The 43,894-nt window shown below is 51.2% G+C and carries 40 protein-coding genes and 1 pseudogene; 27 read left to right on the top strand and 14 right to left on the bottom strand.

Annotation, left to right across the window (positions count from 1 at the left end; translation table 11 throughout):
- The 3 genes from GOV87_RS19380 to GOV87_RS19370 all read left to right on the top strand — a co-directional run.
- A partial coding sequence (locus GOV87_RS19380; RefSeq protein ID WP_217360909.1) for an autotransporter domain-containing protein occupies window positions 1-1,022 on the top strand: 1,022 nt, incomplete at its 5' end.
- A gap of 377 nt (window positions 1,023-1,399) precedes the next feature.
- Window positions 1,400-2,947, top strand: coding sequence for a hypothetical protein (locus GOV87_RS19375; protein ID WP_171212870.1), 1,548 nt, complete (start codon window positions 1,400-1,402; stop codon window positions 2,945-2,947).
- Window positions 2,948-3,031: 84 nt separating this feature from the next.
- On the top strand, window positions 3,032-3,979 hold the full coding sequence (locus GOV87_RS19370; RefSeq protein WP_171124830.1) for a cation transporter: 948 nt from the start codon (window positions 3,032-3,034) through the stop codon (window positions 3,977-3,979).
- A 25-nt stretch (window positions 3,980-4,004) separates the two neighbouring features.
- Here the strand turns inward: GOV87_RS19370 and GOV87_RS19365 are convergent, their stop codons facing one another.
- Complete coding sequence (locus GOV87_RS19365; RefSeq protein WP_171212869.1) at window positions 4,005-5,387, bottom strand: phospholipase D family protein; 1,383 nt, start codon at window positions 5,385-5,387, stop codon at window positions 4,005-4,007.
- A 641-nt stretch (window positions 5,388-6,028) separates the two neighbouring features.
- On the opposite strand from GOV87_RS19365, the gene GOV87_RS19360 reads away from it, so the two are divergent.
- The 3 genes from GOV87_RS19360 to GOV87_RS19350 all read left to right on the top strand — a co-directional run bounded on the left by GOV87_RS19360 (window position 6,029) and on the right by GOV87_RS19350 (window position 9,309).
- Window positions 6,029-6,907, top strand: a complete 879-nt coding sequence (locus GOV87_RS19360) for a hypothetical protein (RefSeq protein WP_171212868.1) — start codon at window positions 6,029-6,031, stop codon at window positions 6,905-6,907.
- Complete coding sequence (locus GOV87_RS19355; protein WP_171126987.1) at window positions 6,904-7,668, top strand: hypothetical protein; 765 nt, start codon at window positions 6,904-6,906, stop codon at window positions 7,666-7,668. The genes GOV87_RS19360 and GOV87_RS19355 overlap by 4 nt, the downstream gene beginning before the upstream one ends.
- A 300-nt stretch (window positions 7,669-7,968) precedes the next feature.
- Window positions 7,969-9,309, top strand: coding sequence for a mechanosensitive ion channel family protein (locus GOV87_RS19350; protein WP_171212867.1), 1,341 nt, complete (start codon window positions 7,969-7,971; stop codon window positions 9,307-9,309).
- Window positions 9,310-9,342: 33 nt separating this feature from the next.
- On the opposite strand, the gene GOV87_RS19345 is transcribed toward GOV87_RS19350, so the two are convergent.
- Window positions 9,343-10,041: a hypothetical protein gene (locus GOV87_RS19345; RefSeq protein ID WP_170484325.1), complete on the bottom strand. Its 699-nt coding sequence runs from the start codon at window positions 10,039-10,041 to the stop codon at window positions 9,343-9,345.
- A 98-nt stretch (window positions 10,042-10,139) separates the two neighbouring features.
- On the bottom strand, window positions 10,140-10,634 hold the full coding sequence (locus tag GOV87_RS19340; protein WP_170484327.1) for a hypothetical protein: 495 nt from the start codon (window positions 10,632-10,634) through the stop codon (window positions 10,140-10,142).
- A 547-nt stretch (window positions 10,635-11,181) separates the two neighbouring features.
- Between GOV87_RS19340 and GOV87_RS19335 the strand changes: the two genes are divergently transcribed.
- From GOV87_RS19335 to GOV87_RS19325, 3 genes are all read left to right on the top strand, one after another.
- Entirely contained in the window at window positions 11,182-11,937 is a 756-nt protein-coding gene (locus GOV87_RS19335) for a transporter (protein ID WP_171212866.1), read from the top strand.
- Window positions 11,938-12,242: 305 nt separating this feature from the next.
- Complete coding sequence (locus tag GOV87_RS19330; protein ID WP_371813545.1) at window positions 12,243-12,914, top strand: hypothetical protein; 672 nt, start codon at window positions 12,243-12,245, stop codon at window positions 12,912-12,914.
- 227 nt (window positions 12,915-13,141) lie between these two features.
- Entirely contained in the window at window positions 13,142-13,654 is a 513-nt protein-coding gene (locus tag GOV87_RS19325) for a hypothetical protein (protein ID WP_171212864.1), read from the top strand.
- A 62-nt stretch (window positions 13,655-13,716) separates the two neighbouring features.
- Here GOV87_RS19325 and GOV87_RS19320 read toward each other — a convergent pair whose 3' ends face one another.
- From GOV87_RS19320 to GOV87_RS19305, 4 genes are all read right to left on the bottom strand, one after another.
- Window positions 13,717-14,721: an AraC family transcriptional regulator gene (locus tag GOV87_RS19320; RefSeq protein WP_171126980.1), complete on the bottom strand. Its 1,005-nt coding sequence runs from the start codon at window positions 14,719-14,721 to the stop codon at window positions 13,717-13,719.
- A gap of 160 nt (window positions 14,722-14,881) precedes the next feature.
- Window positions 14,882-15,412 (bottom strand): outer membrane protein, encoded by a 531-nt coding sequence (locus GOV87_RS19315; protein WP_171212863.1) that lies wholly within the window; start codon window positions 15,410-15,412, stop codon window positions 14,882-14,884.
- 9 nt (window positions 15,413-15,421) lie between these two features.
- Window positions 15,422-15,904 (bottom strand): hypothetical protein, encoded by a 483-nt coding sequence (locus tag GOV87_RS19310; protein ID WP_171212862.1) that lies wholly within the window; start codon window positions 15,902-15,904, stop codon window positions 15,422-15,424.
- Window positions 15,905-16,040: 136 nt separating this feature from the next.
- The gene (locus GOV87_RS19305) at window positions 16,041-16,955 is read right to left on the bottom strand and encodes a helix-turn-helix domain-containing protein (RefSeq protein WP_171212861.1); all 915 of its coding nucleotides are present in this window, start codon (window positions 16,953-16,955) and stop codon (window positions 16,041-16,043) included.
- Window positions 16,956-17,101: 146 nt separating this feature from the next.
- Between GOV87_RS19305 and GOV87_RS19300 the strand changes: the two genes are divergently transcribed.
- The 4 genes from GOV87_RS19300 to GOV87_RS19285 all read left to right on the top strand — a co-directional run bounded on the left by GOV87_RS19300 (window position 17,102) and on the right by GOV87_RS19285 (window position 21,264).
- Entirely contained in the window at window positions 17,102-18,844 is a 1,743-nt protein-coding gene (locus tag GOV87_RS19300; RefSeq protein ID WP_171212860.1) for an amidohydrolase, read from the top strand.
- 150 nt (window positions 18,845-18,994) lie between these two features.
- On the top strand, window positions 18,995-19,432 hold the full coding sequence (locus GOV87_RS19295) for a putative quinol monooxygenase (protein ID WP_171212859.1): 438 nt from the start codon (window positions 18,995-18,997) through the stop codon (window positions 19,430-19,432).
- A gap of 58 nt (window positions 19,433-19,490) precedes the next feature.
- A complete protein-coding gene (locus tag GOV87_RS19290) occupies window positions 19,491-20,318 on the top strand; it encodes a hypothetical protein (RefSeq protein ID WP_171212858.1) in 828 nt (275 codons plus the stop codon).
- Window positions 20,319-20,427: 109 nt separating this feature from the next.
- Entirely contained in the window at window positions 20,428-21,264 is an 837-nt protein-coding gene (locus GOV87_RS19285; protein ID WP_171212857.1) for a DUF3299 domain-containing protein, read from the top strand.
- 81 nt (window positions 21,265-21,345) lie between these two features.
- On the opposite strand, the gene GOV87_RS19280 is transcribed toward GOV87_RS19285, so the two are convergent.
- Window positions 21,346-22,371 (bottom strand): IS30 family transposase, encoded by a 1,026-nt coding sequence (locus tag GOV87_RS19280; RefSeq protein ID WP_171212856.1) that lies wholly within the window; start codon window positions 22,369-22,371, stop codon window positions 21,346-21,348.
- 194 nt (window positions 22,372-22,565) lie between these two features.
- Here GOV87_RS19280 and GOV87_RS19275 point away from each other — a divergent pair, with 194 nt between their 5' ends.
- From GOV87_RS19275 to GOV87_RS19265, 3 genes are all read left to right on the top strand, one after another.
- Window positions 22,566-23,243, top strand: coding sequence for a hypothetical protein (locus tag GOV87_RS19275; protein WP_171212855.1), 678 nt, complete (start codon window positions 22,566-22,568; stop codon window positions 23,241-23,243).
- 182 nt (window positions 23,244-23,425) lie between these two features.
- A complete protein-coding gene (locus GOV87_RS19270; protein ID WP_170560198.1) occupies window positions 23,426-24,001 on the top strand; it encodes a hypothetical protein in 576 nt (191 codons plus the stop codon).
- 155 nt (window positions 24,002-24,156) lie between these two features.
- Window positions 24,157-24,792 carry a hypothetical protein gene (locus GOV87_RS19265; RefSeq protein WP_171212854.1) on the top strand — a complete coding sequence of 212 codons (636 nt, stop codon included), beginning with the start codon at window positions 24,157-24,159 and terminating at the stop codon, window positions 24,790-24,792.
- Window positions 24,793-25,262: 470 nt separating this feature from the next.
- On the opposite strand, the gene GOV87_RS19260 is transcribed toward GOV87_RS19265, so the two are convergent.
- Window positions 25,263-26,216, bottom strand: coding sequence for an AraC family transcriptional regulator (locus GOV87_RS19260; RefSeq protein ID WP_170577040.1), 954 nt, complete (start codon window positions 26,214-26,216; stop codon window positions 25,263-25,265).
- Between the two features lie 196 nt (window positions 26,217-26,412).
- On the opposite strand from GOV87_RS19260, the gene GOV87_RS19255 reads away from it, so the two are divergent.
- The 5 genes from GOV87_RS19255 (at window position 26,413) to GOV87_RS19235 (ending at window position 32,336) form a co-directional block, all read left to right on the top strand.
- A complete protein-coding gene (locus GOV87_RS19255; protein ID WP_171212853.1) occupies window positions 26,413-27,786 on the top strand; it encodes an amidohydrolase family protein in 1,374 nt (457 codons plus the stop codon).
- A gap of 66 nt (window positions 27,787-27,852) precedes the next feature.
- Window positions 27,853-29,364 (top strand): amidohydrolase family protein, encoded by a 1,512-nt coding sequence (locus GOV87_RS19250; protein WP_171212852.1) that lies wholly within the window; start codon window positions 27,853-27,855, stop codon window positions 29,362-29,364.
- Between the two features lie 121 nt (window positions 29,365-29,485).
- Complete coding sequence (locus GOV87_RS19245; protein WP_171212851.1) at window positions 29,486-29,887, top strand: hypothetical protein; 402 nt, start codon at window positions 29,486-29,488, stop codon at window positions 29,885-29,887.
- Between the two features lie 25 nt (window positions 29,888-29,912).
- Window positions 29,913-31,196, top strand: a complete 1,284-nt coding sequence (locus GOV87_RS19240) for a carbohydrate porin (RefSeq protein WP_171212850.1) — start codon at window positions 29,913-29,915, stop codon at window positions 31,194-31,196.
- Window positions 31,197-31,652: 456 nt separating this feature from the next.
- Window positions 31,653-32,336 carry an IS6 family transposase gene (locus GOV87_RS19235; protein WP_171212873.1) on the top strand — a complete coding sequence of 228 codons (684 nt, stop codon included), beginning with the start codon at window positions 31,653-31,655 and terminating at the stop codon, window positions 32,334-32,336.
- A 141-nt stretch (window positions 32,337-32,477) separates the two neighbouring features.
- On the opposite strand, the gene GOV87_RS19230 is transcribed toward GOV87_RS19235, so the two are convergent.
- The 4 genes from GOV87_RS19230 to GOV87_RS19215 form a co-directional block, all read right to left on the bottom strand.
- Complete coding sequence (locus GOV87_RS19230; RefSeq protein WP_171212849.1) at window positions 32,478-33,293, bottom strand: hypothetical protein; 816 nt, start codon at window positions 33,291-33,293, stop codon at window positions 32,478-32,480.
- Between the two features lie 26 nt (window positions 33,294-33,319).
- Window positions 33,320-34,069, bottom strand: coding sequence for a hypothetical protein (locus tag GOV87_RS19225; protein ID WP_171212848.1), 750 nt, complete (start codon window positions 34,067-34,069; stop codon window positions 33,320-33,322).
- A gap of 63 nt (window positions 34,070-34,132) precedes the next feature.
- Window positions 34,133-35,773 (bottom strand): sulfatase-like hydrolase/transferase, encoded by a 1,641-nt coding sequence (locus tag GOV87_RS19220; RefSeq protein WP_171212847.1) that lies wholly within the window; start codon window positions 35,771-35,773, stop codon window positions 34,133-34,135.
- A gap of 24 nt (window positions 35,774-35,797) precedes the next feature.
- On the bottom strand, window positions 35,798-36,028 hold the full coding sequence (locus GOV87_RS19215; protein WP_171212846.1) for a hypothetical protein: 231 nt from the start codon (window positions 36,026-36,028) through the stop codon (window positions 35,798-35,800).
- A gap of 129 nt (window positions 36,029-36,157) precedes the next feature.
- Between GOV87_RS19215 and GOV87_RS19210 the strand changes: the two genes are divergently transcribed.
- The 4 genes and pseudogenes from GOV87_RS19210 (at window position 36,158) to GOV87_RS19195 (ending at window position 40,592) form a co-directional block, all read left to right on the top strand.
- Window positions 36,158-37,522 (top strand): tetratricopeptide repeat protein, encoded by a 1,365-nt coding sequence (locus GOV87_RS19210; RefSeq protein WP_171212845.1) that lies wholly within the window; start codon window positions 36,158-36,160, stop codon window positions 37,520-37,522.
- Window positions 37,523-37,757: 235 nt separating this feature from the next.
- Window positions 37,758-37,976: pseudogene (locus tag GOV87_RS19205) on the top strand (IS6 family transposase); the annotation flags it as partial.
- An 892-nt stretch (window positions 37,977-38,868) separates the two neighbouring features.
- On the top strand, window positions 38,869-39,429 hold the full coding sequence (locus tag GOV87_RS19200; protein WP_171212872.1) for a recombinase family protein: 561 nt from the start codon (window positions 38,869-38,871) through the stop codon (window positions 39,427-39,429).
- Window positions 39,430-40,004: 575 nt separating this feature from the next.
- The gene (locus GOV87_RS19195) at window positions 40,005-40,592 is read left to right on the top strand and encodes a PACE efflux transporter (protein ID WP_083829017.1); all 588 of its coding nucleotides are present in this window, start codon (window positions 40,005-40,007) and stop codon (window positions 40,590-40,592) included.
- A 161-nt stretch (window positions 40,593-40,753) separates the two neighbouring features.
- Here the strand turns inward: GOV87_RS19195 and GOV87_RS19190 are convergent, their stop codons facing one another.
- Window positions 40,754-41,617 carry an alpha/beta fold hydrolase gene (locus GOV87_RS19190; protein ID WP_171212844.1) on the bottom strand — a complete coding sequence of 288 codons (864 nt, stop codon included), beginning with the start codon at window positions 41,615-41,617 and terminating at the stop codon, window positions 40,754-40,756.
- Window positions 41,618-41,825: 208 nt separating this feature from the next.
- On the opposite strand from GOV87_RS19190, the gene GOV87_RS19185 reads away from it, so the two are divergent.
- Entirely contained in the window at window positions 41,826-42,785 is a 960-nt protein-coding gene (locus GOV87_RS19185; RefSeq protein ID WP_171212843.1) for an alpha/beta fold hydrolase, read from the top strand.
- Between the two features lie 501 nt (window positions 42,786-43,286).
- Window positions 43,287-43,661 (top strand): helix-turn-helix transcriptional regulator, encoded by a 375-nt coding sequence (locus tag GOV87_RS19180; protein ID WP_254447422.1) that lies wholly within the window; start codon window positions 43,287-43,289, stop codon window positions 43,659-43,661.
- Window positions 43,662-43,894: the final 233 nt, after the last annotated feature.

Here is a 43,894-nt window from a genome sequence, read left to right as displayed (position 1 = left end):
TACAGGCCGACGATGCACTAACAATCAATTTGGACCAGTCAGATGAGGCTGCTCAGTGGTGGGGGCAAGATTGCATGGCAATAGCTAGGTTATCGGTGCTAATTTTGGTTTGCAGCATTGCAGCGAACTCTTCGATGGCTCAATCACTCGATGACGGAAGCGGGTATGATGTGCGCGACAACATCAAGGGAGCTCTTGCAATTCTGGGAATATCGGCTGCACCAAATGAGTCAGCCAGCGTCCTTTTATTGGACAAAAATGTCCAAAACGGCGATGACTATGACCTTCGAGGCGGTCAAATAGGGGGCGGTTTCAGGGTTTCAGAAGACATTCCGGTTTACCTGGAAGGATATATTGGGTTCACCAATTATGACCCGGAGTTTTTGTTGTCTGGGGTCAGCACCAGCACAAGCATATTGTCCCATTGGACAAGTGTAGCCGCAACCGGCGGAGTGGGTTGGCAATTTGACATTAACGAGAACTGGAAAATTCGTCCGATGGTCAATTTTTCTATTGGCCGGGTTCAGAGTGATAGTTCCGTTGCTGCCCAGGTTATTAGCAGCATTCTGGATGCAGATTTGGATTTTCTGAGTGACGGGGGCATAACGGCGCTGGGATATGGTGGATCCTTAGTTGCCGAATTTAATCGCCGTTGGGCGAATGACTATGAACTCGATCTGCGATTTAGACATACGCACATCATTCTAGAACCGCTGGACACCGATCTTGTAGGTCAGGCCGAGGCGATATCAACCGTTGCCTGGTCCCGGATCAGAGTGCCGACAGGTGTTCGGGTGTTCTCCCAGCCCACGCGTTGGGTTGGCGAAATTTCGGCCTCTTATATCCCAGGCGATCAGGGAATCGTTTTGGACAGTGAGTGGCTTGCCCAGTTGGGCGCCGGGATTGAGCTGGACCTGTCCAAAAACGACTCTGCCTGGGTCGAAGAACTGCGCCTTATGGCTCGTGTTGCGAAAGGCGACAATATTGAAGGTTACTCAGTCGGTGTAGCCATAAAATTCTGAGATCAGGGACCTGACATTCGGAGGATTTCTGAGCTTCCGTTGGATGAAGTTCGGATTTCCTTGAAGTAGTGCCGCCCGCGGTTCGGGAGAGATTGGTACGCTCGGTTTGGACCGGCCTCCCGTAATGAGTCTGAACCGGATTGTCTTGCCACATGTCTGTGGAATGCGCGCTTGAAACAGCCGTTACCAACACCGCAAGGGTGACAATCACCGAAATTGTCCATCTGTACTTCATCAAAAGCCTCCTTCGGTATTACCCGTTTTCCAAGATGGCTTTCAGTTAGGAATGTGATGGGATTGGTGGGAGGAAGTAACATGTTGCTATACAGTAATTTACATTGGCAAACTTGAAGACGTGACGATGCAGGAGAATTGCCGTGCCAGAAAAATTTGACAAAGCGAATATCCTGAAACAGCTGGAACGCATTGTAACATCCGAAGACTTTGATGGCAGCGCGAGGACAAAATCGTTTCTTGAGCACCTTGTTCACCGTGAGCTTGAAGGGCGCGGCGATGAATTAAGGGGAACCGCCCTGGCTATGGATGTTTTTGGACGAGGTGCTGACTTTGATCCCAATGTGGATCCGATTGTCCGTATCGAGGCTGTCAAATTACGCAAAGCGCTGGACTATTATTACCTGACCTCGGGGGCCAATGACCTGGTGTCTATAGCTATCCCCAAGGGGCAATATCGCCCGCAGTTTGAAAAAAATTTTGCTAAGGAAAAAACGCAAGGGAAATCGCTGGTAGACGGTGCTGGATGGCCAATTTTGGGCATCTGTGCCTTTTCCGGATCAGATACGATACGTGCCCGGTTTTTTCGCGATGGTTTTCCCGAGGAACTGGGGCTTGAGCTTGCACGATTTGCCCATATCCGCGTTCTGACGGGGTATGATGACGCGCCTTCGGACGATACTTCGGCGCACTTCATACCGCATTGTGACTATGTTCTGGACGGATCAGTGAGGGACGCCCAATCCAGCCTGCGTCTGATTATGCAACTTAAAAGAGCTAGTGATGGATCAATTTTGTGGTCTGATCGGCGCGATTTTGATCCGGACAACATGGACTGTTTTGATTTTCAGGAACAAGTAGCAAAAAAATGCGCGGTGAAAATAGCCGACGCTTACGGAGTTGTCGCCACGGATGCACTAGAGCGTTTCACAAGTCGCGCAACATCCGGGCAAAGTGCATATCAGGCTTTATTGGCTTTCCATGCTCACCTGCGTACATCCAGATCAGGCAGCTTACAGCAAATGATGAATCTTGCTCGGAATGCCACCGAAAACAATGACTCCGGAGGTTTGGCCCATGCCTTGGTTGCGCTGGGGTATGTGGAGGAAGTTGCGCTCGGCCAAAAACGCCTGAGTGCGGTATTGGAACAAGGGAAGGCCCATGCAGAAAAGGCTGTTGCGCTTGAACCACAATGTCAGGAAGCCTTGTTTGCTGCGGCTATTTACGCGCAGATGGCTGGGGACAGTCCACGGTTTGAGCGCTTGATCGGCGCCGCGATACAGGCCAATCCCAACGGTGCTTTGTTGATCGCATTAGCAGGAGCATGGTTGGCGCTTGTGAGCGACACAAAGTTGGGCGGCCAAATGGTACGGCAGGCTTTGGACATTAATCCACTGTTGCCAATCTGGACGAATATCACCTTGTGCCTCGAGGATGTCGAAAATGGAGATTACGCATCGGCCTCAGAAAAAGTGCGCCTGATTGATGCCCGTGAACATGCAGGTGATTGGCTGTTGATTGCTGCTATTCACGGACTGGCAGGCGAGGCTGAGTTGGCAGACGATGCGCTGTCGAACTTTCCATCCGATCAATTTACGCTCGACGAATATCTTAGCGATCTCCCTTATGCAGCCGGCGTTGTGGATTTAATACGGAGAGGCACAAAGCACTTGGCTTCGGATGAGATGTGATACTAGCGGAATTGGTACTAGGGCCGGACCATTAACGTGCGGGCGTCGTACGATATCCAGAGCTTGGGAACTTAGGAACGGGTTATGAATTCTTCGACTGTTGAAGGTCGGCACGGGTTGGAAAGCCGCGCCATGAATGTGGGAATGGCCGGAAATTTGTTCATGGCTGCGGCTGGGATTGTAGCCGCGTATTATTCCCATTCTCAGGCCATTCTGGTGGACGGGCTGTTTTCACTTATCGGCTTTACTGCTGCCGTTTTCGGAAAACGGGTGGCACGTAATGCGCAAAAGAAACCGGACAAATTTCGCCCCTATGGGTATGCTGGCGATGAAGCGCTGTTTACCACCTTCAGATCGCTGTCTTTGTTAGGATTGGTGGTCTTCGCGATTTCCAACGCCGCCCTGAGCATTGCGGGATACCTGAACGGAGAAGCCCAACCGGAGTTGGTGTTTGCTCCAATGGTTGGGTACTTTGTTGTTGTCGGTCTTACCTGTCTGTTGCTTTGGGGGTTTCACACCCGGTCATGGCTGAAGACCGGAAAGCAAAGTGACGTTCTGCGGCTGGAAAAGAAAGCGGCCGCATTTGACGGCATCATCACCTTTGCTGCTGCAGTTGGACTTTTGGGCATTCATTTCTTCAAAGATGGTTTTCTGGCACCAATTGCGCCTGTCGGGGACTCAATCATAGTGCTTGTTCTATGTGCGACCGTCATCGTGCAATATTTCAGGGACTTTATGTCAGGCGTGCAAGAATTGGCAGGGGCGACTGCGGCACCTCAGCACATTGCTGCGGCACGCAGGGCCGTGCGTAACACATTGCGCTCAGATGGGGGCACACTAATTGATCTGTCCGTATCGAAGCTGGGGCGTGGTTATACTATTATGGTTTACTATGATCCGCAGCATCCGTGCCTGGCCGCGCAGATTGACCAGCTTACGTTGCAACTCCAAACGGATCTTTCGGCTATTTTCGATTCGCTGGATGTTATCGTGGTCGTGTCTCAGCAGGGAAGGGTTTTGGAACCTGCTTGAGCTGGAAGTTTACTGAAAACCGGCATCAAAGTTGGCTTTCAATCGGAAGCCAACCGGACACTTTAGCAACCAGTTTACGCCAGATCCCTGCCGACGGTTCTTGGGGCAATAGCTTGCTGTTCTTTGACGCTGTTTCTTCCCATTGAAGTATTCCGGCGTCACTTATCGACACCTTGTAGGTGTAGATCGGTAGAGCCGCATCTAGTTGTTTTTGGATTTCTTCGGCAAGGCTAGGGCTGCGGATCAACATTCCGATTTCCGAGGCCTGCCGAATGGACCTTGGATCAACATTTGCAGAACCCACAAAAACATAAGCCTCATCTATCAAAGCAATTTTTGTGTGAAGGGTCAGCGGTATTTCCGCGCCCTCATTCGAACGCGATGTACTGGCACGAACCTCAAAGAAGTTTACTCCGGCCAATAACAGGCGTTTACGATACCTTGCATAATGGCCATGGGTGTAGGGATGGTTGGTTGAGGCAAGAGAATTTGTCACTATCGTAACATCAATGCCGTTTCGGACCAGCTTTTCCAAATACTCCGTGCCGTACTCCTCGGGTATAAAGTAAGGGGTCACTACCGTGATACTACTTTTCGCACGTCCCAGGCTGTTATAAAAGGCATCCCCTACCGCAAAAGGCCCGATGCCAGAAGGCGTGCGAAGTTTCTTAGGATCATCGGCCACGATACGCGCGCGACCAAAGTGGACAGGCACCTGACCATTCTCGAGCTTTCTAATATACTCAGAACCCAGCGCCCGTTCATAAATAGAAACTTCTTGGTCCAGAGCGCGTGCTTGAAACTGTTCATATGCTTCGCTCAGAGGCGCAACGTCACCATCGTGTACGATGGCAAATGGCAAGGACCAGGCGTCGTTCCAATATGTGTCAAAAGTCTCGGACAATTTTTGAACAGGATAGCCAGCGACAAAGAGATCGAAATCCGCAAAGTCGTATTGCGTTCCTATGCTGAAATATTCGTCTGCAATGTTTCTGCCGCCGATGATCGCAAAACTGCCGTCCGTGATCGTCACCTTGTTGTGCATTCGGCGGTTTACTCGGGCGAAATCCAACAGGAAATTAACAGCCGCGGTACTGTTCCGGGACAGTGGATTGAAAACGCGAATTTCCACATTTGGATGTGCGTTCAAGGATGCGATCTGATCATCACGTGCTGTCGTGAAAACATCGTCGAACAGCAGCCTGATTTTCACTCCACGTTCTGCCGCGGAATACAGGGCAAGCCACATCAGCGAACCGGCCAAATCGGGCTTGATCAGAAAAGTTTGCAAGTCAATTGAGCTTTCCGCCGTTTCGATCATTCGCAATCGCGCTCCGAGCGCATCATTGCCATCGAACAAAGGTGCCATTGCCATCGACTGTCTGTCGGGACCAGTCAGATCAGACACGATTTGCTGAGCGCGGGTTCCGTCTGCTGGGATGGCACGGGAACTCAACTTCGGTGTATCGAACGGAACATAGGTACAGCTGCCAAAAATTAGCAGCAGACAACATCCAAGGAGAAGTTTTAGTGTAACCCTCATACGTAATACCTGCTAGGCAGTAGCAGCTGCGGCATGAACTTGACGGTGCTTAACCAACTTTTTTGACCCGGAGAAATCAGGCCCGAATGGTTGGAGGAATGCAAGTCTGGTCGCAAACTCAAGGTGTTTTCCGCGATCATCAAACAGCACCCCAAATTAATGTTCAGCACCCACCAGTTTGACCCTTTGAATTGGGTCGGGTCGCGAGGATAGGCTAGGACATCACCATGTCAATTGTTGCGGTTTCGGTTGTGGTTTGGGTTACGGCAGAATGTGAGAAAATGTGGACGGTGGACACAGATGCCTCCGCAACACGGTAGTACCTGAACCAACAGATCATCTTTTCACGTGTGGATTCGGGTTTTGGGAATTGTTTTGATTTGAGGGCAGTTACTTTGTTGAAGCAAACTCAAGGTCAGGCGGATCGCCGATTTTTCTCGACTAGCCAATTGGTCTCAACTATTTCATGTAGAATGGTTTTCACCTTCAGGACAGGATTACGACGTTTGTCTAACTTGGTCATATTCGACAAAGTGAAACGGGCAGCACCAGTCATGATTTTAGTCTTTGTTCTATTCACCATACTTGGAGCTTGTGAACGTGAAAGACCTAAACCGTCAGGCGATCTGAATCCTCAGAGATTGTTGGCCGCCGTAAAGAATGGGGAGGGAATTGACCCGTCGAAATACAAAGGCGACATCGAATTTCTACTGCCCAGTGAAGTCCCTGTCGGCAATGAGGTGTTTAATGTTGCATTTTTCATAGGGTTGAGCCCTGCGACCGAAACCCGCCTACGTGTGACTGCCATGGCTGACCTGAGGGCAATTCAGGCACGGTTCCCGGAACTGGCATCAGGGGTCTATGACGATAGTTGCTCGCGAGAAGTGTCGGTTAAGATCCATGAGACGGAGGCGATCGAAGATCACGTCGAATTGCGCGGATCGATGTTTGTTCGATTTTTTTCCTGTAGCCAGAATGCTTCGGGCGAAGAACGTGGAGGTCTTTGGCTGACGCAAGAAATCGACACCAAAGCCAAGGTCGAGGCTTTCGTCGAAGCACAATGTGTACGCTTTTCTGTCGTTGAGCTTGAATTGGATCCTAGGGGATTTACAGGCTTTATCGCAAAAATGTTTGGAGTAATTGAAGAGGCACGTACAGAAATTCTCGAACAAGCCGAGAACTATTTTGATGCCAACCCAATTTGCCTGACGGTTCCCAAGGAACTGAAGCCGGTGTCACCGAAAGCCACACTCGTCCGAGCGCTTGAAATTGGTGAAGGTGGCATTGGTGCTGAAATTCAGGGGTCGATCGACACGGACGCAACCACACTTGTCAACCTGCTCAGCGTAATGGAGCTGAGCGATATTATTGAGGGACAGCAATGAGGTACACACATTTTGCGGTGTTTCTCTTTGGCAGCATCGGCCTTGTTTCCCATTCCGCCGCACAGCAAGCAGAATTTGACATAGAGGACACTCTGGTCGTCGGCGCAACAGAGATTGATTACGGTCTCAACCTGATTATGACGGCGGTTTCACCAACTCGTGTTGGTGTCGAAGCCGTGCTTGACTTTAGCGATCTGCAGACCCGATTGCCTGACCTGCTAGCTGAAGAGCCGATCCTGGACTCTTGCGGCAGCCGAACCGACCTCAGTGAGTTTGTGGTTGAGGCACAAGGCGAAATTGTCTCTCTCAGTGGGAAACTTGATACTCAGTTCTTTGAATGCACCAAAACAAGGGAGAACGTCTTTGCGCGTGGCGATCCGACAGATAGGTGGATTTTTGGTTTCTCGGCTTCAGCTACAGCTCGGTTTAGCGACAAGTGTGTCACATACGAGCTTGTAGACGCAGTTGTTCAACCCCTTGAGCAATTGCGGGATATTGAGGGGTTCGTCGAAGATGTCGAGGCACTGCGAGCTATTTTGTTGGAAGTCGCCGGGCGCTTTTTAAGCGAACGACCTTTTTGCCCGGCTTTTCCCGAGGAGTTCGAGCCTTTGGATCCGGTGTATGAATCCGGCGGTCCACGTGAAATAGGAGATGGCGGTTTAGGAGCCTATCTTAAGGGATCCATTGATACCAGCACTGCTACAATCATAGGAATACTGCACGTGCTACAAGAGGAAGGCGTTATTCCAGGCCCTCCGTAACTCATATCGTGTTCGCTAAGAATATGTATTGTCTTCAAACCACTAACGATAACCGCAGTTAGCCACTATCGCTCATTCAGCCCTATCCAACGGGGATACATCACGAACACTCAATCAAAGAAAATCGCTGGTTCGAGCTATCTCTCTACAACAGAATTGTGGAAAAATTCTTTCATAGTAAGGTATTGATAAGTTGATGCACTTCGCCCCTAATCTGAAGGACCAGTCAACGCGATAGGAATTCCTGCAGTAGGCGTGCCATTGATTGCGAAGATGGACTGAACCCGTGTGAGCGAATACATGACGCAATTCAATCTCTGGAATGTGGCCAGAACAACGGCTTCAATAGTAGCTTCCGTTTTGTCTTTTGCGTTGCTTTCGTCTTTGTTTATTGAGGAGGCACGAGCACAACAATTGGATCATTTGGATCCGTATCAGCACTCAATTTCTATTTCGAGTGATCCAAGTGTACACGAAAAAGTACTCGCTCGGCATTTGGTTGCGTTGGGCGTAGAAGATCTTACAGAAATTGCCGACATTTGGCAGCGCCGCGTCCAAACTAATCTGGCTAGAATAGCCGAGGGTGTAACACGATTGGAAACCGTGGCAGATGATCAAGTCCCTGAACTTGTTGCAGAAATCAAAGCGGTAAACCAAGAGAATATAGGTTACTTTCAAAATTACATGATCGTGGTTTACGCTTTGGCCCGCAAAGGTGGACCAGAAGAAGAAGTGAAAAAACACGAGGACTTCATCTGGGGCTTCATAGGTGAACTTATGCTGTCGTACCAATGGATCACAATCGCACATCTATCTTGGGACTGGGTGCGATCTGGGAAAGGCGGGCTTAGGGCGCTAAGCGGTTTATTTCAAGCGATTTTAGTTCTGATCGCGGCTTTTATTCTCGGGAGCATCCTAAAAAGAGTATCTGGCAGATGGCTCCGGAATCGAGATGATGAAAATGAAGTTGCGGCAGTCGTAGTGCCGAATATTATTCGCTGGGCCGTTTTACTACTTGGATTTCTTTTAGCCCTGTGGGGCCTAGGCGTAAATATAGGTATCACAACTGCCGTTATCGGTGGCTTTGGATTTCTGATTGCCTTTATGATGCAGAATCTTTTTCAAAGTGTGATTGGTGGTTTTCTGCTTCAAGCAACTAACCCCTATTCAAAGGGAGATGTTATTTCAATTAATCAGATCATGGGAACAGTTATCGACGTAAATGTGATTTCGACAAAGCTCAGAACTTTTGACAATCGCCTAGTTCAGATTCCAAATCAGACCATCTGGCAGGGGTCTATGGAAAACCTTACCAAGTACCGTGTGCGGCGCGTCGATCTTGTGTTTGGGATCGGTTATAAGGATGACATAGAAAGCGCAAAAGCGGTCCTTAACGAGATGGTGGTAGAAGATGAACGTTGCCTCAGAAACCCGGAAACCCGGATTTTTGTCGGTGAATTGGGGCCTTCATCCGTGAACGTTTTTTGCCGGCCATGGGTGAGAACCGATGACTACTGGGATGTACTTTGGGATCTGACAGAGATTGGAAAGACACGCTTACAGAACAAGGGCATCTTTATCGCATATCCGCAGATGGATGTGCATGTTCACACCGGAGATGAATCTCCGTCTGCTGATTGAACGAAACCCTTAATGGGCTTCTCGTGTCCAATTTCAAACCAACCCGGACCCGGTCAAAAAGTACTTAATCGCGTCAACGATGTAAGCACACCCTAATATTCCAAACAGAAGTGGTACAAGCCAAGACGCGGTAATGCTGATGAATCGGTTGAATGACTTCAGCCTTTCAACGATTGAGCCCCCCATTAGTTTGTAAGCCAGCGGAGCCAACAGAAATGGAATGGCGAAGGCGATATTGTAGAGCAGCAATCCGGCAAGCTTGGACTGAACGCTAAAACGATACATTTCATTGATGAAACCAAAGTAAGGAACCGCGAACGGTATCCCAACCAAGCAGATGCTTGCGCCCATGACGAATGACGGCAGAACTCCATCTTTCTGCCGGATGGCTTCAGACTTGCCCGATTGCTTTTTCATTGAAGCATTTATGCTTAACGTAAATGCAAGTGTAAGAAAGACTATTCCCAGTAGAAACCCAATTACAAAGTAAATTGGTATCGGATTCACGAATGTATCAATGACAAAGTCTACCACCGGAGCAATGAACTCTGCCAACCCGTAAACTATCAAAACTCCAACCAAAAAATATGCAGCCGTATGCCCTAGTATCAGTGCAAGACTGCTTGCAATCGGCTTCGCGCCGGTTAACGCGATAGCAGTCGCTGCCAAAAGGACTGGGCTGACCACGTCAACAAGCAGTATAGGTATTGCAATGATCCATATATCATTCATCTAATAGCGCCTTTTGGTTTTATCGTAGCAGCGCCGCAACCGTCATTTATTGGTTATGAGTCCTGACCCTAGTGTTGAGCTTTCAGGGCCAACAAGCATCATTCGTACACCGTGTTCTTTCTGCGCTCGAAGAGGGAAAGAATATGTGCCGCAATCACCATTACCAGCCAAATCAAAGACGAGCTGATATTTTCGGCAGCGGCAAGTGGCAAAACCGCAAACCCAAATAATATTGAAACGAGATCACTTGCCTGCCAGCCATCGGAAAGGAGGTCAGGCAACAATCCAAAAAAGCTGCCGAACGCGCCTGCAATGAATGTTGACAAAAGTCCGCCAACCAATGCTGTGACCCATCCTCCAACGCCTGAACGACCAAACATTGGAGCGAGCAGAAACCCCATGAAGGCCCCACCTATGGTCATTGCGATAACATAGCGTATCACAAGCCCGAAGTTCTGTTTTGCCCAATCGTCACCCAACCCGCCGGGAAGGTCGCGAGAAAGGAAGAGCAGGAATAAACTGGCCCCAATCACGGCCATTACCAATGTTGTTGCTCGTCGTGGTGCTTTTTTTGGGGATTTTGCGACTGTCATTCAATCGGTCCAATTCGAGTGGGATTTTGAAGGGCGCGAAGGGAAGCGGCTCTGTGGTACGGTATTTTCGCAGATACTGGTCAAGCGTATCAATGTACTTGTTAGATCATACGATAAAACGCGAGCGCGAGGCTAATGGACGGGCAGGGGAAATGTATCCTTGCATAACAACCTGGAACTGTAGCGCACATATGTCGCTGTGAAATGCTCAGGCGCTGCTCAATCGTTTCAAACGGAAACAGTTGACGACCGTGGCGAGCAAGTCACCGCCTATTAACAAATAAACAAATATGACTATGATCGCCTTACATAGGCGGCGGGGTGCTCCATTATGAAGTGGTTTTGGAATGTTCTCACATCTACAAAATCAGTATGTGTATTTTTTCCTGTTTCGACACATGTTTCGGCAGTCCTCGGCACTCTGACATTCATTGCAGTTTCGATTATCGGCGGCACGGCAGCGGCTCAATTTCCAATTGCAGGAAATTACGGGCTGGGTGCCGGACTGGGACAAACCTCTGCTGTTTTGCCACCCCAGGGAACCAGGGTGATCGAAAACGGGTGGATCAACTACGACATCCAACGATATGTCGATGATGACGGAAATGACATCGGTGCATCGACGCCAACAGTCAACGCGGCCCGGTTGACTTTCAGATATGTTTTTCGGGAAGTCAGGATACTGGGTGCCGATTATGGGGCAGGCGTCGTCCTGACATACAGAGATCAGGTATTACGGCCTGAACCTGGATCAGGGACAGATTATCATCTGGGAGACACAGTTATCACACCGATCGCGCTGGGGTGGCATCACAATAACTGGCACTTTCAAACGTCCTACACCTTTTGGGCCCCAACCGGAGAATTTGAAGCGGGTGGAAGCACCAACACCGGCAAGGGTCTGTGGAGCCACATGCTGTTCGTAGGATCAACATGGAAGCAGGATGCAAGCCTGCCTTGGGCGGCAACGTTTCAGGCACGTTACGAAACGTTCGGACGCCAGAAAATCACCGATATTCGCCCAGGTGACGTCCTGTCATTGGAGTTTGCTTTCGGAAAAGAAATCGCCCGGGGCTTCAATCTGGGGCTTTTAGCAGCAAGGTCATTCCAGGTTTCAAGGCAAAGCGGGACGCCCGGAGGTAATCCCTCAAAATATGAGATCAATCTGGTCGGAGCCGAAGGTGTTTGGAAACCCAAGGCCTTCCCAGGTGCTCAATTCGCTTTGCGCATAGGGAAGGAATTTGACAACCGAAACACGACGGAAGGCTTCGCGACCCTGCTGTCGCTTGCCTACGCATTTTAACCGGTGTGATGGGGTCATTTGGTAATACGTTTACCTTCATGGGCAAAATGAGATTAGATCGTGCCTGCGCGGTGACTTTGGCTATGGGTGTAGGCTCTGCAGCGACAACGCAAAGCACTGATCCAGATGCCTCAGAAGCCGCGGCACGCGCAGCATTGTCAGTTTTGAGTATTGCTGCCACGCCAAACGAAACAATGACCTCTTTTTCTTTTCTGAGGGCGACTGGCGACACAAAAAGCCTTAGATCAACCCAGCTCCGAGGCGGGTATCACCCACTCGAAAATGGCCTATATCTTGAAGGGCTTGTGGCTTATCAGAAATACAACCCGGTGCTTTTCTTTCCAGAAATTGCACCTGGTGTCGATGTAGACGTAACCTGGGCAAGCGTGGCGGCAACCTTCGGTGTAGGCTGGGAATTTCCGTTAAAAAATGACTGGCGCATTCGTCCGGTCGGGCATGTATCACTCGGCCACGTTACGGCTGATGCTTCAATTATCGACTTCCCGTTGCTTCCAGTCAATTCGGGGTCTGCGGATTCAGTTGACGGAAACCTGAATGCACTGGGCCTAGGGGCATCTGTCGCCGTATTCAAGGAAGCACAAATTGGCCTTTGGCAGGCAGAATACCGATTGCGCCAAACGTTTCTGGAGTTTCACCCAATTGACGAACCACAGGCCGGTGGGGCCAAGGCCAGCTCCAACCAAACGACGCTATTTTCTCGCCATCGCTATCCTTTGAAGGATGTCAGGTTCTTCAACTTGGCCACTCTCCTCGTTCTGGACGCTGGGCTGGTATATTATCATGGGGATGCCGCAAAGGTTCTGGACACTGATTGGTTGGCAACTGCCGGCGTCGGCATCGAGATTGACACAAGCCGAGCTGGTATTCCATCGGTGCAAGCCGGGCGGATCATGCTGAATGGTGTAATCGCCGAGGATTTTGACGGATTTTCCATAGGCTTGGGCCTCAGGTTTTAGCGTCGCGCTCAACTTCGAGCTAAAGATAATGTTCGGACGTAAGATTCCCTGATGGAATCCAAATCTATAAATCTTGTAAATTTTTTGCGATTTACCTCAGCTTGGCAGATAAAACGAAAATTTTGGCTCATTTTCAAATGAGGAACCGGATCGCCACCTCCAATATTGGATCACAGTACCTTTTAAGGTGCGTTGCCAATTGCAGATACAAAGTCGGAGCGTCAGTCATGAAGACCGAAGCGATCAGTGCCGTTGAAGTAATCAGCATGCATTTGAACAGACATTATGAAGCCGACCAACGCGCAGATGCCGTGGTCGAAATGCTTCTTGAAAATGAAATCTCCAGCTGGGACTTTTGGCCCTTGTTGCAAATCTTGTGGGGTGGGTTTGAAAAAATCGACCACACTATGTTTGTTCACGCTATGGGAGCAGAAAAACGTAAATCAAGTTGGGCTCCTACCGCTGAGTGGCGCCTGCTTCCCAGGGAAATTTCGATATTTCGCGGGCAAAGTCTTGGTAAAGAAGTTGGACTATCTTGGACAACCAGCTTTGACGCTGCATTGGATTATGCGACCAGGTTTGGTTGTCTTACAAACAAAACTCCGGTCATTCTCGAAACCAAAATTTCAAAACATGCAGTGGCTCTCGTCATCGATGATTGCGACCAGAACGAATTTGTTTTGTGGAAAGCACCGCAGATTTCAGACTGCGCGATCACCCCGGTTCCGTCGATTCACTAACCTGTAAGGGGTGCGCCCCAATCGTGCCCCGACAACTAATGTAGACGGCAATACAGGGCCTTTCAGGTTTTTTGCAGTTGAAACTGCCGCGGTGTTAAACCTGTCCAGCGCTTGAAGGCAGTTGAGAATGCCGCCTGTCCCGCAAAGTCCAGATAAAACGCAATCTCACCTATTGTGAAGCCGTCTTTCAGATATGTTTGGGCAAGATCGCACCGGATGTCATCGACAATTTGGCGAAATTTCAAACCTTGCTCGCTTAGACGCCGCGATAGTGATCGCGAGCTGAGCCCCAGATCGGTTGCTACCTGTTGTAGATTTGGAATCCGCCCCGGCAGTTCGTTCAGCAATAGGGCTTCGACCCTATTGCGGATGCCCGACTTTCGGCCCACCCTCTCTTTCAACAGGTTGTCCCCGTAATCAGTTAGATGCTTTTTAAGAGCCGGGTCGTAGCTTGGAATTGGCAGATCGAGAGATGAAAGCGGTAAGATAACTTCTGTTCTTTCGGAGCCAAAGGAAATGGCGCAGCCAGCGGCTTTTTGTATTTCGGGCCCTGCGGATTTGACTACATGCTGAAACCGAACCTCTAATGGGTAGAGTTGGGTTTTTGTGATAATGCGCACCAGAGAGATCGCCGAGAAGATAAGAAACTCGGTCCTCCTGTGAAATTTAGTGAGACCTCCGTCAACGATTTGCAACTGAAGGGAGGCATGATTTCCCGATACAACAAGGGAATAGCCAATTGTGTCATCAATCAAAGCGCCATAATATGATGCATTTTCAATCGCTTCTCTTAGATTTTGTGAATACTTTAAGATGTACCAAACGATGTCTCGCGGTGAATTGAAATCCAATCCGGCGATCGTAGCAAAGGCTGGCATCTTTAGGTGATCGCAAGCCAGGCGGACAAACTGACCTTCTTTGTAAGGGTCAATGAGTTTCGAAGGCTCACTCAGATCGCTGCGCGTCAAACCGGAGTCCTGTAAAGCGTTTTTAAAGGCACGGGCATCTGACAGCCGTTCCTCGAACATCCTGGCAAAATGCCGTAGCCATGCGTTATCGACGCCCATGAGCATTTCCCTTTAAGTGCGCAGCGGTCCTGATGCGGGATAATACTCGATTGTTTGTGGGCGGCAATTCGTGTGCCACTTGACGACGCTCTTACATTGCTAAACCCCGGCTAATACATTTCTTGCGATTTGCCGGGGCCAGGTTGTGCAGGGCTGAGCGTCAGAAGCGGTAGTTGACCCCAAACGTAGCAGTTGCCGTTTCCAGGTCGAACTCACCATCGGAATTGTCAAACCTTTCTTGTGTGATCTCACCAAATATCGAAACGCCGTCAGATAATCGGTGTTCCAGTCCGGCACCAATTGAAGAACCCCAACGGTCATTAACGTCTCCGCCCCAGACGTATGCGGGCCCGGCGGTCACGTAGGCAAAGGTGTTGCCAAAGGCATATCCTCCACGCAGCCTGATACGCGTGAGTGTGTCTGGATCGCCGCAATCACAGGCGAAGTTTAGATGGTTGGCGTCGATTGCGATGCCCCCCACCCAGTTTGAGGCTTCCCAATCTCGCCCGAGTTGAAATCCGATAAGACCATTGTCATGGCTTAAGCCATTTTCAAGCTCTCCATAGCCGAACTTCATGCCGATGTAGCTGTTGTTCCAATCGGCGGCCATGGCCGGCGCGGCGAATGCTGCAAGAATAATTGTCAAAATTGCAGCTGGTATGCGGTGTTTATGATTGTATTTTGCGGACATCGGTTTGCCTCACTGAACAGTATGGTTGAAAGGGGAAGAAGACGAGTTTGCGTACAAAGGAAAGACAAGATGCTGATCCTTCGATGCTTCCAACTTCCGTTTTTCTACCGAACGCTCTCTTTTTACCTGCTCCACCGCGTCATCAAGTTGCGACGGTTCTGAACTGGTGAGGTCCAGTAGATAATCCGATATTTCCGGGAGCACCTTGTACCAGCTGGGGTATTCCAACGAGAATTGTGCGAAAATACTCATCGTGAACTTGAACAGTCGCTCAGAGCTGAGTTCGCGGGATTCACGCGCAGCCCAAAGCAGGGTTTCCTTCATTGCGTTTTCGAAGGCGACTTGCGCAGTAAAAGTACCGTTAAGTTCGATACGGATTTGATATTCGCGCGCCCGCTTCAATTCTGCGGCCCGCATAACCAGATTTTGAGCTGCTGCGGTTGTTGAGGGATGGAGAGCCCGCAGCGTAACAAGTTTCTTGTAGTTGGACATCTGATTGCTCCACTCTTCGTTTCTGCAATTCAGATATCGGTACAGAGTGGAGCAATTAGCAGGTAATTTACGGTATTATAACAGTTTGAAGAGACGCTAATAGATTGTTAAATATGGCTTTTATCATTCCTGCGAGTCAGGATCGCTTAACTGTTTCAATCGGTGACTCTCCAAAGAACCGACGATAGGCAACAGATGTTCGGCCAAAGTGATTGAAACCTGCTTCCCCAACAAGTTTAGACACGACACCTTTCTCATATGGCGTATTTAGAAGCAGCGATCTGAGGCGATGCAATCGAATAAGTGTCTGAAATTTACCCGGACCAAGCCCTATCTGTTTTTCGAACGCAGCGTATAGCGACCGCCTGGGCACCCCAAGCAAGCGACAAAGTTCCTGAATAGTTATTCCGGCATTGTTATCGTCCATCAGAAGCGCTTCCGCGGCAGTGACGATTTTCCAATGGCCATGATCCGATTTGCTGAAAACCTCTTCACGACCCGAACAGAAAAGGGCATCGCCCATCAGGCGTTCAAGCTCTTGGGCAAGCGCATTGAACACAGGATTTGGATTGGTTGCGGATTTCGACTGACCCAGGATCAAGCAAGTTTCCAAAGAGCGTATATAGCTGTTCAGGGCGTCAGATTTTGTCAGCCGAATGGGCGCACCAAATTCTGTCCACCCTCGGTGTTCGGCAACTGCCCGAGGTACCTCCAACACATAGATTTGTGTCCCAGCCTCGACCACGTAATCAAATTCTGTTGGCCTCAGGCCCTGCCAGCAAACAATAAATGGGGTTTGGTACAAAAGCCCCTGAAAACGGACTGGATCACCGTGTGGGAGAACAAGACCATAGTAGATTGTGCCGCGGTACTGAATTTCTTGGTACCGCATGCGTGTGAAAATAGTCTCAATATGTATGCCCACTTCTGCAAACATTGCGCTTTGCCAGGTCATTCGTGGTCCCGCAGGGCAAAGCGCGGTCGCGTTGAACTCCACGTCATTATAGACAGGCAACTCTTCAATCGAGCGGATCTCGGCGCTCTGGTACATGACACCTCTGACTGTTCATCCCATTCCTGCGAGATGAATTCTAATATTCATAATAGTTTGCACAAATCGGATAGCCAACTTTAAACTCTGACTGCACTGTTGATCGCAAATATCTGAATACCCGTTTCAATTTTTCGGAGTTACTCATGAATAAGCTATCGTGTTCGATTGCCGCGCTACTGGTTTCAACAACAGCTCTCTATGCACAGGCCGCCGATCTGGTCTTTACCAATGCCTCTGTTCTTACCATGAACGACGATGCGCCGACCGCGCAGGCCGTTGCGGTCACGGGGAACCAGATAAGCTACGTTGGCGATGCCGCAGGGGCGGAGGCGCTGATTGGTGATAACACCGAAGTTCTCGACTTGGGCGGGGATACCCTGTTGCCGGGGTTTGTGTCGGGACACGATCACATCGTTGCGTCAGGATGGACATCGCGCGGTGTCAGTCTGTTTGGAATTGAAACGCTTGAAGAGGCCTTGGCGGCCATCAAGGAGTATGCCGATGCAAACCCCGACGAAGAGTTGATCCTTGGCTATGGGTTCAATCAAGTGGCTTATGGCGGGTGGCCCACGAAAGAAGATCTGGATTCGGTGGTTTCTGACCGTCCGGCCTTTATCCTCGACTTCACAATCCACGACGTTTGGATGAACTCCAAAGCTTTCGAAGCGGGTCAGGTCAGCCCCGACGAAGAGGATCAGGTGCCGGGCGTAATGTTCTGGCAGCGCGACGCCGAAGGCAACCAGACGGGAATCGGCATTGAGTTCCAGTGGGCTGCGGCATTTAGAAATGCAGGCGCTTGGGACCCGGCAGGTGAAATTCCTGACATTCAGAAAAACCTCTACGATCAGGCCGTTAAAACCGGAATCACAGCGGTACACGTGCCTCTGATGGCTATGCCGACAGTTACCGATCTGTCTCTTGTGAAAGATGACGAGAAACTCGCACTGGCCCACCTACACGAACTTGAAAAGAACGGTGAGCTAACGATCCGCACTTTTGTTGCAACTGGATTCAAGGACCCGACTGCCACTGCTGACGAAATCGTGGAACACACACTCGAATTACGAGAGCAATACAACAGCGACATGCTGCGCATCTGGGGCATTAAAATCCATCCGGAAGGGAACTGGAGTTCAAAAACCGCCTGGATGCTGGACGATTATGCCGATGGGTCCGCAACGCGCGGTGCGGCTGCCATTGAAGGCCCAATGATAACTTCGGTCTACCTGCAGGCCAATCAGAACGGACTTCCGGTGGGCACTCACGTCGATGGATCACAAACAGTGCGCAACACGGTGGAAGCAATCATGACCGCGCGCGGAGCTGGCTATGACGTTCCGAACAACCTTTTGCACCACTATTTCTGGGTATCTGATCAGGACCATGAGACTGTTATCGAAAACGAGATCATGGTGAACACGACCCCACTTTTCCACGTTGACTGGGAAGCACAGGATGTAAACGCGTTGGACTTGTTGGGGCGCGCTAAGGTCGAGGCGATTTTTGCCCGCTATTCCTCGCTGATGGCATTGGGGCACAACGTGTCGATTTCTTCGGATGTGCCATCCGCGCCGATTGATCTGATCGGTCCGCTCCTCAATGTTGAGATCGCGATGACCTTGCAGGACCCGCTAAATCCGGACAGCAAGCCGTTCCCGTTGTCTCGCAAACCGGCCTCATTGGAAGAGTCGCTGAAAGCGGTCACGATCTATCCTGCGGCTCAGCAAGCGATGGAGGACAAAATAGGCTCCATCGAGGTGGGAAAATATGCCGACCTCGTCGTTCTCGATCAGGACATCACCGCAGTCGAACCACGCGAAATCTCGAACATCAAAGTGTTAGGCACGCTTATGGATGGGTGGTTCACGCATCGGGACGGCATCTGACAATGTAATGGCGGTCAGCGTGTCATTGTTGCGCTGGCCGCTCCTACGGACTTTCTGAATTGGGCTCACTTGGTGGAATTACGGACGTTCCTGAGCTGTTGGGATGTATCAATCGGAATTCAGATCATCAGAAAAAACCCGTACTAATGAATGGAGGCTGAGTTGAACTTTCGACCCCACATCACGGTCTTGGGGCTGATCGCAACTCTGGCGACAGCAACTGCTGCGTTCGCGGAAGAAGTGGCTTTTATTGCGATCCTGAAAGTGACTGATGAAAACGCACAGGCCTTCGATACCCTTGCCAAGGAAATGGTCGCGGCGTCTGCCACAGATGATGGGCTTTTAGTTTATGAGTTCGCCCGGGTTGGTGAAACGGTATATGGCTATGAGCGCTACGTTGATGCCGCGGCCCACGCACGACACGAGACACTTATCGAACCGTTTCTACCAAAATTGGTGGAACTTGCGCAGTTTGAACGGATTGTTACCCTTTCACCACTCTCAGATGGCCATCAAGAGCTTTTTGAAAGCATTGGTGCAGAGATTGGCCAACCCATTGCAGGTGTAGCACAGGACCGTCCCCAATAGCCCTAAGCTTTAGGACGTAGATCAAGGAAACACTAAGATAAATCAAAAGGGATTGTTCATGACAAATCGGGTTTTCATCGTCGCCACGTTCCTGGCCGGAGTTCTGCTTGCGCATCCGGATCATGTATTCGCCTGTGACGCAGCGTGTCAGGCCGCGCGAAAGGCGGCAAACCCGCTGGCGGATACGAAGGCTTTGATAACGGACAACACAATCGCATTCAGGACCGGAACAAATGACGACGACAGTTATAACTTTCAGCTACAGCCGGTTTACTCGGTTCCATTGGAGAATGCCTCGCTTGTGCTGCGGGGGATCATTCCCATTCAGGGCGTTCAACCAGGTGCGGTGCTGCCGCCCAGTATAGTCGACCCTTCTCCTGACGACGATCTGACCTGGGGCATCGGCGATTCAACAGTGCAGGCGTTTTATGCACCGACGCCAGGAGCAAGCGGGATTGCATTGGGATATGGGTTACAGGTTTCCATGCCGACCCACACGGATGACGCACTGGCCGGTGCAGGTTGGGGTGCTGGACCTGCGTTCGTGGTATTCGGGCAGGCAGGGGAACTTTCTTGGGGTGCCGTCGTCGCCCATATGTGGGGTGAAGACGATTTCAGCGTAAGTATCCTTCAACCCATTCTGAACTATGGGCTGGGTGAGGGTTGGTACGTTGGGTACAATAATGTCATCTCCTACAACTGGAATGCCCCGGGAAATGACGAAGCATGGGCCGTTCCGCTGGGTTTGACTGCGGGCAAGACCTCGATCATCAACGAAGCCAAAGGAACGGCTATGGATGTGAGCTTGGGATACTATGTTCTAGAGCGTAGACCTGAAGGCGGTCCGAACAGGCAAGTCAAAATTGGCCTTTCATTCTTTTTCTGATTGGCTGCAGAAATGCTGGAACTGAATACGGATCAGAGACCAAAGCGATAAAGCGGACAAAGCTGCAATTTGTGGTTTGCCCAAAGATATGAAGGGCCGGCTCGCATTAATGCATGGTGAAGAAACGATGACTGTATGTAACCGGAACGCTGACATGATACGCACCGTACTTACCCTTTTTGCATGCCTTTCAATTACGATATGCCCTCAGATCAGCCTAGCGGAATTTGCTCAGAATACGCCTGAATCTTCAGTTGGACGCGCCCCTTCGGGGGCTCCAAGGATCAATCTCGATACACGCGCAATTGATGCCTCGGCATTCTCGGGTGTTTCTGGCTTAAGCGAAACTACTCAGAAACACTTGGCCGTAAGTTGGAAAGAACTTTTACCTCCGCTTACATCGCTTGAAACTCCGTTCGCATCACTGTCGGCACCACAACTGGAAGCCATGCGAACACATGTGCGCTGGCAGACGTCCAGCGCACATAAGCGTTCAGATGAGACCTTTATTGCGGAACACGATGCAGCAACCGCCCTTCTCGCAAAACACAAGATTGATGTGGAAAACCTCATGCGAGAGCGCCGAAAGATCATTGCCCAAAACAACGTAAATGGTCGCGGCCCGAACCCTCATATTCTTGGCAAGACGATAATGATCCCAGGTTACATTGTCCCACTCACGCTCGAAGGCGGTATGGTTACCGAGTTTCTTCTTGTGCCGGTTGCCGGATCTTGCGTTCACACGCCTTCACCGCCCCCAAATCAGATCATTCATGTCGCTTATTCGAAGGGTGTCGAGTTCAGATCAATTTTTGACGCGTTTTGGGTCGAAGGTGAGATAAACGCACAAGAACGGCTTAGTGATGTTTCTTTTTATGATGGTGCAGCGATAGTGGTTTCCAACTACAGCCTCGATGCACGTGCCGTTCTTCAGTTCGATGGCTAAGTATTGGACATCTGCGAAGGGTTTGAGGAAGTTACTGCTGAACCGTTCAGTCAACTGTGAGCGATACCTGAACTGCGACTCCTATTGACGAGCAGGGTAGGGTGGTCGGCCCATTTCCTCCATCATCTTTTCCCTGAACACCTCGGCGGGTGTCTTCCATCCCAGACATTTTCTGGGCGTCGCGTTGAGGCGGTCACAGATCATTTTCAATTCATGATCTGAGACCGCCGTGATGTCGCGTTTACGGGGAAGCCAGCGCCTGACCCTGCGATTGGTGTTTTCGACAGTTCCTTTTTGCCATGGAGAAGATGGGTCGCAGAACCACGTTTGCGTTCCGATCTCGGCTTGAAGGTGCGGCCAACTGACGAATTCGGTTCCGCGGTCGAAGGTGATCGATTTGCGCGCCAGGTAGGGCAGGTCGCGCACCGCCTTCATGATCTTGCCCATCACCGGCTTCGTGCGCTTGTTCGGGTTATTCAGCAGCACCGTGAACCGGCTGACGCGTTCGACCAGTGACGTGACATTTGACTGGCCAAGGCTCTGTTTGAACAGCATCAAATCTCCCTCCCAGTAACCAAACTGACGTCGATGCGCCACGTCATCCGGGCGAAACAGAATGCTAACGTCCCGATCAAATTTAGGCGGAAAACGCTTTCTGGCCCGACGCGGCCGGCGGTACATTCTGTGCTCGGGCAGATACCACCAGAGCTCGTCGGCCATGCCTTCTCTGGAATAAATATAGCGATAGATCGTTTCCTGACACACGCGTAGCCTTGCGCCTTCATAGATCATTCGGTTGCCGATCTGCTCAGGCGTCCAGCCATTCTTTAGCCGCTCGACGACACGCTTGCGCAACTCAGGGTGTCGGATCAGTTTACGTTGCCGGGCGCGCCGATCCGCAGCTTTCCGATGCGCAGACGCGCCGTAGTAGCCATCACATTTCGGCAGACAAGGATCCGAGAAGAAGTTCCGCTTGATCTCTCGATGGATGGTGGCTTTCGAGCGCTTTAACACACGTGCCATCTCTCGAACCGGAACCTTCGCGTGCCTCCAGCGCTCAATTCTACGACGTTCTTCGATGCTGAGTTGCGAATACACTGTGCCCATGCCATGATCCCCTCATTAGATAACCCATTGGTTTCTAATAGGAGTCGCACTTGGAAATAGCGCGCACCGCCACACAAACCAAAAACGCAGAAGCTAAATTATGTTAAATTAGCTACCAGATCCGCTGATACCAGCAACACGTTGTTTTAATCTGAATGATTTACCCTGTGCATGTGATTTTAGGAACATTTCTCATGCACTACATTGAACCATCCCGCTCCCAAACCGATGCCACTCTAGTAGACAAGTTGAGCTTCTACCGTGGAGCGCATGAATCTACTAGACGTGCTCTATCCAGCACGACTTGGCCATCAATCGATTTTTTCGACTTTCAAATGCGGCTTGCCGACAAGGTTTTGGCAGCTGATGAACATCTTGTACTGGGTGCTCATACATTGGATGCGGCAGAACAATCAAAGATCACTGATCCTGTAGAATTACAGCGCGCTTTGACGTTGGCTTTGTCTGGGCCTACCCAAAGTCTCTGGATTGAATCTGAATTTGGACTTCGGTTCGAAGCTCTTCACAAAGTAATCGAACAAATTGGCCTACTACCAAATTATTATGGTCCGAACCCATCGCGCATCGGATTGCTCGCCAGCAAAGAAAAGGATCATAAGATCTTACTTCGAGCGGTTTGGTATGACGAGGAGACAAAGTATGTATCGACTTTGGACCAAGACAGTTCAATCAATGACAAAGCATACCAAGAGCTGATGTACGTACATTCATTTCCAGCAGCCATGAGAATCGACGTTTCCGAAAATATGAGAAGCACATACAACGCAGATTTGCCCTTCACGAAGGATTTGGCCTGTTTCGCTAATTTTGTTGCTCCACGTCGATCCTCGAGCATTCTGGGGCCGGTTTAAAAGACCCCACCCCCACCTCGCACATCCCGTATTTAACCCTTTGTTAGGGCTTATTTTTTTCCTTGATTTCCAAGATTCTGATCCCTTATTCGGTATCCAGTCGGCGGCCAGAGCACCGGCAGGCGCCGCAACCGGCAATCAAAAGCACAGCGTTATCTGTGGCAAAAACGAACGGAAAAAACATGAAAAACATCAAGGTCACGAGCAGACCTACCGAAGAAACCATCTGCGCCCTCAACAGCAAGATCGAGAACCTATCGGCCCAAAAGGCCAATGCGCTTGAGAAGACCAAAGCGTCGGATTTGGAAGCACAGATCAAGAGTTTGAGTTTGGAACGCATGGACACCGAACGCGCTTTACTGCGGCCCCTCGCTGATCGCCTGGACAATATCAATGGGAACGCTGTCATGTACACAGTTTCAGAGCACGATGTTCTTGCTCTGGCCCGCGAAACGGAATTCCTGCTGGACGAAAAAGGTGTTTCGAAGAAGAACCGGGTTGGGACCGAGATCGAGTTTCGCCCTGGCGGCAAGCAAGCGTCCAAAAGCTATGCGCGCAAGGCTGGCGCCAGCATCACCACGCGCGTGAAACTACGCCGCGTCGCTGACGGATGGCGATTGATTGAAGCGCGTCGTGATCAGTGTTTCGTCAATCAAACCGATTTCAAGGTTGTCCAGGTCACGCCGGCTGCACATGACGATATTGTTCGGACAGCAACCAGCGGAATATCTGTGCGGAAAGATTCCGCCAAAACCTGAACGACTTGAGCCGACAGCGCTGGGACCAGTCCTGTCAATTTTCTGATTAGGGTCTGGATCCAGCCGCTCGGCAACAACCTCTAAATTCAGCACCGACCTGAACTGCTGTCTCTATAGATGGCGACTGGAAAGGTGTGTCTATTGGAACTCTCTATATGACATTGAAAAACTACGCGTCCCTCCACCCGATCAGCCAGGACTTGATGCTGGAAACAGACAAGGTCAATCAGATCCAACTCAAAACCCTGGTCCTTGTTCATCCGGGCAGTTTGTTTGGCAGCGCAGATTTTAATCTTGGGTACTGCGCTGACAGGCACAGGGACAAAATACGAGAGCAGCTTCTGACGCACACGGGAAACCTGATCGTTATCGACGGTTTTCTGTCGGATGAAATCGACGAAGACTTCGATGACGCAATCGACACCGGCCTGGTGAACGCGTATCGAACGGCCGGTTACTACAGCCAACTGAATCTGGCGACCGGACTGCGCATCTGGGGCTGCGATGCGGGAGAGGAGCCATATTCATGGTGGTGCGCTGAAGGTAATCTGCCGAACCCCGTGTTCGAGCGACAGGAAAAAGCCGCGGAGTTTCTGTGCGGCCACATCACATCTCGCGAAATCGAAGTGACCGGGGCCTGGGCCACAAAACATGGAAGAATGGGATGTGTTAACTCCGTAGCAGATGTTCTTCAAAATGGCCTTCCAGACGCAAAGGTGAATATTTCTGAAACCGCTCTCTTTGAGGAGTACCGCACGGGAATTGATCCGCTGTTCCCTAATGTCGGGTAATTTCAGGCAAAGCGAGTTGTCACATCTCAGCGGTCAGGAAGCCTCACTGTAAAGGAAGCGGACGTTGCGGAACCTCGTAAACGGCCCATTGCGGACATTCTCTTTTAGTGCCCGTTGCCGCAGCGCGGCCTGTCGAACCGGACATTCGCTGCACGCGCAAAGCTGGAGCTGCTCGAACTCACACAAAAAAGGACGAAGCCGCCATTTGGCGAACGTCCGCTTTCCAGAAGCGGCATTCCTTAGAGTGCTAAGCTTACCGGACCGATCGTTTGAAGGCTGCTGGGGACATCCCGGTCCATCTAAGAATCGCCCATGAGAAGGCCGTTGAGGCGTTGAGGCAGAGTCTTTGCGCTGTACGCGGCGTTGAAGTCCCACGGAAAAACGCCGGATATCCTGATCGACCTAACGCCCGCGACAAAATGCGAATTGCATCTTCTCCTCCGAATTGCAAAGAGGTGATCCTCCGGGCATCAATCAGGCGGCGTCGCATTTCGACTGCGATTTCTGAACTCGCCCGGGGTCATCCCGGTCCATCGTTTAAAGCTCCTGTGAAATGTCGGTTGGTCCAGAAGCCCAACACTTTCACCAATTTCCTTTATCGAAAGTTGGCTGCTTGCAAGCAAAGTCTTGGCTCGCTTCGCCCGACATTTTTCCAGTTCTACTTTGAAGCTTGTACCATTGGCTCGGAAGGTGCGTTTCAAACGCCCGGGGTTTTGCGAAAACAACTCAGCAAAACCGTTCAGAGTGGCAGGTTGCTTGTCGAGATGCAGTTCCAGCAGATCGCGGGTTTGCTGAAGAAAATCATCGCCGCCTGTGAAGTTTTCCGGGAGGTTTTGGCTTTGCCCACCTCCGTATCGAAGTAGCAACCAGTTCGCCGGGAATTCGATTCGAGCGCCCAAGCGATTGGTCCTGCGTACCGAAATCTCCTTTTTCTGCCAATCGGGTATGCAATCAGGTTGGCAAACCCAGAAGCGTAGTTTTTTGGAGTCCCAGTCGGGATCGCAGACGGATCGAACCAATCGGACCATGAAACCCAGATAATAGCCGTCGGCTTGGCCGGGTGGAGAAGATGGCGTGAATGTCCGTTTTGCAACCAAACTGCCGACACGGCCATCAGTCTCGAGATTGTAGTTCGCCATGGACGAAATCCGGCCGACGTCCACTACAAGCGATATCAAAAGTTCACCCAGCGTCGCATTTTCAGTTTCAAGGATCGACAGGTTGGGCAATGTCTTCAGAGCGGCATTCGCCCCAATCTCAAACCCCAGATGCTGGTTTTTTAATGCATGAGCGAGATTGTCGGCAAGATCGTACCAATGCTGCCCTGCCATGAACGCTTCGCCGCGCTGCACGTCCTTTAAACTTAGGCCAGATGGCTCAAGAAAGCGTTCGACTTCGAGGCCATGGCTGAGGGCAACGGACACAAAGGGTTGCGCCATCGAGCATTCAACAGTGGGGAGCTTCATGTGCAGATCAGATTTTCAAGTCGAAGTTTCGGACTTCAAATTAGCACTTTGGATCAATTTTTTTGAAACATCAACCATAAAGCCAATGACAGGTTGGGCGCAATACGCCAAAATAGAATCGCGTAGCGCAGCGCATCTTCAAGGAAAATATAGAATGTTTAAAAGCTTAATGGTCGCCACTGTTCTTTCGGCGGTCGCAACAAATTCGTTTGCTCAGGAGGAGAGTTTTCCAATCCTCTTCACCAATGTGCATGTCTTTGACGGTGTCAATGAGGAGCGGATCGAGAATGCCAATGTTTTGGTGATCGACAATCTAATTGCCGAGATCTCGACCGAACCATTGGCTGTGGCCAATGCGCAAATCATCGACGGCGGTGGGCGAACTCTAATGCCAGGCATGCATGACCAGCACGTGCATCTTACGGTATTCAATCCGCTCAGCGACGGGTTACGCCAGAACATCACTCCCTTTCACCTTGGCGGCGTCGCCACGATCCGGTCCGAACGCATCCTGATGAACGGATTCACAACCGTGCGCGACCTTGGTGGTCCGGCCAAATCCATCGCCCGCATCATTGACACCGGAATGTTTCCCGGCCCGCGTATCTATTCCTCGGAAGCGTTTATCACTCAGACATCCGGTCATGCCGATTTCCGCAAACTGAACGACCGGCATCCGACACTCTCCGGACAGGGTCCTTCGCATTGGGTCGAGACGGACATGAGCTTTATCGCCGACGGACCTGAGCAAATCCGAATGGCGGTGCGTGAAAACCTGCGTCGCGGGGCAACCCAGATCAAGATCATGGTCAGCGGCGGGGTTACGTCAGAGTTTGATCCGCTGCACTCACTTCAGTATCAGGCTGACGAGATCCAGATGGCGGTCAAGACGACCGCGCAATGGGGCACCTATGTCACCTGCCATGTGTTCACCGAAGAGGCGATCCGCAACTGCATCGACAATGGCGCCAAGACGATTGAACACATCCCGTTCCTGACCAAGGAGGCTGCCGAGATTATGGTCGAAAAGCAGATCATGTTCGCGACGGCGGTGGCCCCGGTCTACTCGGTGACCACCGAACAAGCGGAAGCCTTTTACACGCCAGCGTCCTTTGTAAAATGGAAAAGCGTGCGCGATGCTGCAGCCAATATGATCGAAGTAATCCAGACGACGCCGGGCATGATCGATCTCTACACACTGGGCACAGACCTTGTGAACAACTGGGATCAGACGCTTGAGCAAGACAAGAAGATGAACGACGAAATCGGGTATCTGCACGAAGCGGGTTTCAGCGCATATGACATTCTGCGCATCGCTACGTCGAACGGCGCCCGCATGAACCAACTGACCGGCTTGAACAACCCGTATCAAGACGGCCCCCTCGGCGTGGTCGAGGAAGGTGCCTATGCAGATCTTCTACTCGTCGATGGCAACCCGCTGGAGGACATCCTTCTGTTGGCCGAGCCGGACGCCAATCTGAAAATCATCATGAAAGACGGCGTGATCTACAAGAATACACTCGATTGAGTGTCGCACGGGGCGAATTCACCTCGGCACCCCGCGCACCCCGATAGCGGAAGGGAAGGGAAGCCCATGAAATACCTCGGCAAATCTACAATGATGGCGAGCGCAGTCGCTCTCACCACAAGCGCGGCTTTTGCACAGGAGGCCACCGGTGACATCCCTCCTGTTACACTCTTCAAGAATGTGATGGTTTTTGATGGAGTGAGTGACGGACTCAAGAACGTCGACGTTCTCGTGGTCAAAAACAAAATTCACAAGATTGACGCTGACATTCCTGAGGGCGGGAAGTGGGAAGTCGATGTGCGCACTGGGGGATCCAAGCGGTTGCCCGATCCAGTCGGCGGCATCGACGGCTACTCCTTCACCGTTCAAACGGAACGCGGCATTGAGACCAAAGAAGTGGATGTGACCGTCATTGACGGAGGCGGTCGTACGCTCATGCCAGGGCTTATCGACAGCCACGTGCATGTGAACATGTACAAGAACGGGACTATCCCGGGGCTTCAGGACACCACATGGGAAGAAATTGGCGCACGTGCTGCCGCATTCGCGCAGGAAATGTTGGCGATGGGCTTTACAACTGTTCGCGATATGTGCGGCGCTCATGGTGGGCTGAGAGCGGTTATTGATGAAGGATCACTTCCCGGCCCAAGAATTTATTCCTCCGGCGCATGCCTTAGCCAAACGGGCGGACACGGCGACTGGGGTATCGCTGGTCAACGCAAGAACGAGAGCAATCTTGAGCGACTGGAGATCACCAGATTGGTGGACGGGCCCGCCGAGGTGCTTAAGGGTGCGAGGAGGAATTTTGCTTTAGGGGCAAACTATCTCAAGATTATGGTCAGCGGTGGCGTGACATCGATCAAGGACCCGATATATCAGTCTGCTTTCACAAACGAAGAGATTTCTGCTGCAGTAGAGGTTGCAGGCGATATGGACTCATACGTCGCTATGCACGTATTTATGGATAGCGACCTGTCTCGTGCGCTCGATCTTGGTGTCAAAGTGGTAGACCACGGCCTGACTATTACCGAACCGACGATGCAGAAGCTGGTCGAAAAAGAGGCGTTCTTTTCACCCAACCTGACTGCGCTTGCGCCCGAAGCTCTGGAACACCCGATGCATCAGGACCCGACTTTCCCGCCGACGGCGAAGTTTCTGTGGTTGCGGGAAAACAGCAAGCAGCTCATGGATCTTGTGAAAAAATACAAGCCTAAGATGGTGTTCGATTCCGATTACGTGCTTCTCACGGGTGTCCCTTATCGCCAGTCAATGGATTTTACGAAGGCGTTTGTCGCGCGTGAGTTTGGCAACCTCTGGGCATTGCAGATGATGACCTCGAATGGTGGCGAATTGGCGGCTCTGACCGGACGAGGAAACCCTTACCCTGAAGGCAAGCTTGGTGTGATCGAAGAAGGCGCCTACGCCGACATTCTGATCGTAGACGGGAACCCACTTGAAGACATCTCGGCCATCGGCGCGGTGGACACATGGTTTGATGCGCCGCCGCGCGGGCAGGATGTCCCAAGCATTCGAATGATCATGAAAGACGGCGTGATCTACAAGAACACGCTGGAGTGATAAGCAGAGGTTTTTTGTATTCTGCCTATGCCTGCGCCGGATCGCGCCATTTTTTTGGCGCGAGCATCCAAACAATAGCCTGCATCGTCTTGCCGCAGGCTCAGCATTGAAGGGACGTACAATGAAACATCTTATCCTAGGTGCCCTTCTGGCGGGATACGGCACGTTGGCCACTGCGGAAGATACCCAAAAAATGCGTACGTTTCTGTTCATTGGCACATCCAATAGCGCCGCTTGGGAAATGCAGATCGCAAATCCGGGCGATCGTGCAGCTTCGGTCAAAGGCAGCATCGAAGCGCTTGGCGGGGAGCTTTTGAGCTACTACTGGGGCCTCGGAAACGGAAAAAACTACATCACTGTTTCGCTACCTGACGATCCCACCTTCATTCAGGCGTTTTACGTCAGCCGTCTTGGGGATGGACTGCTCGATGACTACGAGTTGATCGAATTGATGAGCAGCGCGGACATGGCCCAAGCGTTGTCCCGCGTGCCCGAGATCAAGGCGCAGGATGATTTGAAGTAGCGTCAGTCATATCAGGACCAACACCATGCGCTTAAACCTCTATGTGACAGTTGCAATGGCGTGGTTGAAACAGGCCATGAGCATCTGCGCTGGGGTTGCGGCCATCGCTTCGGACGCGTCAGCCCAAGAAAACAGCACGTTACGGCAGTTGGAGGCGGCTGCCACCGCTTCGCTTGGGGGGCCAGCGTCGGCTCAGGCGCAATTAGAGCAGGACAGGCTCCGGCGTCTCGAGAATTCCAGATTGCCGGGGCTGGATCGGTTTTTCGATCCCTTCGAACAGTCGCGCGAGGCTTTCGCCAAACGCACTGGGTTGAATTTGTCCTTCGACTACCAAGCGCTCTACCAGAAGTCTTCAGACAGCCTGAGTGGCACCGACGAGGCCGCTTCGGGGCAGGCGCGGATCATTGGCAATTGGGAATTGCTGAATCGTGGGACCGACAATGCAGGCAGTTTTGTCTTCATCCTCGAAAACCGTCATCGTTTGGGCACGGATATCGCGCCGGGCAGTCTCGCGGGCGAAATCGGATATCTCGGTGTCACGGCAACGACCTTCAGCGACACAGATTCAACGCTGTCGGTTGCTTATTGGTCGCAGGCGCTGTCCGGCATCAACGGAGGCTTCGTTGCAGGTCGCATCGATCCCGGCGACTATTCCGATATCCTTGGCTATGTGAATCCCCGCACGACCTTTTCGAATTTTTCGATCCTCTTTAGTCCTGTGCTTCCCATTCCCGACCCAGGTTTTGGAATTGCAGGCGGCGGATACATTACCGACCAGATTTACGCGCTTGGCGTGGTCAGCGATGCAAATGGGTCGCTCACTGATGTGGAATGGTTTCCAGGTGGCTCGGAGTTTTTCACTTACGGTGAGATCGGCTGGACGCCCGCAAGAGACCAGCGATTCCTCACAAACGTCCATTTGGGAGTTTTCCATGTGGACGACAGAGAAGACGCAGGCGTCCCCGGCGGTCACGGAGCAATACTTTCGGGGAATGTAACCCTAGACGAGAGTCTCATGCTGTTCGGTCGTCTTGGTTGGTCAGATGGCGATGCATCGATTGCGAAACGTGCCGTCAATGCCGGTGTCATGTGGCGCCCCGGATTGTATGACGACTTGTTCGGGTTTGGTGTGACAGTCGCCGGTCCAACCGATCCAACTCTCGATACACAGACCACGGTCGAAGCATTTTACCGTCTGGATATTTCCGACAACCTCGCGCTTACGGCTGATGTTCAGTATTTGAACAACCCCGGCTTCACTGACGATGGCCCTTTGATTTTCGGTCTGCGGCTGAGGTTCAATTTATAAGGCTGAAAGCAATAGGAACTCCCTTTTTGACATTTCGCATTCTCACAGCCGACGCTCGCAACCCACCGTCCGATGGCAAGTTCGGGCTCGGAGCCGTCATGCGGCGTTGCAGAGAATTTCCCAGTTTCGGGCGAATGTGGATGTCCGCTTCCAACGAGGCACCTTGGTCGTTTCGCGCCTGCAGAGAAAGTCCGTAATCCGCCCACCTTGCGTAACTGAACTACCTTCTTCGTGCTGATTACGAACTTCCAAAGCCAATATTTACCACCACCCCAAAACGCAAACAAAAGAACCCGGGTCCTAAGACCCGGGGTTGTTCGTTGGCCGCGCAAAGACAGCCCAATTTTGAGAGCGGAGAAACTGGGATGTGTCGCAAACTCTGAGGTATAGTTGACGAGCCTGGGTGATCTGAGTTTTTTGTACTAGTCGATTAATTTTCGAACAGGTTATTTGAGCATAATCTCGTTAAAGGGCTGTCATTTCCCTAAGGATGCAGTTTTGTACGCTGTTTACTTCTATCTGCGGTACACGGTGTCCTATCGTGACTTGGAAGAGATCATGGCTGAGCGCGGTGTGCGAGTTGATCATGCCACATTGAATAGGTGGGTTGTGAAATACTCGCCGATCGTCGCTGCTCGTGCGCAGTCAAAGAAGCGTCCAACACTGAGTTCATGGCGCATGGACGAGACCTATATTCGTGTTCGCGGCAATTGGGTGTACCTCTATCGGGCCGTCGACAAAGCTGGGAATACTCTTGATTTCATGCTGTCTGAGCGCAGGAACCGTCCAGCAGCAGCAAGGTTCTTTGGCAAAGCGCTATCGACGAATGGAATCCCGAGCAAGATCGTCATCGACAAAAGCGGCGCCAACGCGGCGGGCATTCGAGAGGTGAACAGGATCCTGAAGCGGTTCGGCTGCCTAGCCAAAATCCAAACGGTCAGGTCCAAGTATCTGAATAACCTGATCGAACAAGATCATCGGTTTATCAAGCGTCGCATACGGCACATGTGCGGGTTCAAATCGTTCAGATCCGCATCAGCTACTTTGGACGGTATCGAAGTCGCCAACATGATCCGGAAGCGGCAATTCTCAAGCGATAAGACTTCCGGCTTTCAGCTATTCGCCGAGATCGCAGGATAGGTGTATCCAGTAAGTCGCTGACTTTGGCCTTTCCAAATGTTTGCGACACATCCGTTTGCGACACATCCCTAGTGAACTCCTTTTCCCAGCACCAGATTCAAAACGAGTTTCTTTCACAGTCGTCTAGTTTCATACCCGCCCTTAGAAGAAATACTTGATGCCAAAGTATGGCCCGTGCTGTTCGACGTCATAGGCGAATTCTCCGGAACTCAGCGTATCGCTATAGTCGACGCTGAAGTAGCGGTATCCAAATGTGAGTGCCGTTTTCTCCCAGGGTTGGTAATCGAATCCGATATTCACACCGACCTGAAGGTCATTCCCACCGGCGCCAAAACCGCCAAGCTCCAAAGAAGCAATTCCGGTCCACTGCTCATTTAGGCGCCACATACCGCGCGCGCCGATTACAGGTTCGATCCAATCCTGATCGCCACCTAAAACAGGTGGATTTCCCGGGCCCGGTGTGGTTATACCGATCTCCTGACGAATAGAGTTGTATCTAACGCCCCCCTGAAGATCGATCGTATAGCGCTGATCATCGGCTCCGTAAACAGAGTCTACAATGCGGTAAGCACCCAGAATACCAAACCATTTTTGGCGCACGTCGACATTGAGATCGGAACCCAAAGGGCCAGGCAGCGAGGTATCTTGTTCGATGCCAACATAGTTCGCGTCGACGATTATTCCAAAATCCCCATTCCATGCCTCATACCGTCCGGCCGCTGCGAAATCGAGCACGTCCAGCACGTCACCGAGATCCAGATCCAAGTCAGCGGATTGTCCAGCCACGGTCGATGTCCCTGTGGTTCTTAGGGGTGTGAACAGATAGAACGCTGCACCATGACGCCAGCCGGTTTCGTCCTGATCCGGCGCGGGCAGTGATTGAGCACCGGCAAGTGTCGGCAGCGTAAGAAGGCCGGTCGCAAGCGTGATTGCGCCGAGTAGTGAGAGGTGAGACATAGCTTTGTCCTTGGGGTTCATGAAACTTAGTAGTTGAATCTGAGGCCGATCCCGATGCCTTGGTCATAAGGGCGATCAGCGCCGATCCCGATCAACACATCTGCATAGAGGGCAATACCGGGGCTGAGATTTTTGCCAATCTGAAGCTCAACGGTTGCAGGCCAGGCGTCGTTTTCCCAATCATATGGCGCTTTGATATCTGCTTTGGCCCAATACCCATCACCGAACGGCTGAAGCGCAATCAGGCGCATTGCAGTTTGGCTGACATCGGTCGACCCATTATACGATGCGAAATGCTGGACCAAAGGGATCAGCGTCATGCCAGTGTTTGTGTTTGCAAAGGCAAAGCCACCAAACGGGGCGATCTGATCCGACCCGGTGCCTATACCTTCCTCGGGGTCGCCAAAATCAAGGATCCACTCCAGCCCGAGCGCGGATTTGACGGCCCAAGTGTCATTCAGGGGTTTTTGTGACGGGAAATAGATCAGCTTGAAGCTGGTCTTTTCAAACCCGTTGAACCTCTCCCCGGTCGCATTCGTCGAATTGTAATGGAGCTCATATTTCAATTTCAGATCAGGTCGCAGCATGTATGCGCCATCAATGAATGCATCCTGACGGTCTGCGCCGCCCTCCAGATCAAAATACTGATAGCGAATGTCCGTGTTGTTGACCGCAGCCAATGGGTTTGACGCGTTTTCCTCTGCCCCGGCAGCGCTACCCGCTATCAGCAACGCGGACGTCAGGATAGAATGAATGAAAAAATGGCTGGCCATCATGTACCTGAAAAGTTCTCGTGCGATTGATGAGATGGTGGCTTTGCCACCACCGTCCCAAGTTCGTTATTGCCAGCTAGAAAAGACTTCCCTGGTTAGTTCGCTTTCAGGGCGAAGGTTCTCGATTCCTTCATAAGGAACACCCTTTCCGAGTGGCAGATGCGGGTGTTTGGCAATGGTTTTCTGATGGCGCTTGACCATGTCCTGAAAAGACGCCCCGGACCATAGGGAGTACCCGATAAGGGGATGTTCCTCGCGTGGGTCGCGGTAGACATTGAACACGGGAGCCGCTGCGCCGGGTTGGCCGGGGGCAGGCAGGTGCATTTTGAACTCCTGCTTGACTACTGAGCGCAAGATCGGTCCTTCATATACGTAAACATAGTCGCGGCGCGAGTTGCCTTCGCCTTCAAGCAGCAGCGCGGTCTGGTCGATACCGTCAATTACACGGTCGCGCGGAATGCGGTCGGTTGCACCTGCGATCCGGGCAAAGGTGGTGAACAGGTCTGAGACATGCACAATGTCACCCGCCGCGCTGCCGGGCTCGATAGCGCCGGGCCACCGGATGAAGGCATCGGTACGCACACCACCTTCAAGATGCTGCGTCTTGCCGCCGCGGTAAATCAGCTGGTTCAGGCCGGAAGTCCCCTCATAATGATACATCAGGCCATTGTCGGCCATGATCATGACGATGGTGTTGTCTGCCTTTCCGGTTTCATCCAGCTTGGCCAGCACCTCGCCGATCCAACCGTCCAGGATCTGCAACTTGTCGGCATGGAAGCCGCCGTTGCGGGAAACGGCCTCATCAGGATAGGCAAAGTTTAGCGGATAGAGCGGCCAGTACTGCATGAAGAACGGATCGTCCTGCGAAGCCAGCTTCTCCAGCTGTTCCAATGCCTGACGCTGATAGCGCAGGTTCATTTCTTCGTATTTCGCCTGCGTCCATTCCTCGCCCGGTGCCATATCGACTTCGCGGGCAAGACCACCAGCTTCACCTTCAACGCCAGTTACCAGACCGTAGGGTTTGAACCGTTGATCCAACTGAAACTGGTTGGACTGACCCGACGCATGGTAGCCAAGCATGTTGTTGGCGACCATTGCGTCCCGTATCATCAGACTCAGTTGAACTTGCTGGTGCAAAGGAAAGGCCGCCCAGTCAAACCCCTGATTGTGCGGATAGGATTGTTCAATATCGCCCTGATGCCATTTCCCGACATGCGCGGTGTTGTACCCTTCCTCCTTCAGGATTTCGGCAATCGTGACTTCTTCGGCCGCAAGACCTTCACCGACCAGCGCAACCTTGACCTCTTCCACGCCCGCGCGCGCCGGATGACGACCTGTCAACATCGCTGTTCGTGTTGGCGTGCAGGATGGCTCGGTATACATCCTCATCAAGGACATGCCTTCGGTGGCAAAATCGTTGATGTTGGGCGTATCGAAACCGGTGACATAGTTCATCGTCCGGTTGCCCATCTGACCGAAGCTGACATCGTCGATCAGAATGTAGAGAATATTAGGGGGCTTGCCGTCATTGGCGTCACGGATTTCTGCAAGCTTTGCGTCGATTTCCGTATCCTGAGCATCCCATTGATCGCCAAATTGTGCGCGGAGAAACTGGAACTCTCCGTCATGAATGATGGGCGCATCCTGAGCAAAGCTCGCGCCAGCCATCAGCACCATGGCCGAGGCATGTTTAAATATTGATCTCATCGGTATCCCTTCCCCATTTTCGAATTACATCTTACCTGCGCGCCGCAGTGACTGGGCGATTTCATCCCGAAGACCATCCAGGGTTTCGCGGATATCGCAGGCAAACTGGTACGATTGGCTTGCCGGCTCATCATTCATGGAGAGATACTCGTCGCTGAGAAGCTGGTAGTCCCGGCAAATCTCATCGAACACCGTGTCCGCGCGCCGTAAGTCTGCAATTGCGGCTTGGTGGTTCGGAAACAGGGTATCAAGCACGTAACCTTTCAAATTCGACGCTCGTTCGACTAATCAACATATTCCCCGAATTGTTGGCCGAATTCACTTCTCACAAAAGGTTTTTCGGGGCATAATACGGTATAATCAGAGATGTAACTTGCTGAAAAAATGGAATTATCCAAAAGCACATCGACTAGTATTAGTGGTGGTAGAACGCCTGACGCCAAAGATGTGCGGGTCGCGCTTCAGCGACTTGTCGGATCCCAGACATTCGCTGGATCACAGCGACTGCAGGACTTTCTTATCTACGTCGTCGAGGAATCAATCAGCGGTCGAGCCGATGACATCCGTGCCAAAACAATCGCCATGGATGTCTACGGCGCGACCATGTCCGAGATGGCGCGAAGAGAAAATGTGGTGCGGGTGGACGCCGGTCGCCTGCGTCGCAAGCTGGCCGAATATTATGTCGAAGATGGCCGCGATGAAGTCACTGTTTTCGATCTGCCAAAAGGCGGGTACGCACCTGAGATATCGATTAAATCGCCCGGGACGGATCAGCCCGAAATACCTGAGACGGAAACCAAGACTTACACCTGGCCGCGCCCGTTCATTGGGATTGCAGGGGTTTTCCTTATAATCTGTGTTGCTGTGGCAATTGCGTTAATGTCGACAAATCGTGGGGTTCCAGTCAGCCTGCCAGTCGATAGCCTGAGCCAAGATGAGCGCAGCGCGATATTTGATGCATCCCCCATGCGGCTTCAGGCCGTGAACCTGGCCAATTCGGGCCGCGATTTGATCTTTCCGGCCTTGGAGCCCGCGCGACTGAACGGAGCCCTGACGATATTCAAGGGGGCAATCGAAAACGACGACAGCTATTTCGGAGGCCATGCAGGAGCCGCGCAGGTTGCAGCAACGATAGTGCTGGTTACACCGGACGCTGATCCAACCGGCGACTTGCTGCGTTACGCGGACACACAGGCCAGCCGGGCGATTGAATTGGCACCCGAAATGGGGTGGAGCCAATCTGCAAAGGCCTGGGTCGAATTTACCAAGGGTAATTGGCCTGAAGCTATGGAGTTCTCGTACAGGGCGCAGCGGTTGGCACCAAACGACGTGCACGTGCTGGAGTTCGTGTCATTGATCCTGTTGTACTCAGGTGAGTTCGAAAAAGTCGTGGCGATCAGCGAAGACGCACTGTCGAAAATAGATTTGGACCGAGGTTATGTGTTTCAGAACGCGATGGGGTCTGCAAAGTTCCATCTGAAGGATTTCGAAGGTGCCGTTTCCGCCTTTGAGCAGGTGACCCAAAAGGGTGGCCCAGTCGGCCCTGTTTCTGTCGCCTATCTGATGGCGGCTCATCAGATGCTGGGGAACGAAAGTGAAGCTCAAGCTATGTCAGATAAACTCTCGCGTGAATGGCCTGACAGTAGGGTGGATATTTTGTTTCAAAGACTATTTGCGAATCCAGAATACGGGGTGGAACTTGGCGACGCTATGAAACAAGCCAATTGGAAGCCAAAAGTTAATGAATGAAGTTCGTGTCTGGGCTATCGAGGCCATTCCAGTGCGAACTGGCCACAGTAGTTGTTTATTCATGCATCATTCCTTGCCGCGGGGCGGTATTGGCCCCTTCTCCATTGCCGCTGGATTTCGGAGACGGCCCTTTCCGGACGTTCATCGGTTGTGTCGCAAATTTTGAACTGAGATTGACGAGCACTCAGGTTTCGCAGTCTCTTCCTGTCGAATAGTTTTCGAACAGGTTTTAAGTATGATCTCTCTGAAAGGCTGCCACTTTCCCAAGGATGCAGTTCTTTACGCTGTATATTTCTATTTGCGGTACACAGTGTCGTACCGTGATTTGGAAGAGATCATGGCCGAACGCGGCGTGCGGGTGGACCACGCTACTCTCAACAGGTGGGTTGTTAAGTATTCGTCGATGATCGCCGCGAGCGCGCAATCGAAGAAGCGACCAACGCTGAGTTCCTGGTGAGAACGGCGGTGAGAAAGTCGACCACGGTAGCGGCGGGATGATCCTGCTGCCGGCGGCGTAAAAGTCGTCCATCTTTGCCCTTTCTTTTGACGGAGGGAGGGTGGGAGGATCTTCACCGTGGATTTGTATCGTAAAGTTCGTTTGGCCTGTGCCGAGGGTATGAGCCAGAAACCCTCTCTTATCAAATCGACATAAACTGTCCCATTGGCGCTGACGTCAGACAGGTTTATTTGGCGGCTTCCTATCAGAGTTTGGGTGAATTCGAAGAGGCAAAGGCAACTCTAAGACAACTTAAACAGTCCTGGCCAGAGTTCAGGCCAGATCTGGTACTAGCTGTGTTTTATTCCAGTCCAGATTTATCAGAAGAGGTGATTTCAGCCTTAACGGATGCGGGATGGCAGTTTTAAGATGTACCCTTACGAGCCATGGCTGGAGACAGGTCCACGTACGTACAGTGTGTTTTACCGCCAACACAAGCGAACACACCTTGGTAGTATTATTGAACGCCGAAAGCGGTCATTGGAGTTTGTTGTAGCTAACGGCGGATTTGTCCACGACATGTAAATTCGGGTTTCAGATCTCGCTGCAGCACGCTTGAATGGCTGGTTTTCACGCCGCGCAGCGGCGCCGAACAAGATGCAGTCGCGGCGATTTTGCTGCTACGAGCGCGCGCAGCGAGAAAATCCCAAGGTACAAGTTGGGCTCGAAGCAGTCGCTAGGCGTGCTGGTCACGAATGTCCGCTTTCTCTTCGAACAAAGGAGTTTCCAGTAGGGCTTGGCCTAGTGAAACATCCGTAATTTGGTATTGGTTTGTATCATTAGGGTTTGTGTTGAATTATGACACAGTATGTATCACCATGTTTTAAACTCTATTGAAACAGGTAGTCAGATGCTAATCGGATACGCAAGAACATCGACAGTAGACCAAAAAGCTGGACTGAATGCTCAAATTCAAGAGTTAACTGAAGCAGGATGTGAGAAGGTCTTCGAGGAACAGGTTTCTTCTGTCGATGTCAAAGCCAGACAGCGATTGGCGGACGCTTTAGAGTTTATACGCGAAGGCGATACGCTGGTCGTCACAAGATTAGATCGACTTGCCCGCTCTGTTCCACACTTGCTGGAGATATTCGGAACTTTGTCAGACAAGAGGGCCGAACTTCGGATACTCGGATTGGGGATTGATACTGGAACGCCCACGGGAAAGTTAATGTTGACCGTCTTGGGGGGTATAGCCGAATTTGAGCGTGAAATAATGCTTGAGCGACAGCGGGAAGGGATCGCGAAAGCAAAAGCTGCAGGTAAATACAAAGGCCGAAAACCGACCGCACGCGCCAAAACCGATCAAGTACTAAAACTCATTCAATCTGGAGTGGGGCCGTCTGAAGCAGCAAAGAAGGCAGGCATCAGCCGTGCCTCTGTCTATAGAATTTTGACTGCAGATGGGGGATAGGACTTTTTGCGTCGTCACAGTAATTAGTCATCTGACTGAAATCGTTAGATGTCTGCTTCGAGCCCATAATAGTCATTCAGCTAGGACGCGGCGAATGGCCGCTACGAGCCGATTGTGTTGAAAAACTTATAAATCTGGGAGGCCCTGATAGTCTGCGAACTGGCAGTCAATCCGAAAAGTCCACTTCTGATACCGATGACGGGCGTTTCGGTGCCCACTGGTGGCCAGTGTCAGTTTTTGGCCGACCCCTCAGCTGAAAATTCCCGTCGGCCTTGTCGGGCCAAATTCTGACTCGAGTTTACACCAATTGTGAGTTTTTCAACAATATCAGCCCAAAGCAGACGTTAAAAGCGAACTTGTTTAGGAAGTTCGCGAATTGATGGTCAAACAAAACCGCACTACAGCAAACCGTATTGTTGAGAGCAGATGTCCAGTTTTTCGTTAAACTTGTCCAGTGTGACTAACTTCACAGCTAAATCATCTTCACTGGCCAATTATAATCATTGAAGCGGCGAAAGCAGGCTGCTCGGGAAACGTACTCTGCATCCGGATGGGTCATTTTCCTGAGTGAGCAGATGCCTTTTTTGATGTGGCAAGAACTACTGTATTGGAGCAGAAAAATTACACTTAGGTCATTTAAAGAACGCGTCATTCAGACTTCAAGTTTTGAGTTAGTAGGTATTTTTTTTGTTGCCCCCATTTATGCCCAACTGGCCGGGTCATCAATGGTACATGGGTTTGCAACAATTGCCGTATTATCTATAGCAGTAATGGTCTGGTCGCCGATCTTTAATACCTTCTTTGACGTGATTGATAGACATTTCACCAACCGACTGGCCTGCAAACGCCCACACAGACTTAGAGTTTTACACGCCACACTGCATGAAGTTACAGCGATTTTGATAACTTGTCCGCTACTCATGTGGATCGGCGGGCATACACTGTCAGCCGCATTAGCATTCAATCTGGGCTTGACGTTAACCTATTCGATTTACACATATTTTTTCCACATGATTTACGATCGTTTGCGTCCTGTGGAAAGACAAACACATGTCGAAACTAAAAAGCAAATTCCGGCGCTTAGCTCGATCTTGGCAACGGATTCTCCGCAAGTCGGCTTGATTGAAGCAGAAGCCAAATTCGGATTAGACCGTAGATCCTGAGTGTGACACGAACCATAAGATGGATCGTAAGCAAATGTGTGTTCCTCAGTTGGAGGGCGTCAGTTTTATCCGCAAAGCTTACATACAGACATGTTGTTATGAACGGCCGCACCGAGCCCTTAGCGGTCGGTCGTTTGTCCTAGAGTCCCAGTGTCCCCGGCTCATGATCTACTGATCGGCTTGATGTCCATTGAAGCCATGTAGCGGCGGTCAACAGTTCTAATATGCGACAGCACCTCCATCTCGAAACTTTCCTTGAAGGTAAAGGGACCCAAATGGCCGGCACCTTTCAGAACCTTTAGCTCAACAAGCTTACCTTGGGTTGCCAGAATTTCTGCGATGCGCTTCGTGTGCGCATGAGTCTGCGATCCGAACATGATCGTAGAGGGAATGCCCTCAAGAAAAATGTTTTCTGGATCAGGTTCATTCAGAAGCGCATCGAAATCGCTCGGGGCTTTGTGAACCCAATCAATCATTGCGCATCTGCGTTCACGACTTAGGGCCTGCCAAGCGCCAAGTCCTCCCCAAAAATCGGTAAAAACCTGTGCACTGAACTCTCCGCATCCCTCTTCTATGCCGGTTTGTATTGCGTCTGTGAGGCTAACAATCTCGGAATACAATAAACCGTCAGTCACCTCTCCGGCTTTCAGTAGGCTGAACAAAGTTGGTTCATAGAGACAAAGTGATCGAACAAGGTCGGGTCGAGCTCTGGCGATATGCAAAGCCAGCGCTCCTCCATAGGAGTGTCCAATCAAATGAGCGGGCCTGCCAAGCTTCTCAATCTCAGTGATAATCGAAGCAGCTTCGTTTTCCAATGTAAACGATCCGTCCGGGATTTTATGACCCCTAGACAGGGTTCCTATTAGGTCGGGCGCTATTGTTTTGGTTTCTTCGCTCATCCGGGCAAACAGAGTGCGCCACTGGCTTCCGTCAGCGCCGGAACAATGTAGCCCTACGCAGGGAGCAGGCGAAATTTGGGACCAGCACGGCGATGCGTGTAGTGAAGCGTCAAATTGCTTATTCATGTGATGACCTCCAATCTGAGTTTCACAATGGTGTCACTCATCTGGCCTTCAACCTATCGGACACATGTCCCGGCTAGACTCAAACCGACGGAAAATTGATGGGACATTTGCCCCAAATTGACTAAAAAAAGACATGCGAACCGTTAGATACACTTCTTCAAGCGATGGCACGTCGCTGGCGTGGAGCAAATCCGGAAACGGCCTACCAATGGTAAAGGCGGCTAACTGGCTCACACATCTCAGTTATGATCTAGACAGTCCAATTTGGTCTCACTGGATCGAATTGCTAGAAAGTCAATTCACCCTTGTTCGATATGATGAGCGAGGCTGCGGATTATCTGACAAACGAGTTGAGAATCTGGGTATTGATTACTGGGTTGATGATCTCGAAGCTGTAATCGACGCCGCTGAAATAGACGAACCAATTTATCTTCTGGGTATTTCTCAGGGCGCTGCGACTTCTATCGCGTATTCGCTGAGGTATCCCGGTAGAGTCGCCGGGATGGTACTCGTTGGAGGCTATGCAAGGGGCAGCAACCACCGCGGATCGGTTGCCGCCAAAAACTACAAGACTGTTATCGATGTATTTCGCCTGGGTTGGGAGAATGACAACCCTGCGTTTCAAGATGTATTTACATCAAGATTTCTTCCTGGTGCGCCGCCCGAACAACGCTCTTGGTTTACAGAACTTTGCCAAAAGACCGTTTTGCCTGAGACAGGGGCCGACCTGCTTATGGCGCGCGCTGACGTTAATGTTGAAAGTCTATTGCCAGAGGTTTCAGTTCCAACACTGGTGATCCATTCAAGGAACGATCAGGTTATTCCGTTTGAAGAAGGGCAACGTCTCGCTCAGAAAATTCCCGAAGCGACAATGTCTGCTTTAGAGGGAAAAAATCACATTATTCAACGCGATGAACCTGCCTGGCGCGCTTTTTCCAAGAGCTTGCTTGAATTTACATCTTCCGGTCAAACGACGGACTTTAACGATTTGACAAAGCGCGAGCAGGACGTGCTGAGACTTATCTGTCAGGCAATGAGCAGTAAAGAAATTGCTAACAGTCTCCAAATGAGTGAAAAAACCGTTCGAAACCACACAAGTAAAATCTACGCCAAACTTGAACTGCAGAACAGGCAGCATGCAATTCGCACGTATGGGCATCTGTTCTGATTAGAGATCGGCACTGTAAACTTTTTAATCTGATCCAACGTGGCAATGGCAGTTTTGTCCCGCACACCGGACGCTCGGCACGGCTGAACCGCCTTGTGATTTCTAGAGGTCGTCAGATGACTGCTTTGAGCCCAAAGCAGAACATTTGTGACGGAAATACTTGAGTCGTCGATCTATGCTAAGATTGTGAAGACATCCGTAACCTTGTCGTCAAGATTTTAGATAACACATCTTTTCTCAAACGGAGTTAGTGATGGTTTGCAATCCTGTTCCTAAGAAAGTTACGCATATTCCAGATTTCTTTGCGCTTGCAACATGTCCATTTTGTCGCGATCAGCAGGTTGTTTCTCAGCGGGATTTAAAGAGCAAGGGACGCCCAATTGATGGAACGGCTGAGTGGGTATGTCCGCTCTGCAAGGGGATACCGAATAGAAAACCAAGTGGCTGAACAGACACACCGATTGCAGAGTTGACTTTCAAGGTGTCGCCCAGCGAAACATCATGGGCGAGGCCGGGGCTGTCGCAAGACGCGCGTTTGGCGTCGGCAACGAAATCGCGCGCACCATCGACTACGTCACAAACCACTTGAATGAACAGGTCACCATCGACGATATGGCCGACCACGTCGGCATGAGCCGGGCGGTCTTCCATCGGCGTTTCAAAGAAGCCACGACAATGTCTCCAATACAGTTCGTGAAATCTATGCGGCTGAACAACGCCGCCATGAAGATTGCCGAAGGAAAGACCGTATCGGAGGCGGCATGGGACGTAGGCTATCAAAGCTCGTCTCAGTTCAGCCGGGAGTTCAAACGGATGTACGGCCAGTCGCCCCGGCAATGGAGCCATGCGGCGCAGGGGCCCGAACGAATGGCCTAGGGTGCAACAGTGAGCTTACGTTTGAGACGAATGTCCGGTTGAGGTGGTGCTACGGTCATCAGGTGCGTTGTACCGAATGACGGGTTTGTCCCGCAGAGCAGTCACTCATGCCTGGCGCGGCGAATGACTGCTTCGAGCCCAACTGGACCTTGCTTCTTGGCGCAGCATCCTCCTCAATGGGCTTATTTTGTTGAAAAACTCTTCCTTGATCGACGCATGAACTGCTGATTCAA

This window comes from Ruegeria sp. HKCCA5426 (genome assembly GCF_013034585.1).
Classification (GTDB): Bacteria; Pseudomonadota; Alphaproteobacteria; order Rhodobacterales; family Rhodobacteraceae; genus Ruegeria.
Note: the sequence above shows the minus strand (reverse complement) of the source record. Positions and strands in the feature narration are given on the sequence as shown.

Bases quoted from the DNA above. Each gene is read 5' to 3' on its own strand.
- GOV87_RS19245 (WP_171212851.1), top strand. From the start codon at position 29,486: ATGAAACATCTTATCCTAGGTGCCCTTCTGGCGGGATACGGCACGTTG.
- GOV87_RS19210 (WP_171212845.1), top strand. From the start codon at position 36,158: ATGGAATTATCCAAAAGCACATCGACTAGTATTAGTGGTGGTAGAACG.
- GOV87_RS19275 (WP_171212855.1), top strand. From the start codon at position 22,566: ATGCACTACATTGAACCATCCCGCTCCCAAACCGATGCCACTCTAGTA.
- GOV87_RS19255 (WP_171212853.1), top strand. From the start codon at position 26,413: ATGTTTAAAAGCTTAATGGTCGCCACTGTTCTTTCGGCGGTCGCAACA.
- GOV87_RS19230 (WP_171212849.1), bottom strand. From the start codon at position 33,293: ATGTCTCACCTCTCACTACTCGGCGCAATCACGCTTGCGACCGGCCTT.
- GOV87_RS19180 (WP_254447422.1), top strand. From the start codon at position 43,287: ATGGGCGAGGCCGGGGCTGTCGCAAGACGCGCGTTTGGCGTCGGCAAC.
- GOV87_RS19305 (WP_171212861.1), bottom strand. From the start codon at position 16,955: ATGTACCAGAGCGCCGAGATCCGCTCGATTGAAGAGTTGCCTGTCTAT.
- GOV87_RS19200 (WP_171212872.1), top strand. From the start codon at position 38,869: ATGCTAATCGGATACGCAAGAACATCGACAGTAGACCAAAAAGCTGGA.
- GOV87_RS19295 (WP_171212859.1), top strand. From the start codon at position 18,995: ATGGAGGCTGAGTTGAACTTTCGACCCCACATCACGGTCTTGGGGCTG.
- GOV87_RS19220 (WP_171212847.1), bottom strand. From the start codon at position 35,773: ATGAGATCAATATTTAAACATGCCTCGGCCATGGTGCTGATGGCTGGC.
- GOV87_RS19285 (WP_171212857.1), top strand. From the start codon at position 20,428: ATGCATGGTGAAGAAACGATGACTGTATGTAACCGGAACGCTGACATG.
- GOV87_RS19225 (WP_171212848.1), bottom strand. From the start codon at position 34,069: ATGATGGCCAGCCATTTTTTCATTCATTCTATCCTGACGTCCGCGTTG.
- GOV87_RS19325 (WP_171212864.1), top strand. From the start codon at position 13,142: ATGAAGACCGAAGCGATCAGTGCCGTTGAAGTAATCAGCATGCATTTG.
- GOV87_RS19185 (WP_171212843.1), top strand. From the start codon at position 41,826: ATGGTAAAGGCGGCTAACTGGCTCACACATCTCAGTTATGATCTAGAC.
- GOV87_RS19190 (WP_171212844.1), bottom strand. From the start codon at position 41,617: ATGAATAAGCAATTTGACGCTTCACTACACGCATCGCCGTGCTGGTCC.
- GOV87_RS19340 (WP_170484327.1), bottom strand. From the start codon at position 10,634: ATGACAGTCGCAAAATCCCCAAAAAAAGCACCACGACGAGCAACAACA.
- GOV87_RS19350 (WP_171212867.1), top strand. From the start codon at position 7,969: ATGACGCAATTCAATCTCTGGAATGTGGCCAGAACAACGGCTTCAATA.
- GOV87_RS19310 (WP_171212862.1), bottom strand. From the start codon at position 15,904: ATGTCCAACTACAAGAAACTTGTTACGCTGCGGGCTCTCCATCCCTCA.
- GOV87_RS19355 (WP_171126987.1), top strand. From the start codon at position 6,904: ATGAGGTACACACATTTTGCGGTGTTTCTCTTTGGCAGCATCGGCCTT.
- GOV87_RS19320 (WP_171126980.1), bottom strand. From the start codon at position 14,721: ATGGGCGTCGATAACGCATGGCTACGGCATTTTGCCAGGATGTTCGAG.
- GOV87_RS19290 (WP_171212858.1), top strand. From the start codon at position 19,491: ATGACAAATCGGGTTTTCATCGTCGCCACGTTCCTGGCCGGAGTTCTG.
- GOV87_RS19370 (WP_171124830.1), top strand. From the start codon at position 3,032: ATGAATTCTTCGACTGTTGAAGGTCGGCACGGGTTGGAAAGCCGCGCC.
- GOV87_RS19240 (WP_171212850.1), top strand. From the start codon at position 29,913: ATGCGCTTAAACCTCTATGTGACAGTTGCAATGGCGTGGTTGAAACAG.
- GOV87_RS19315 (WP_171212863.1), bottom strand. From the start codon at position 15,412: ATGTCCGCAAAATACAATCATAAACACCGCATACCAGCTGCAATTTTG.
- GOV87_RS19265 (WP_171212854.1), top strand. From the start codon at position 24,157: ATGACATTGAAAAACTACGCGTCCCTCCACCCGATCAGCCAGGACTTG.
- GOV87_RS19280 (WP_171212856.1), bottom strand. From the start codon at position 22,371: ATGGGCACAGTGTATTCGCAACTCAGCATCGAAGAACGTCGTAGAATT.
- GOV87_RS19195 (WP_083829017.1), top strand. From the start codon at position 40,005: ATGCCTTTTTTGATGTGGCAAGAACTACTGTATTGGAGCAGAAAAATT.
- GOV87_RS19300 (WP_171212860.1), top strand. From the start codon at position 17,102: ATGAATAAGCTATCGTGTTCGATTGCCGCGCTACTGGTTTCAACAACA.
- GOV87_RS19270 (WP_170560198.1), top strand. From the start codon at position 23,426: ATGAAAAACATCAAGGTCACGAGCAGACCTACCGAAGAAACCATCTGC.
- GOV87_RS19345 (WP_170484325.1), bottom strand. From the start codon at position 10,041: ATGAATGATATATGGATCATTGCAATACCTATACTGCTTGTTGACGTG.
- GOV87_RS19250 (WP_171212852.1), top strand. From the start codon at position 27,853: ATGAAATACCTCGGCAAATCTACAATGATGGCGAGCGCAGTCGCTCTC.